Raw genomic sequence first — 57,290 nt, forward strand, 5'->3', positions numbered from 1 at the left:
CGGCTCACGGCTCATAGATCGGCACGCCGCCCGCGTTGAGCATGGCGATCTTGCGTTCGTCCACATCGAGACAGAACACCGAATTGCCGAGTTCCGCCAGACAGGCGCCGGTGACCAGGCCGACATAGCCGCTACCGATAATTGTGACTTTCATAGGGGACGATTTCTGGGGAAGCGGCTTGCGGGACGACCGCGGTCCGCACGCGCGCCAGGCATGGAGGTAAGGCGGTAAACAGGGGAATGCGTCAGGCCACGCCGGGTGGCGGGCAGGGGTGCAGCTTAGGCGGGGAACCTTAAGCGCAGATTAAGCATGCGGCGCCGGGGGCGCGCGCATGCCGGCCGGGCGGCCGTTGATTGGCACTCAGAGCCGTTCGATGATGGTGGCGTTGGCCATGCCGCCGGCTTCGCAGATCGCCTGGAGGCCGTAGCGGCCCTTGTTGTCTTCCAGCGCATGCAGCATGGTGGTCATGATGCGCGCGCCGGAGGCGCCCAGCGGGTGCCCGAGGGAGATCGCGCCGCCGCGCGGGTTGAGCAGGGCGGGGTCGGCGCCGAGTTCACGCTGCCAGATCATCGGCACGGGCGCAAACGCCTCATTGACTTCGCAATGAGACATGTCTGCCATCGTCAGGCCGCTCTTCTTGAGGACGCGCTGGCTGGCGGGGATGGGGGCGGTCAGCATCAGCATCGGGCTATCGCCACAGACGTCGAAGCCGGCGAAGCGGGCGCGCGCGTTGCAGCCKAGCCGGGATGCCATGCGCTCGCTCATCAGCAGCAGCGCCGAGGCACCGTCCGTCATCTGCGAGGAATTGCCGGCCGTGATGTGCCAACCGACTTCGGGGAAGCGCGCGGCCAGTTCGTCGGTGCGGAAGGCCGGCTTCAAGGTGCCGAGGCTGGCGGGCGAGGTGTCCGGCCGGATGGTCTCGTCGACTTCCACCACGCCGCGCGAGGTGACGATCGGAAAAATCTCGCGCCGGAACGCGCCCTGTTCCCGGGCGAGCTGGGCGCGGCGGTGGGATTCCGCCGAATACGTGTCGAGTGCCTCGCGCGAGAGCGCCCCCCGGCTGGCCATCAGCTCGGCCGCCACGCCTTGCGACACCAGCCCGGGCGCGTAGCGCTTGGCGAACGAGGGGCCATAGGGGTCTTGCCCCATGCGCGCCGTGCCCATCGGCACGCGGCTCATCGACTCCACGCCGCAGGCGATCACGATGTCGTAGGCGCCGGCCATGATCCCCTGCGCGGCGAAATGGATGGCCTGCTGGCTGGAGCCGCACTTGCGGTCGATGGTGGTCGACGGCACGTGCTCCGGGAAGCCGGCGGCCAGCCAGGCCACGCGGCCGGGCGTGGCGGACTGCTCGCCCACCTGGCTGACGCAGCCGGTGATGACGTCGTCCACCATGCCCGGGTCCAGCCGGTTGCGTTCGACCAGCCCTTTCAGGAGCTGCGCCAGCAGTTCGGCGGGATGGACGTCGGCAAAGGCGGCGCCCGGTTTGGCGCGGCCCATGGGCGTGCGGATGGCGTCGATGATGAAAGCTTGCTGCATGCGGGTCTCCAGAGGGTCTGTTGTCTGCGTCGATTAACTGACCTGACGGTCCTGCCCGCTCCAGTAGCGGGCCCGCAGGGTCTTCTTGTCGAGCTTGCCGAGCGAGGTGTGCGGAAGCTCGGTCTCGAACGAGACCGACTTCGGCGCGCACACCACGCCCTTGCGCTCGGTGACGTAGTCGATCAGGGCCTGCTCGGTGACGGACGCGTCCGGCTTGAGCACGACCAGCGCGGTCACGGCTTCGCCCCACTTGGCGTGCGGCACGCCAATCACCGCCGACATGGCGACGGCCGGGTGCGCGGCCAGGCAGTTCTCGACCTCGCTCGAATAGACGTTGAAGCCGCCCGAGATGATCATGTCCTTGGCCCGGTCGACCAGATACAGGTAGCCGGCCGCGTCGCGGCGCGCCATGTCGCCGGTATGGAGCCAGTCCCCCGCKAGCGTCTTGGCGGTTTCCTCGGGCCGGTTCAGGTAGCCCGACATCACCAGCGGCCCCCGTACGCACAGTTCGCCGATCTCGCCGGGCGGCACTTCCTGCAGTTGTGTGTCCAGCAGGCGCACGTCGTTGCCCGGGATGGGGCGCCCGCAGGAGCCCATCAGATGGGGGCGGGCGGGGTCGTGCTCGTCCGCGCGCAGGTACGTGACCGTCATCGGCGCCTCGGCCTGGCCGTAGATCTGGCCGAAAATCCGGCCGATCCGCCCGATCGCCTCGGCCAGCCGGGCCGGCGCGATGGGCGCGGCGCCGTACCAGATGCGGTGCAGGCTGGACAGGTCGTGGTCCGCCAGCCCCGGGAAATCGAGCAGGCCGTAGATCTGGCTCGGCACCAGGAAGGTACAGGTGATGCGGTGGCGGGCGACGGCTTCGAGGAAGGCCAGCGGATCGTATTTGTCCAGAAAAACCACCGTGCCGCCCCGCAGGAAGGTGGGCAGGATCAGGGCGCCCGCGGCGTGGGAAATGGGCGTCGTGGCCAGGAATCGCGCGTCGTCGGGCCACTCCCAGCAGGCTAGCTGCTGCAGGATCATCGTGACGGCGGTCCGGTGAGGCTGGACCACGCCCTTGGACTTGCCCGTGGTGCCGCCGGTGTAGGCAATCTTGAAGATATCGTCGGGCTGGACGTCGAGCGGGATGTCGCTGGCGTCCATGCCGGCGGAGGCCGCCGCCAGATCGACGCCAAACGCCGCCGGGCCCAGCGTCAGCACATGCTCGACGATGCCGAGGCTGGCCAGCGCGGCGCCGCGCTCGCCGTGCCGGGGCGTGTCGATCACCAGCGCCCGGATGCCGGCATCGCGGAGCACGAAAGCCTGATCGTCGGCGGAGCCGAGCGGGTGCAGCGCCGTGTAGCGCAAGCCAAGCAACTGCGCGGCGATGATGGCGGCCATCGCATCGACCCGATTGCCGGCCAGCATGGCGATGCCATCCTGACGGCGCAGGCCGATCGACAGGAAATATCGCGCGATCTGGTGGCTGCGGGCCTCGAGTTCGCCGTAGGTCAGGCGGATGTCCTGCCCGACCAGCGCCTCGCGGTCCGCAAACGCCTTGAATGCCGAACGGTACAGCGCGGCGATGGTGGCGTGCCCGTAGAGTGGTCCTGTGTCCCGCATGTTCAACTCCTTACTGCTTTTCAATGTGGGTCGCGTCGGCAAGCTCGGCGAAGCGGTCGGAATCGGACTTCATCTCCTTGAAGAACGCCTCCGGGGTGCTGCCTTCCACGCCGAAGTCCAGCTTCTCCAGGCGCGTCTTGACGTCCGGGTCGGCCAGCGCGGTGTTCAGCGCGCCGTTGAGCTTGCGCACCACGCCGTCGGGCGTGCCCTTCGGCACCAGCATGCCGACGTAGGACTGGTCATCGAAGCCCTTGAGGCCGAGTTCCGCCATCGTGGGTACATCGGGAAGCGAGGGCAGCCGCTTCGGGCCGAACACCGCGAGCGGCTTGGTGGCGCCGCTGGCGATAAACGGCTTCTGCGCGGCCACGGTGTCGATCAGCATGTCCACGCGGTCGCCCTGGATGTCGTTCATCGCGGCGGGCACGCCGTTGTAGGGCACCTTGACGATGCGGGTGTTGGCGAGCCGGTTGAGGCGCGCGTAGTACAGCTCGAAGACGCCGGCCGTGACGGCCATGGTGGAGCTGCCCGGCTGCTTCTTCTCCAGGTCCATGGCCTGCTTGAAGGTGTCGGCCGGATAGGACTTGCGGGCGACCAGCACCAGATTGAGGTTGACCGCCTTGCCGACCGGGGAAAAGCTCTTCTCGAAGTCCACGGGAGGATTCTTATATAGCGCGCGGGCGACCACGAGCGGCGCGCCGCCCATCAGCACGGTGTAGCCGTCTGGCGGGCTGCCCGCCACGAACTGCGCGCCGATGGCCCCCGAGGCGCCCGGCTTGTTCACCACCATCACCGACTGGCCGAGCGCGCGGGTCATGCGGTCCGCCAGGACGCGGGCCACGATGTCGTTCGCACCGCCCGCCTGGTAGACCACCACCAGCTTGACCGGCTGCGTCGGATACGCGGCGTCCCGCTGGGCGTGCGCGGTGCCGGTGAGCAGCGTCGCCGCCAGCAGGGCGCCCGTGGCCGCCAGCAAAGCGCGCCGCGGGGAGGGGGTTTTCGTAGGCAGGTGCGTTTTCGTCATCGTCGTCTCCGTTGGCCTTATCATTGGCGTGCCATAATGGCTTAATGGTTGAACCATTCTATCGGCAAACGATKATTACAAAACATKATCCTCGGGTAAATCCTGACGATGAGGCGCAGACGTCATTTCGCCCGATTGCGGTCCGGCGCGCGGCGGATGAAATCGCGAACCAGATCCGCAAGGAAATCGCCGGGGGACGGCTGAAGCCGGGCACGCGCCTGCCGGCGGAGCGGCAGCTCGCGGCGGAACTCGGGGTGTCGCGCAATACCCTTCGGGAGGCCGTGCGTTCGCTCGAGCAGTCCGGGCTTGTCGAGACCAAGAAGGGTGCGCATGGCGGGATCTTCATTACCCGCGCCGATGGCTCGGTGGTGATCGAGGGCTTGATGGATCTCTACCGGCTCGGCGGCATTACGCCGCGCCAGCTGATCCAGGCCCATATCTCGATCGAGCCGGCCATCGTGCGCGAAGCCTGCCGGCTGGCGACCGAAGACGACGTGGCCCGGCTCTATCGCAATATCGACGCCGCCGAGGCAGCAATGGCCGCCGGCGAATTCGAGAAGCGGTTCACGCTGAACCACGAGTTCCACAAGATGCTGGCGCGCATCGCCGGCAACCCAATCCTGGTCGTCTTCATGGACGGCCTGATTTCGCTACTGGTGGAGTTCATCCTGCGGATCGGCACGTACGAGAGCGAGGAAATCTTCGCGTCGCGGCGCCGATTCATGGCGCATTTCGCGCGGGGCGATGCCGAGGCGGCCGAACAGGAGATGTTGCGATCGCTCGAACGGTTCCTGGAGGGGTATTTCCCGCACGACTAGCGGCCGGCCAGCTTCCGTACTTCGGCATCTTGGGGCGTCAGCGCGCTGCCATCGTGGGCGAGCGGCAGCATGCGCGGAATCGGCTTGCCCGATGTCCGCTCCACCAGATCCGAGTGCGGCTCCCCCTGCGCGAACAGATGGCTCTCGGCCCATTGCCGCAGCGCCACCACCACGGGGAAGAGTTCCTCGCCCTGGGGCGTGAGCACGTATTCCTGATAGGCGCTGCCGTCGGAGGCGGGTTGGAGGTCGAGGATGCCGGCCTCCACCAACCGGCGCAGCCGGTCGGCCAGCACATTGCGCGCCATGCCCAGGTTGCGCTGGAAATCGCTGAAGCGGCGCATGCCGTCGAAGGCATCGCGCACGATCAGCAGCGACCAGCGGTCGCCAATCACATTGACGCTTCTTGCCACCGGACAGGCTTCGGCTTCGGCCGGATTGTCATCCCGCATCTCATCGTCCTTCGATCGCCTTAAGTGGTTGCATTTTAAAACCACTTCCGCTAGCCTTCAACTGGTTTTAATTTGCAACCAGTTGGATCCAGTCATGGGAGGGGATTGCGTATGCGTCGGAGCCTGATGCTGCTGTTTGCCTGCGCCAGCGGCCTGAGCGTGGCCAATGTCTATTACGCCCAGCCGCTGCTGGACGCGCTGGCGCGCGACTTCGGCATTCCGGCGTTTGCGATTGGTGGCGTGGTCACCGCCACGCAGGTCGCCAGTGCCTTGGCCCTGTTGCTGCTGGTGCCATTGGGCGATGTCTTCGCGCGGCGCCGCCTGATGCTGGCGCAGGCGCTGGGTCTGGTGGTTGCGCTGGCGGCGGTGGGTTTGTCGTCCTCCACGGTTGGCCTGTTCGGCGCGATGTGCCTGACCGGCATGCTCGGCACTGCCATGACGCAGGGACTGATCGCCTACGCCGCAGCCGCCGCGCCGCCGGACGAACGTGGCCGCGTGGTCGGGGCGGCCCAGAGCGGCGTMTTCCTCGGCCTGCTGCTGGCCCGCGTGGTGGCCGGCGCCGTCAGCGACCTGGCCGGATGGCGCGCGGTGTACTTCGGCTCGGCCGGCGCCATGCTGTTGCTCGCGGTGGGGCTCTGGGCGCGGCTGCCCAGCCTGCCGGCCGCCGCCGAGCGCATCGGCTACCCGGCGCTGCTTGGATCGATGTTCGGGCTACTGCGCCATAACCGGGTCCTGCAGGTGCGCGGCATGCTGGCGTTGCTGATGTTCGCGGCGTTCAACATCTTCTGGAGCGCGCTGGTGCTGCCGCTGAGCGCGCCGCCCTATGCGTTCTCGCATACGGCTATCGGTGCGTTCGGGCTGGTGGGGGCGCTTGGCGCGCTGGCGGGCGCCGGGGCGGGACGGCAGGTGGATCGCGGGTTGGGTGAGCGCACCACGCTGCTGGCGCTCCTGTGCCTGATCGCGGCGTGGCTGCCGCTGGCCGGCATGACGCATTCGCTGTGGGCGCTGGTGCCCGGCATCCTGCTGCTCGACCTCGGCGGGCAGGCGCTACACGTGACCAACCAGAGCCTGATCCTCAATACCCAGCCGGACGCCCAGGGCCGGCTGGTGGGCGTCTACATGCTGTTCTACGCGGTGGGCAGCGCGCTGGGCGCCTTCGGTACCTCGGCGGCCTACGCGGTGGCGGGCTGGGGCGGGGTTTGCGCGCTGGGCGCGCTGGTCAGCCTCGCGGCGCTGGGGTTCTGGGCCTGCACGCGGCCGCGGCGGTGTCCTGCCGGCGGGCGGCGGCACCGGCGCGGCGGCTGTCCTCAGAACTTGTAGCTCACGGTCCCCAGCACCGTGCGGCGGCTGCCGAAATAGCAGCCCGTGGCCGAAATGCATGTGCTGATGTAGCGACGATCGAACAAGTTCGTCGCGTTGATCGCCACGCGCACGCCGCGCAGTTGCAGGAACGACTTGCCGAGGTCATAGCTCAACGCGGCGTCGAACAGCGTGGCGGCCGGCACGCGATACACATTGGCCGCATCGCCGTACGACCGGCCGATATAGCGCACGCCGGCGCCCAGCCCCAGACCCTGGAACAGGGTGTCGTGGAACGTGTAGTACATCCACAGGGACGCCTGGTGCTCCGGCACGAAGGGCAGCGCGTTGCCCAGCGTGGTCACGCCGCGTGCATTGGCGTTGGCCTTGGTGACCTCGGTGTCGGAGTAGGCATAGGACGCTACGACGTCCAGCCCGCGCGTCAGGCTGGCCTTGCCTTCGAGTTCGATGCCGCGCACGCGCGCTTCGCCATTCTGGGTATTGAAGTTGGTGTTCAGCGGATCGGGCGTGAGCACGTTGGTCTGGCGCAGGTCGAAGGCGGACAGCGTAACGAAGGCATTGGCCCCCTTGGGCTGGAATTTCACGCCCACCTCGGTCTGGCGCCCGCGCGTCGGCTCGAACGGCGTGCCGGTGCGCCCCGTGCCCGCCTGCGGCTGGAACGACGTGGCAAAGCTGGCGTAGGGCGCGAAGCCGCTGTCGAACTGGTAGACCACGCCGGTGCGGCCCGTGAAGGCATTGTCGCTCTGGCGTGTGTTCAGCGTGTTGCCGGTCTGGGCGGTCAGGGTGTCGGTGTTGCTGCCGGCCCAGTCGTAGCGGCCGCTCAGCAGAAAGGTCCAGCGGTCGATGGCGAGGCTGTCCTGCACATAGCCGCCCACCTGGTGGCGGGACTGGTCCACGCGCGTGCCCAGCGGCGGCCGGGTGATGGGGGCGCCGTACACCGGGTTGAACACGTCGAGCGCGCGCACCGCTACGAGTTGCGATTCCTCGTAGCGCGCGTCCTCGTACTGGTAGTCCACCCCCAGCAGCAGGGTGTGCTGGACGGGCCCGGTGCGGAAGCTCGCCTCCGCCTGATTGTCGATCGAGAACACGCCGCTGCGCTCCGGGAACGCCCAGCCGTAGCGGTTTTCCGTGCGCAGGTCCGGATTCATGGACAGCCCCTGCACGCGCTGCGTATCGGTATCGATATAGCTGTAGCGCGCGCTCTGGCGGAACTGCCACGTCTCGTTGGCGCGATGCGCGAACTTGTAGCCGAACATCATCTGCTCGCTCTCGAACTTGTCGTAGGCGGGCTCGCCGATAAAGCGGTTGGTCGGGATGCTGCCGTTCGGGTTGGGCAGCAGCGTGCCGGCGGCGGGCAGGGCAGGCGGCGCGCCGCCGCCGTCCGAGCGAATCTTCTGGTACTGCGCCATCAGCGTCAGCGAGGTGTCCGTGCTGGGCCGCCACGTCAGGCTGGGCGCCACCAGCACGCGGCGCTCGTCGATATAGTCGATTTCGGTGTTGGTGTCGCGGGCCAGCCCCACCACGCGATACAGCAGCTTGCCGTCTTCATCGATCGGGCCGGTCAGGTCGAACGCGCCCTGCAGGCGGTCGTGGCTACCGGCCTGCAAGACCACCTCGCGCGAGGTCTGCGCCTGCGGCAGTTTGCTGACCATGTTCAGCAGCCCGCCCGGGGAGCTTTGCCCGTAGAGGACCGACGCGGGCCCTTTGAGCACCTCGATGCTCTCCAGCGTGTAGGGGTCGATGCGGGGCTGCGAATAGCCGCGCGCGCCGTAGGGCAGGCGCAGGCCGTCCAGGTAGCGCAGCGGCACGAACCCGCGCACGGCCAGCCAGTCGTAGCGCAGGTCGGTGTCGCCATACTGGTTGACCACGCCGGGCGTGTATTGCAGCGCCTGCATCACGCTCTGCACGCCTTGTTCGTCCATCTGCTCGCGCGTGACCACGTTGATGGTCTGCGGAACGTCGATCAGCGGCGTGTTGGTCTTGGCGCCGCTCGCGCGGCGGGGCACCACGCCATCGGCATTGGCCGAGAGGTCCGCGACATCGGCCCGTACCGTGATCAGCGGCAACGTGGCGGCGCCGGCGCTGGCGTCGGCGGGCGCCTGGACCACGGTAAAGGTGCGCGGCCCGTTGCTGACCACATGGAGGCCGGAGCCGGCGAGCATGCGGGCGAGGGCGTCTTCCACGGTCAGCGTGCCGCGCACGGCCGGGGCGCGCAGGCCATCGGCCAGGGTCGTGGCAAACAGGATCTGGGTGTCGGACTGACGCGCCAGCGCGGCCAGCGACTGGGCCAGCGGCTGGGCGGGAATGTCGATGGGGCGGGCCACGCCCTGTGCAATCGCGCCGGCGGCGAGCATCGCCGCGAGCAGGGGAACCAGCGCCGCAAACGGCCGCACGGCAAGGCGGGAGGCGCGGGCGGCAGGCCGGCGTCGAACGGTGAAAATCACGAAAGCTCCTGATGGCGGGCCGATCCATTCGGCCTGTTCATGGAGTTGCCGTGCGCCGCCGCGTGTTTGTACACCTCCACGCGAAAAAAAATTTCAGATGAGGCTCAGTTAGTCATCAGGACCGTTGCCGCGCGCCCAGATGCACGGTGCCGTCGGCCGCCTGGCGCACCGTTACCGGCAGGATGCCCGGCAGCAACTGCAGGATGGCCGCCACCTGGTCGCGGTCGAATTCGCCGGACAGCCGCAGTTGGGCCACGCGTGGATCGTCGATGACGAGGGCGTGCCGCGAGTGCGGCTGCATCTCGGCGATGGCGTCGGCCAGCGTCGCCCCATCGAACGAGAACTTGCCGCGCTGCCAGGCCAGGGCGCGCTCGGCGTCCACGGTCACGGTGTCGCCGGGCTGGCCGTCCGGTGCTACGTCCACGCGCTGGCTGGCGCGCAGCTGCCGCACGTGGCCACCGGCCTCGACTTCCACCGCGCCTTCCAGCACCACCACGCGCGTGCGCTGCGGCAGCCGCTGGACGTCGAACACCGTGCCGATGTCGCGCACCCGGGTCTGGCCCGCCGTGACGAGGAACGCACGCGGGCCATGGGCCACGGTGAACACCGCTTCGCCCGCATCCAGCGCCAGTGCGCGGGTGCGCAGGCGCCACTGCACGGTCAGGCGGGTGTGCTGGTCCAGCGTGACGCGGCTGCCATCGGCCAGTCGAACGGTGCGCGGCCCGGCCTCGGCGCTCAGGGACTCGGTGCGATAGGCGGGATCGGCCAGCCACGTGCCGGCGGCCAGCACCACCAGCGCGGCGGCGGCACCGGCGCGCACACGGTGTTGCCTGCGGCGGCGCGCAGTGGCGGCGGCCGTGATGGCTTCCACGGACGGAAATCGCTCGCGCAGCGCCTGCTGGTAGGGAGACAGCGGGTCGCCCGGCGGCGTGCGGGAATCGGGCATGGGCAGGGGAGGGGTCCTCACGATGACGGGGCCGGCGCGGCAGTTTCCGGGCGCGGCGGGGCGCCCAGGGCTTGCAGTTCAGGCGCCAATAGTGCCATGGCCCGGGCCATATGGCGCGCCACCATGCCCCGCGAGATGCCCAATCGTAGCGCCACGTCCTGCTGCGGCAGCTCATGGAGCCGATGCAGGATAAACACCTCCTGGCAGCGTGGCGGCAGGGCGGCAATGCACTGCTCGAGCCGGTCTACGGCCTGACGGTGGGCGATGGCCTCGGCGACGTCCGGGCTCGATACGGCGATGCCGGCGGCGTCGGCCTGCCAGGCATCGGCATGGGTCTGGCGGGTGGATTCGGCGCGGTAACGGTCAATCGCGCGATGGGTGGAGACGTGCCGGAGGAAGGCGAGCGGCTGGGCCACCTCGCCGGCGGGCGGCCGTTCGAGCAACTGGACGCAGACGTCCTGGAGCACGTCGCGGGCAAAGTGGCGGTCGCCAAAGCGGCGGCGGACGTGATCGACCAATTCGTCGTAATGGCGCAGCAATGCAGCAAACAACGGGGGATGGGCGGGGTCGCGCAGCACGGCCAGGATGACGGCAAAAGACGAATCAGGCGAAGCGGCGGAGTATAAATGATAGTGATTCGCATTTGCAAGGAGGGGCCGTTGGCGATCGGCCACACATCCGGGGCTGCAATCGCCCAAAACTCGTTCACACTTCATGTTCGAAAAGCGCCGTCTCACCGATAAGAGGAAGCCAGCCGATGCGCCACGCTCATGGAAGGGCCCGGACCACGTGGTATGTGCTGCTTGCCGTCATCCTTACCGCGCTCTTCGGCTTGGTGGCCTACAACCTGTTCGGCGCGGAGAAGCGCATCGAGCATCGGCTGGAACGGCTCTATGCGACCGAGGACCCGCAGTTTTCCCGGGAACTGAGCGTCCTGCTCGGTCCGCCAGTGGTCGGCGGCAACGCCTACCGCGTGCTGAGGAATGGCGACGAGATCTTCCCCGCGATGCTGGGCGCCATTCGCGCGGCGCAGCGGACGATTACCTTCGAGTCATATATCTACTGGTCCGGCGACATTGGCCGGGCCTTCGCGCAGGCGCTGGCCGAGCGGGCGCAGGCGGGCGTGAAGGTGCACGTCCTGCTGGATTGGGTGGGCAGCCAGAAGGTGGACGCCGCCGTGCTGGACATCATGTCGAAAGCCGGTGTGGCGTTGCAGCGCTATCACCCGGTTCACTGGTACACGCTCGGCAAGCTCAACAACCGGACGCACAGGAAGCTCCTGATCGTCGATGGCAGGATCGGTTTCACCGGCGGCGTGGGCATTGCGCCGGAATGGACCGGCCACGCCCAGGATCCCCAGCACTGGCGCGACACGCACTTCCAGGTCGAAGGCCCGGTGGTGGCCCAGATGCAGTCGGTCTTTCTCGACAACTGGATCAAGGTAAGCGGCGAAGTGCCCCACGGCCCGGGGTATTTCCCGGCGCTGCCGGACGTGGGCAAGGGCATGGCGCAGATGTTCAGCAGCTCCCCCACCGGCGGGAGCGAGAACATGGCGCTGATGTACCTGCTCGCCATCACCGCCGCCACGCGCACCATCGACTTGTCGGCGGCGTACTTCGTGCCAGACGACCTGACGCGGAAGGCGCTGTTGGCCGCGCTCAAGCGGGGCGTCAAGGTTCGCATCATCGTGCCGGGCGAGCATATCGACTCGGAAACCTCTCGCTCGGCGTCGCGGGCCCAATGGGGCGAGCCGCTGGCGGCCGGCGCGCTGATCGCCKAGTACGCGCCCACGATGTACCACTGCAAGGTGATGATCGTGGACGGCTTCCTGGTGTCGGTCGGCTCGACCAACTTCGACAATCGCTCCTTCCGCCTGAACGACGAGGCCACGCTCAATATCCTCGATCGGGACTTCGCGGCGGAACAGACGCGGATATTCGAGGACGACCTGGCCCGGTCCCGGCCGGTATCGCTGGAAGCATGGTCCAACCGGCCGTGGCGCGAAAAGCTGGCCGATGGGTTGAGTTCGCTGCTGGCCTCGCAGCTGTAGGACCTAGGACTTCAGCTTTTTCCCTTCCAGATTCCAGAGCTTGCGGTCGCTGGTCGAGACCGCCACCGCGCCATGCGCGAGCGCGCTGCGGATATCGGCCTCGTTGCAGACAAAGCCAGACGTGACGATGGGCGGCAGCGCCTTGCGGTCCGCCTCGGGCAGGTGGGACAGCATTGGCGCCGGCATCAGCTGCACCAGGTTGGGGTCGCTCTGCTCCAGTGCCTTCACGCTGCGTGGCCACGTCGAGCGGTCGGTCACGAAGACCTTCTGCATCGTCACCATGCCGGCGCGGTTGGCGCGCTGGATGGTGGCCACGCGCGTGGACACCAGACTGGTCACCCCGATGTCCGCCAGGTAATCCACGCCACCCTTGTCCTGCGACAGCCCTTCGCAGCTATCGATGTTGACGATGACGTACTTGCCGGCGCGGGTCAGCGTGGCAATCACGGGCTGCAGCTTGCGCAGCTCCACGTTGGCCACGATCGAGACTTCGGCCTCGCTGTCGACAAACGCATCGACCTGCTCCGCGCCGTAGAGCGTGGCGATGACCGGGTGGCGCGTCAGGCGGGCGCCGAGGGACCTGTCCATGGGGTTACTTCGCTTCGTGGGAAAGCACGTCGCTCAGGCCGAGCTTCCCGGGGTTGAGGATGTTCTGCGGATCCAGCGCCTGCTTGACCGCCACCAGCACCGGGAACGCGGTGTCCAGCGACGATGCCATATACGGCGCGCGCAGCAGCCCGATGCCGTGATGGTGGCTGAGGGCCGCATTGTATTGGATCAGCACCGCGTTGGCGGCATCCCAGGCGGCGCGATACCACGTCTGGCGGTCTTCCACCGCAACCTCGCCCCGCAGCGAGAAGTACAGGCAGGCGCCGTCCACGTAGGCGTGCGACTGGTGCGCGGAGCCGGCCAGCGTGCCCGGCACCGCGTTGATGGCGGCCACCACGTCGTCGTAGATCGCGGGCAGGTCGGCCCACGGCCCGGACATCTCGAGCGTATCGGCCACGAAGCCGGGGCTGCGCTTGAAGCCTTCGGCGCTCTTGCCGGTCAGGTAGCGCGTATCGAGCCAGCGTTCGAAGATGGCCTTGTCATCGAGCTTGTCGCCCAATTCCACGCAGACCCGCTCGCTGATCGCCATCACGGCATCGACCATATCCTGGGCGCCTTCGTCGGCCACCAGCAGTACGTTGGTGTCGGGCAGGCCGAACTGCACGCCGCTCTCCAGGGCGTCATAGAGCCGCAGCGCCGCCGGGTTGGCGCCGCGCTGCATGATCTCGCGGCACGCCTCCAGGCCGATGGCGAAGCTCTTGAAGCCATAGGCGATGGCGCGGCCGTAGTCGGGCAGGCGGTGCAGCTTGAGCCGCACGCGGACGATTACACCCAGCGTGCCTTCCGAGCCGATGAACAGCTGCTGCAGGTCCGGCCCCAGCGCCGCGCGCGAGTAGCCGCCCACGGTGATGAGGCGGCCATCGGCCAGCACTACGTCCATGCCGAAGACCATGTCCTCGATCTTGCCGTAGCGCGTGGAGAGCTGCCCCGCGCCCCGGCAGGCGACCCAGCCGCCCACGGTGCTGATGGCGTACGACGACGGCCAGTGGCCCATCGTCATGCCGTATTCCTGCTGGATGGTCTGCTCGAAGATGTCGCCGAACATGCCGGCCTCGACTTCCACGATCTGGCTGTTCTTGTCGAAGCCGAGCAGCTTGTTCAGCTCGCAGACGTCGAGCACGATGCCGCCGCGTACCGGCAGTGCGGCGCCGGTCACGTTGCTGCGACCGGCGGACACCGTGACCGGCACGGCGCTGGCGTGGGCGATGCGCATCACGGCCTGCACCTGCTCGACGGTGGACACGCGCACGATCACGCCGCGCGGCGTGGCGGGCTTTCCGCCGGTCTCGGTCATCATCGAGCCCGCCCACCAGTCGCGCGTCCACGTCACCACATCGCCGGTGCTGGTCAGGACGGCATCGGCCACCAGGCGCAGCGCGGCCAGCGTGGCGTCGCTGAGCGGCAGGGCGTCGCGCTGCAGGCCGGGGGCGTCCGGGGTCTCGGTGATGGTGGCTGCGTAGCCCGGCGGCGTATGCGCGCCCACGACGTAGTTGCCACGGTTGTAACCGCGCTTGATGGCTTCCTTGCTGATCATGCTGCTTCTCCCATGAGGACGGATTTTTCGAGAGCCACGGCGGCCAGGTAGTCGCTGACCTGCCGGGCGACGGCCGACTCGGACAACCCGAGTTCGGCCTGGAGGATCTGGCCCACGCGCGGCGCGGCGTGGGCGGAGGCATCGCGCGCCATCAGGCGGGCACGCATGCGGCGCGACAGCACGTCATCCACGGTGCCGGCCAGCTCGTGGCGCACCGCGTAGACGACTTCCGCTTCGGTGTGGGGCAGGCCATCGACAATGGGCCGCGCAAGCGTGGCATCGGCCTGGAGGATGTCGCTGACAAAGCGCGCCTCCGTGCCGTACCGTTCGCCCAGGTGTGCCGACATCCCGCCCGACGCCACGATGGCCTGCGCGTCGTAGCCGGCGGCGCCGAGCAGGTAGGCGCTCTTGGTGCGGCACTTGCCGCGCTTGCCGATGACGCGCTGCGCGGCGTCGATGGTCTGCTCGGCCATATGGCGCGAGGTGGTCAGCTTGCCGCCGACGATGGTCACCAGCCCGTCATCGGCGATATGGATCTCGTGGTTGCGCTTGATTTCAAGCGTCTTGCCGCCCGGTGGCGCCACCAGCGGCCGGCATCCGGCGATGCTGCCCACCACGTCCTCGGGCTGAAGGTCTGTCTTCAGCGCCGAACGCGCCCCTTCGAGCAGGAAGTCGAGTTCCTGGCGGGTGCACATCACGTTGTCGAGGTCGCCTTCGTAGTCCTCGTCGGTGGTCCCGAGGTAGGACACGTTGCCCCAGCGCGTGATGGTGGCGCGGCGGCTGCGTCCGGGCACGGGAATCGTCACCGTGCAGTCGTTGCGGATCTTGAGCCAGGGAATGGCCACGTGCACGCCCTTGGCGGGGCGGATGTGCAGCGTCTTCTGTTCGCCGCGCTTGCGGCCGGTCCAGTCGCGCAGCCAGACGCCGGTGGCCATGATGACCACGCCCGCACGCACGCGGATTTCCTGCTCGCCGGCGTGAACGATGGCGCCGTCGACCTTGCCGTGGCCGTCGCGCGTGATCTCCATGACCTGCGCGTGGTTGGCCACGGCCGCGCCATGGAAGGCGGCGGTGCGCGCGATGTTCAGCGTCAGTCGCGCATCATCGACGCGCGCATCGAAATACAGGAAGCCGCCGGTCAGGTGCTCGGGGTTGAAGGTGGGGCAGTGCGACAGGACCTCGGCCTTGCTCAGCTTCTGGTGCAGGATGCCCTCGCGCCAGCCGCCGGCCAGGTCGTACGTCCACAGCAGGCTTTCGAAGGCTTTGGCGAGCCGCTTGTCGAACACGCCGTCGCGCTCCATCACGGGGAACAGGAACGGCAGGCGCTGCACGAGGTGGCGCGCGTTGCGGCGCAGGCGCTGGCGCTCGAGCAGCGAATGGCGCACCAGGCTCAGGTTGCCCTGCTCGATGTAGCGCAGCCCGCCGTGCACCATCTTCGACGACTTGGACGAGGTGCCCGAGGCGAAATCGTTCTTCTCGACCAGCGCCACGCGGTAGCCGCGCAGGCTGGCGTCCAGCGCCGCATAGGCGCCGGTGACCCCGCCGCCGACGATGAGGATGTCGAACGCCTCGCTGCCCAGACGGTCCAGTTGCGACCTGCGGTCGAGCCGCAGCGGCTCGGTACTGGTCATGGCGGCGCGTTCGCGGCTCGCGCTTCGGGATGGCAGACCCATCATGTTGATCGCTTCTCCTGATTAATGCGACGCAAACGCGTCCACGTGATTGAGTTCGGACGCCACGCGGGCGTGCCAGAGCGCGCGCCGCGCGGCGCGCTCGTCATCGCCGATGGCCGGGGTGAACACGGCGTCCGGCGCGGTGGTGGTGCGGGCTTGCTGCAGGGAGTCCCACAGCAGGCCCGACGCGCCGGCCAGGAAGGCGATGCCGCGCAGGCTGGCGCGGTCCGTCTCCTGCATGCGATGGATCGGCAGGCCGGTGAGGTCGGCCTGCATCTGGAGCAGCGCGTCGCTGCCGGAGAGGCCGCCGCCCACCACGAGGCTGGAGACGGGCACGCCGGCGATGTCGCGGTTGGCCTCGATGCAGGACGCCACGGAATGGGCGATGCCGGCGAGGATGGCGTGGGCGATCTCGGCCTGCGTGGTGGCCATCGACACGCCGTTCAGTGCGGCGCGGGCCTCGGGCTGCATCTGCGGCACGCGCAGGCCGGTCAGGGCTGGGATGAACGTGACGCCGCCCGACGAGGGCACCGTGGCCGCCAGCGCGCTGATCTGCCGGGCGTCTTCGAACCAGTGCAGCTGGTTGCAGACCCAATTCAGCGCGGAGCCGGTGGTGGCCACGAAGGTCTCCACCGAGTAGTGGGAGACGCCCCGATGGCGGCGCGCGGTCATCGTCAGCGTGCTGTCCGATTCGCCGCTGCGCGCCGGCAGGGCGGGGCCGACCATCAGGTCCACGAAGCTGCCGGTGCCGTGCAGGCACATCGACTGCCCCGCATCGAGGCAGCCCAGCCCGATGGCGCCGGCAAGCTGGTCGCCGGCACAGGCGAGGATGGGCACGTCGATACCGATCAGGTCGGCGCGCGTGCGGCCGAAGTCATCGGCGTCCTGCCGCAGTTCGGGCAGCAGCTCGCGGGGGAAGCCGAGCGCATCGGTCCAGTCCGTGAGGTAGCGGTGCTCGCCGAGCATGTAGGCGCTGCACGAGGTGGCGTTCGTCGGCGTGGTCACGCAGGCGCGCTCGGTGGAGAGGTGCCAGAGCAGCCAGCTATCCACCGTGCCGAAGGCCAGCCGGCGCGCGGCCCATGCCTCGGCCACGGCAGGCGTCTCGCGCAGGTGCCGCGCCGCCCAGAGGTAGGGCGAACGCACGCCGGCAGGCCGGCCGACGACAGGACGCAGGCGCGGGTCCCACGTGGCCGCCAGTTCGTGCAGGTCCGGGGCGTAGCGCGTGTCCTGCCAGACCATGGCCGGCACCAGCGCGCGGCCGGTCTGCGTGTCCCACAGCACGGCCGTGGCGCGCTGCGTGGCGATGGCGAGCGCCACCACGTTGAGGTGATCGCGCGCAGCCTGCGCCAGCGTGGCCCGGCACACCGCCAGCGTCTTCTCCAGCAGAACATTGGGGTCCTGCTCGACCACGCCGGGGCGCGGCGAATCCACTTGCAGCGTGGTGTATTCCAGGCATGAGACGTGGCCATCGGCGGCCACCACGGCGGCGCGGGTGCCGGACGTGCCCTCGTCGATGGCGAGGATGACGTTCCTGTTCTGGGTCATGACTGCGATTTCTCGATCACGGGTTGCAGGAAGCCGGCCCCCTCGCGCGCATCGCGTGCGAACTGCGGGGCATCGGCTTCGTTGTCGGGGTTGATGGTGGTACGCGTGGGGTCCCAGCGGATCGTGAAGCAGATGATGCTGGCGATGAGGGGCACCACGGAGAGGATCAGGAAGGTGGTTTCCAGCCCGTACTGGGCGCGGAACAGGGGGAACACCAGCAGGCCCAGCGCGGCGCCGATGGAGCCGAGTGCGCCGATGATGCCGTTGGCGCCCGCGCGCAGTTCGCTGCGGAAAGACAGCGAGGACAGGCTCTTGCCGTTCGCGCCGGGGCCGCCCGAGTGGAACAGGATGAACAGCGACGGCACGACCACGGCGACCCACATCGGCATCTTGCCGTTGAACAGGCCGAGCACCAGCAGCATCACGAAGACGGCGGCGAAGCCGAACGCCGAGGCACGGCGCAGGCCGAGCTTGCGGCCGATCAGCGGCGACAGGAAGCCGCCGAAGATGCCGCAGACATTGAACACGAGCGCGCCGATGGTGGCGTAGACGAAGTCCTTGCCGAACAGCGCGGCGCTGATCAGCGGCAGGTACCAGCCAATCGCAAAGTACTGGATCGACTGGCCGATCTGCACCGTGGAGGCGAGGATGGTGCGAGGCAGGTAGACGCCACGGAAGATCAGCAGCACGTTGGCCAGGCCGCGACGGGCCTGGTTGGTCACGGGAATGCGCTCGGACGGCGCGGCAGCCATGAAGGCGCGGCCATAGATGCGCGTCATCGCGCGCGGCGGCGTCCAGCCGTTCCTTGCGGGCCAGCCAGATCGGGCTTTCGACCAGGAACAGCAGTTGCAGCACCAGGATGAGGACGCCGAAGATGGCGGTGGCGGCCACCGAATAGCGCCAGATCGTATCGCCCACATTCCAGGAATGGAACAGCAGCGCCAGCAGCAGGTTGGAGCAGACCGCCGTGTACCACATGCCTTGCCAGGTATTGAGGCGGCTCTTGAGCTTGACCGGCGTGAATTCGGCCAGCACGGCCATGGCGATGGCGAAGTCGATGCCGTACGCCGCGCCGACGAAGAACCGGCCGACCAGGATTACATCGAAGCCGGGCGCGAACACCACCAGCAGCGCGCCCACCACGGCCAGCACCTTGGCCAGGATCAGCGGGCGCACGCGGCCCCAGCGGTCGGCCATCCAGCCGCCCAACGGGTTGAAGACGATGGCGACCCATGAGGCGAACGAGGTCAGCAGCGCCACCTGCGCCGGGGCGAGCTGCAAATTGCGCGTCATCGGCCCAAGGCCGGCGCTCAGTGCGGAATTGGAGAAAGCGTCAAGGAAGAGTCCGCCGAGGGCAAGCCACCACACCACGCCGGCGCGGCCACGTATGCCAGGACAGGAATCTATGAAGGCGATGACATCATCGATGCCACGAAGCTTGATGGCAGAGGTTTGCACGGCGGTCTCCTTTTTTTGGTTCTGTAAGAGGCCGCAGCAAACTGCACGCGCTAAGAGACCATCTTACAGATGGTCTCTTATCTAGATCTGCCCGGCCAATGTATGTCGCCGGGCAGGTCATGTCAACGGGGAAAACCCGATAGGGTGGGGCGGAGCCGGGCGCGACTAGCGCGCGTCGCGCGGCTTGAAGATCAGTCCCTGCTGCGCGACACCGATGACGCCGTGCTCGTCATGCAGCGTCGTGCGGGTCAGGCCGATGCCGCTCTCCTGCACCGTGGTCGTCGAGTCGGCCGCGACCCATTCCCCGCGTGGCAGCCGGTGCAGGTACATCGTCAGGTCGGCATTCGCGAACGCGAAGCGATCCAGCGGCACGGCCCAGCTGATGCCATTGCCGAAGTCCGCTGCAGCTACCGCGCGGGCTGCTGGCGTGACTGGCCAGTCGGCCACCAGCGGCACCGCCAGGCGGAACCATACGGCGGCAGGGCCGGGGGCCGTGACCGTGCCGGTCGCCACGCGGCTCTCCATGGCGGTGTAGTGGAACGAGGTCTGCGGCTGCATGCCCGGGATGAGGATGGGCGTGTGGCACGCATCGGGCGGGGGGAGGGACGGAGACTGGGGGGACGACTGGAGGTCGAGCGCACGCTCGCGGATATAGACCGCCGTGCCGTAGACGACCGGTACGCCCTCGTGCGACAGCGCCAGCCGCACGCGCCGCACCGACCCGCCCGGTTGCGGTTCGACCACCGCGCGCAACGGTGCCACGGGAACCGGCCGCACGAATTCGAGCGTGAGGCGAACCATCGACCAACCCGGCTCCTGCGCCATGGCGCGGTCCGCCATCGAGGCCAGCAACCCGCCCGGTGCGCCGCCGTGCTGGGCGCCGGGATGCCAGGGGCCGCGCGACAGTTCGGTAGGGACGACGGCATCGCCCGAGACTTCAAAAATGCTGTGGGGAATCGGCGCAGAAGCAGTAGCCAAGACGGTCTCCGTGATGCGGGCTGCGCTCCCGGACGCCGGGGCGCTATGGCCGCCAACGATACACCACGAGATGGCTTGTCTGCTGGCGCCACCGTTCTGTGCGGATACCGGCCATGAACCTTTCAGCCGTGAAAGACCATTGGTGCATTGCAATATGCGAAGCCCCTGCGCACAGGGCGCAACGACCTGTGAATTGGCGCGCGGATCTGCTGCGGTGCAATATCGAATTGTTGTGTTGTGGGCGGGTAATCGAGCAATTTATTGCGTTGACATTGCCAAAGACAAAGTCTTACCCTCCGATCCAAGCTAACTAGACGTTCGCATATAGAACGCAAGTTMGATATGTGGTCATTTCGGATTTCAGGAGACTTGCCTTGAACAAGGTTGCCGGGTTCTTTACAGAACTGATGCGCCGGTATTTGCCGGACCCCTTCGTGTTTGCGATTGGCCTGACGCTGCTCTCCATGGTGATGGCGATGCTGGTCGAGGGACAGGCCGCCAACACGATCATCCTGAACTGGGGCAAGGGGTTCTGGAACCTGCTCTCGTTCACCACGCAGATGGCCGTGATCCTGGCCATGGGCTATGTGCTGGCCACCGCGCCGCTGGTCGATCGTTTCCTGAACAGCATCGTCGCGCGCGTGCATACGCCGCGCGGGGCCATCATCGTGGCGACGCTGGTCGGCGGTATCGGTAGCTACCTGAACTGGGGCTTCGGCCTCGTGATCGGTGGCATCATCGCCCGCAAGCTGGCGCTCAAGGTGAAGGGGGTGCACTACCCGCTGATCATCGCGTCGGCCTATAGCGGCTTCACGATGTACGGCCTGGGCTTGTCCGCCAGCATTCCCGTGCTGATCTCCACGCCGGGCCATCCCATGGAAAAGCTCATGGGCGTGGTGGCGCTCAAGGACACGATCTTCTCCCTGCCGATGCTGCTCACGAGCCTGGCCGTGATCGTCACGCTGCCGCTGCTCAACGCGATGCTGCATCCGCGCGATGCCAAGGATGTGGTCGAGATCAAGGACGATGCGGAGGAGGGCCGCGCCGGCGCCGCCGGTGGCCACAGCATGGGCATCGAGAACACGCTGGCCGCGCGCATGAACAACAGCCGCCTGCTGAGCCTGGTCATCGGCCTGTGCGGCATGGCCTACGCGGTGCTGTACTTCACACAGGGCGGCACGCTGGACCTGAACCTGATCAACTTCCTGATCCTGTTCATCGGGGTGCTGCTGCTGGGCACGCCGGCCAACTACGTCGCCAAGCTGAACGAGGGCATCAAGACGATTTCAGGCATCATCCTGCAATATCCGTTCTATGCCGGCATCATGGCGATCATGGCGGGCTCGGGGCTGGTGGATACCATTTCGCGCGTGTTCGTGGATATCGCCACGCCGCAGACGCTGCCGTTCTGGGGCCTGGTGAGTTCGTTCGTGATCAACTTCTTCGCGCCGTCGGGTGGTGGCCACTGGGTGATTCAGGGGCCATTCATGATCGACGCGGCGAAGGCCATCGGCAGCTCGGTGGCGCAGACCTCGATGTCGGTGATGCTGGGCAACGCCTGGAACGACCTCGTGCAGCCGTTCTGGATCCTGCCGGCGCTGGCGCTGTCGAAGCTCAAGCTCAAGGACGTGATGGGCTATACCGTGATCATGATGTTCTGGGTGGGTGCCATCTATATCGTGGCGCTGCTGGCCTGGGGCATGCTGACGCACTGACCGATGTACTGACCGATGTACTGACAACCAACGCGGAGAGAATCGCATGCCGTTCCTGATCGAGACGTTCGACAAGCCGAATCACCAGCATGTGCGGCAGGCCAACCGGCCCGTGCACCTGGAGTATCTGGAAGCCAACAAGGCGCTGCTGCTGGCCTGCGGCGCCAAGCTCAACGATGACGGCAGCGATGGCGGTGGTGGCCTGTATATCGTCGACGTGGAGACGCGCGAGGCTGCGCAGGCCTTTATCGAAGCCGATCCGTTCCACAAGGCCGCGCTGTTCGCCGAGGTAAAGATCGTGCGGTGGCGCAAGGCCTATCTGGACGGTGTCCGTCATATCTGAACGAAGGCGTAGGTATGAAGCGATGGAAGCAACGGCCCGAAGGCGCCAACTGGGGCGACTTCGGTGAGGACGACCAGCTCGGCCGCCTGAACCTGATCACGGCGGCGCGCGTGCGTGCCGCCGCGCAGGAGATTCAAAGCGGCCGGACGTTCTGCCTGTCCCTGCCGCTGGACCTCCCCGGCGGGAATGTGCTGAACCCGCGCCGGCATCCGCCCGTGCTGCGTCCCACTTTCCGTGACGACGTGGCCTACGTGAACTTCCCGCTGGCCAAGGTCGATCCGCGCGCGCTGGACGTGCTCAGCGACGACCAGGTGCTGCTATCCATGCAGTACTCCACGCAGTGGGATTCACTGGCCCACGTGGGCGCGCTGTTCGATGCCGATGGCGATGGGGTGGCCGAACGCGTCTACTACAACGGTTTCCGGCCGAATGCCGATATCGTCGGTCCGGTTGACTATGCTGAAGCCGACCACTTCGCGGCTCATCCCTGCGGGCACGACCACAGCCATGCCGACGCGCTCGGCATCGAGACCCTCGCGGCGCACGGCATTCAGGCGCGCGGCGTGCTGGTCGATCTGGCCGAACACTACGGCCGCGAATGCCGGACGGTCGGCTACGACGACCTGATGCGCGTGATCGACACCGATGGCATCGAGGTTGGCAGTGGCGACATCCTCGTGCTTCGCACCGGATTCGCCGAGATGCTGGTCGAGATGGCTGGCGAGCCCGATGCCGAACTGTTGCATCAGAGCTGCTGCGCGCTGGACGGGCGCGACGACAAGCTGCTGCAGTGGATCACCGATTCCGGCATTGCCGCGATCGCGGCCGACAATTACGCCGTCGAGCGCTATCCGGCGCGGCCCGTGCCGGCGGAGCAGGGCCCCGTGCCGATGCTGCCGCTGCATCATCACTGCCTGTTCAAGCTCGGCCTGCCGCTCGGCGAACTCTGGTACCTGCGCGACCTGGCCGCCTGGCTGCGCGCCGAGGGTCGCCATCGGTTCTTCCTGTCGGCGCCGCCGCTGCGGCTGCCCGGCGCGATGGGGTCGCCCGTGACGCCCGTTGCCACTACCTGATTCCTCTCTCTTCACTAGGAGCCCACCATGCTGTTCATGGTCGAAATGACTGTTCGTATTCCCCAAACGCTCGACCCGGTTGTCGCCGACAAGATCAAGGCGGAAGAGAAGGCGTACTCCCAGCAACTGCAACGCGACGGCAAGTGGCGCCACCTGTGGCGCGTGGCTGGCCTCTACGCGAACGTGAGCATCTTTGACGTCAAGGATGCCGACGAACTGCACACGCTGCTGACTGGCCTGCCGTTGTATCCGTACATGGAAATGAAGGTGACCGCGCTGGCGCAGCACGCCTCTGCCATCGCCCAGAACTGAGCCCCGGAGACCGCCATGCCTTTTGCTGACCTTGCGGGCGTCAAGCTCCATTACCGGTTCGATGGCGATGAGAGCCTGCCCGTGCTGGTGCTGTCGAACTCCCTGGGTACCAGCCTCGATATGTGGCAGCCGCAGATCGCTGCGCTGACGCAGCGTTTCCGGGTGCTGCGCTACGACACGCGCGGCCACGGGCAGTCGTCCGTTACCGAGGGACCGTACAGCATCGCGCAACTGGGCGGCGACGTCATCGCGCTGCTCGACCATCTGGGCCTGCAACGCGTGCATTTCTGCGGGCTGTCGATGGGCGGCATCACGGGCATGTGGCTGGGCGTCCACCACGCTGACCGCCTTGACAAGCTGATCCTGTGCAATACGGCGGCCTATATCGGGCCGCCCGAGAACTGGACCAACCGTGCCGCCGCCGTGGAGCGTGACGGTGTGGCGTCGATTGCCGCCGCCGTAGTCGACAAATGGCTCACGCCGGACTTCGCGGCGCAGCAGGCGGATCTCGTGCAGACGTTGCGGACGATGTTGGGTGCCACCGACGCCCGCGGCTACGCGGCGAACTGCCTGGCCGTGCGCGATTCGGATCTGCGCAACGACGTGCAGCGCATCACCACGCCCACGCTGGTCATTGCCGGCACCGGCGATATCCCGACCCCGCCCGCCGATGGTCGGTATCTGGCGGAGAACATTCCGGGCGCCAGGTACGTGGAACTGTACGCCGCGCATCTCTCGAACCTGCAACAGGTGGAGGGGTTCAATCAGGCTGTGCTGGCGTTCCTGGATCGCTGACGCCTGAGGTGGGCAGCTACCCCCGCCGGACGCCCGGCGGGTAACCCCGGCAGGGTTTCACCGGATCTTGCCGAATCCCCCGGCGGCCCACTGCGCGCCGCTTTCCCGCGTCAAGCGGAAATCTGGTCGCACTTTGACGGTAGCGAGCACGTCCCCGAACTGCCCGACTGCCGTGAGGGTGCCGAATGGCTCGTACTCGTCCGGCGTGATGACAAGCTGGATCGTTACCGCGTCCGAGCCGACTTCCACGGTCACCTGCTTGTTCAGTTGCGCGTGCAACTGCTGTTCGTGTCGACGGATGACTTCCGAAGCGGTCTTCACCAGGGTCTGATGCGCTGTCGCATCGAGCGGCTTCGGATCGACCTTGTTTCGGCCCATGGTCCAGGGGCCGACCAGCGCGGGCTCGGAACTGCCATCCCGGATCATCTCGACGGCCCAGCCGTCACCATCCTCGTTCTTGATGACCCGCGCGGTCCAGCCCTTGTCTCGCCAAAGCCTGGGTTCATGGATGGGGGAGGACTCGGCCTCCGAAGGGACGGTGTCGCTGTGATTCATGGATCTCGTATTCAATGCATGCGGCCTTCGCCGCTGGCGCGCGGCAGCCGCTGCCATGGTGGCGGCTAAACGCCGCATTGTAATGGGATCAGTGTCTCGACGAAATGGCGCCCGCTGCCTTTGCGGGCGGCAGGGTGGTCCATGGTCCAATACCGGCGTTTTCCACGGTTGAATATCTTGGTGGAGTAAGCGAACGTCCTATGGAGCCAACAACATGAAATACTCCCTGCTCGTTGTGTTGCTMGCAGCCGCCGGATGCGCCAGCCCACCGCCGCCCGCGCCCCTTCCCCCGCCGCCGCCGGCCAATGCCAGCAAGGTAGGCCAGAGCCAGATGGCGCCCAAGGCGGCCGCGCAGTGCATCGGATCGAAATGGACGCAACCGGGCGGACAGCCGGCMATGATCCAGTACGTGTACGCCAACGATACGGCATTCGATGTCTTTGTCCCCGGCCAGACCCCGCCCGCCGGAACGGCCGCTATGGTCAGGCCCGCTCCGACCGGCACAGGCTCAACGCTGTATTTCCGCGGCAACGACGCCGCGGCGTCCAGCGTCTTGAGCCAGTGTTCCTAGGCCTGCCGGGATAGCGAAGCGCGCGTCAGGGGTGGCCGATGGCTGGCTTTTCCCCTGGCACGCCTCGGAATGGACGTCATCGGTCTCCCGGCCATCGATTCATTCGTAAGTTAGGTTGACCTGCCCCGGCATGACCTGTATAAGAGTCCTTGCAGGATCATCAAGCAGACCTCAGAGTTCATTGGCGAATCGCCACCTTCCTTGTTTCTTCCTTGAGTATCGTGCCTCGCCGGTATTTTCGTCGTGCGAGAATTTTTTAGGAATTGACATGGCAACAGGTACGGTAAAGTGGTTTAACGACGCCAAGGGCTTTGGTTTCATCACGCCGGAAGCAGGTGGAAATGATCTTTTCGCGCATTTCTCCGAGATCCAGGGCGATGGCTTCAAGTCGCTGCAAGAAGGACAGAAGGTGAATTACGTCGAAGGCAATGGCCCCAAGGGTCCGACCGCGACGAAGATTCAGCCCTCCTGAACTGACTCGACTGGCAACAGTCGTAGAAAAGCTCCGCAGATGCGGAGCTTTTTTTATTTGTGGCGGGTTTTTCCCTACGGAGAAATACACCCGCCGCGAGTGGGAGGGAAGGAGTAGAGTCGATAGGTAGTCGCAAATTCCGATACCTTCTCAATCAAGGGGGCGATTCCAGTATGCAAGGTGCCACTCTGCCATTCAGCTTCCTCTGCACATTAAACGCCGATGTCGAGCGCCTGGCCTACCATGTGGCGGTCAGTTTCCGGGATGGCAACCACCCGGCGGGCGTGCAATTTACAAGCTTCGTTGGCACCGGAAGGCGCTCCTTTTCGGTGCGCAGCCCAGACAGCGACCTCCAGCCCGCGACGGGTGAGACCTGCGAACAGCTATGCCGCATCGCCATTGGCCAGGTCCTGCGCGACCAGCTCTACAACAAGGCGGCCGACGGCGACCATGTGCTCGATCTCGACGTGTTGCCATGGGAGGGCGAACTGAAGCCCGTCGGCGCCGGCAATATCGCAAGGCGTCCTGCACGGCGATATTCGCCGGTTTAAGTCCGTCGGGCGGCTTCCCCCGATATATCCCTGAAGCGCACAGTAAGAGCGTATGCTGGTACTGCCAATCGGCAATCAATGCACCGGGAGCATCTCATGGCCAAGAGCCAACTACGCGGCAATCGCGAAGCAAAAAAACCCAAACAGCCCAAGAAGCCGGCCGTGCCGGCAAGCCCGATCGGAACGGTGCATTCTCGGATCGGCAACGACGGCGTCGGCAAGCGGAAGTAAATCGGCGGAAGCCGACCGATGAGGGAGGCGCATCATGATCCATCAGGACTTTAGCTCGACATTCCAGGGGCTGCCACTGACCGCCGAGCAGGAATCGGAAGTTCGTCACTACCTGAACAGGAAGGCCCGGCTCGGCCGGCCATGGGACACCGTGGAGTTGCGGGGAATGCTGGAAGACATGCTGCTGCCGCCCACGGCGGAAGATAGCGACGCCGGCGATACGCAACTGGAGCGTGTCGCCGCGGCGGAACGCGCGGCAGCGTTCGTCGACGACGCCATGGAACCGATCGAGGCGTACGAGGAATGGAACGCCGCCATGGAAACCGAGGGCATGAAAGGCGGCCAGCGCTGAAGGCTGGTTACCAGGTCGAGATGGCGCGGGGCGTGGCGAGCGGCATGCCAATGCCGGCAGCCGGATMGGTCAGTGCCTCGATTTCGATATAGGGCCGCTCCGACTGCACCTTCCCGAATATCGCCGCAAAAGGAACATCGGCGGCATCCCGGCCGGTGCCAATACGCAGCAGGCCGGTCGGAATCGATACCCCTGAGGGATCGAGCAGATACCAGCCGCCCGACAGGTACACCTCAACTACTGCGTGGAAATCCGGCGGGCCCATTGCCGGGTCCGCACCATAGTCCAGGCTGCTGGAAATGCGGGCCGGCATACTCAGCGCGCGGCAAATGGCGATCATCAGGTGGGCGAAATCCCGGCACACGCCGGTTCGCTCCACGATCGTATCGGTCGCCGACGTCCGTTCACTGGTGGAGTGCGAGAGAAAACGGATATGGTTGCGCGCCCATTCCCGGATCGCGTACACGCGCGGGTAGCCGGGGCGCATGCCGCCAAACTCACGCATCGCGAACTCCATCAGGCGGTCTGATTCGCAATAGCGGCTCGGCGTCAGGAAGGGCAGCACCTCAAAGGGCAGTTCGGCGACCGGGACCTGCCGTATCGATTCGCCATCGTCGAGTCGATGATCGATGTCCACCACACACTCATAGCGGATGGCCAGATGGCCCTTGTTCGCCCGAATCCGCAGCATGCGGTTGCACAGGACTGGATCTGTGTAGCGCGTGGCGGGCACCTCCGGCGTGATGGCGAGGTGCTCGGAAACGATGGACTGGCGTCCCGTCCTTGCGGCTTCGATACGCAACAGAAAGTCCGCTGTGGGATCCAGGATCTCATAGGACAGGTTCACCAGGTACCGGATGCGATTCATCGTTGACCTTGCGCCGATGTGGGGGAGGGAGACGGCATTCAGAGTGTACTGCTACGACGCTGCGCCTGTATTGTAAGGACGCTCGCATTTGTCGTGCCTGGACCTCTAAACTAGAGCCATGACGCGCCTTAGCAGGGTTCCGCTCTCCGGCCGCCGATGGCCCAACAGATATGCGGAACAACAGTCGGAGGCGAGTCATGCGCACGCTCCTATATTTCATCCTCAATGATGTGGCCACCGCCAAGCTGGCACAGACCCGGCTGCACGCGCTCGTGGCTGGCCCTCAGGAGCCGGATGGTCCGTGGTTTGTACGTCGAGACCGGCAGCCCGTCGAGAGCCTGCCCGGCACCGACACGGGCCAGATTACCTACCGCGATGAAACCGCAATGGGCGGATTTGTCGCCGGCGCCATTGCCGGCGTCGCCATCACCGTTGCGTACGGCACATCGTTTGGTCCGGCCGAAAGCACGATCGCCGCACTGGGGGTTGCCATGCTCGGCGGCATGCTGGGCTGGCTGCTCGGGGCAAGACTCGGTGGCAAGTTCCTGCGCGTCGGCTTGACGGAACGCCGACTCCCCATGGCGCCGGGGCAGCTCGTGATGGTGGCAAGTTGCCACGGCGGTTCCTGCGCGCCGATGCGCAGCATCGTCAAGGAGTTGGGCGGCGTTTGCCTCGCCGGGACAGCGTACCGCGGCTGGCCCCGTTGACCATGCGATAACGACGGCCCCGTCGACCATTCAGATCTGGGATTGCCTTTCCGTGGCCTGACAGTCCTTCTCCAGCATGGTGAGTACGTCGTAGAACACTTCATGCCAATCGGGGTGCGCGGGGTCGCCCACGTGTTGGTCATGGCCATCGGCAACCTTCGCGTGCAAGCCGTGACGCGTGAGTGTCATCACGACGGGCACCTCGGCGCTGTGCACCACGGCATCCCCTGCGTCGAACGTGACGACGTAACGAAAGCCGTAGCTTTTCGGACCGGGCTCTCCGGTCGGCTTGACCGATATCAGCGCGGGCGGCGCCTGCAAATATGCAGCCAGCTTCTCACTCGTGGATCTGGCGACCGATTCCAGCAAGGCCCTGTGATCCTTTTCGCGCGTCGATGCCTCGAAGAATCGATCGCGTAACGCTTCATACGGGGACATCGCGCCTCCTCGCCCTGCTGTGGGACAAAAGACCATGCCTCTACTGTAGAACGCGCGCGCAACGTCCGTACGTATCGGTGATCCAGGTCGCAGGTTCGTGGGGTGCCATCCTCAACGAAGGAAATAGATGCTAGAGGCCATTCGCCACGCTTTTTCGTTTCTGCCTACGCCGTCGCCATGGCATGACAAGGCGCCGGTTCGGGGAGAACTGTTTGGCATCGAACGGCTGGAGCAGCATGCGCAGAGCCTGGCGGCCGCGCAGACCGTGACCGCCAGCCCGCCCAGGGTCCCCACGCTGCAGAGCCGCCTCAAGGACAATGCGGCGGTCTTGCTGCGCGCCTACCGGGCCGGTGCGTCCGAATTGGAGAAGGGGCGCAGCGTGGTGCCCGCCGCAGAGTGGTTGCTCGACAACTACCACCTCGTCGAAGCGCAGGTCCGGGAGATTCGCGATGCCTTGCCGCCCGGCTACTATCGCCAGCTGCCCAAGCTGAGCAACGGACCGTTCGCCGGCTACCCGCGCGTCTTTGGCATTGCCTGGGCGTTTGTCGCGCACACCGACAGCCATATCGATGCCATCGCGCTGCGGCGCTTTATCGCCGCCTATCAGCGCGTGACACCGCTGACCATCGGGGAACTGTGGGCCGTCGCCATTACGCTGCGCATTGTCCTGATCGAGAACCTGCGCCGGCTCGCTGACCAGATGACGGCGGGGCGCGCCGCCCGCGCCGACGCCGATGGCCTGGCGCGCCGTGTACTGGTCGAGGGATGCGGCCGATCGGCGCTGGAAGCCGATATTGCGGCGCGTTCCGTCCTGCCCTTGTCGGAGCTGTTTGCCGCGCAGCTGGCCAAGCGGCTGCGTGACCAGGACCCCGTGACCACGCCGATCCTTGGCTGGCTGGAGGCGCGGCTCGGGCGGCAGGGCGTTTCCGTCGATGACGTGGTACTGCATGCCCAACAGCGGCAAGGGGCGTCCAATGTCACGGTCCGCAACGTCATTACCAGCTTGCGGTTGATCTCGGACCTCGACTGGACCGAGCTGTTCGAGGACGTCAGCCTCGTCAACCGGGTGTTGTGCGCGAACAGCACGTTCGCGCTCATGGACTTCCCGACGCGCAACCTTTACCGCAGCGCCATCGAGCGCCTGGCGCGGGGCGCGACGCTATCCGAGCTGGAGATCGCCGACCGCGCGGTAGGGGCCGCCCGTGCCGCGACTGGAATTGGGCACGATGCGGGCCGCGTCGAATGCGCGACGGACGCCGGCTACCACCTGATCGGTGACGGACTCGCTACCTTCGAGGCGTCGATCGGATACCGACCCACCGTCGCGCAGCAGCTCAGCCGCTTTCATCTCCGGCTCGGCATCGGCGGCTACCTCGGGGCGACGTTGCTGGTCACCGTCCTGCTGCTCGCTATCTCGTTGTGGCTTCTGGGAGTTCCGGCGCTGGCCGCAACGGGCGGATGGCCCATGCTGCTCGCGCTCGTTGTGCTGATCTGGCTGATCCCCGCCAGCGAAGTCGCCTTCGCGCTGATCAACCGGGCGATTGCGTGGCACTTCGGGGCCGTCATCCTGCCCGGTCTGGCGCTTTCTGCCGGCGTGCCGCGCTCCCTGCGGACCCTGATCGCCGTGCCGACGCTGTTGTCCGGCGAGCCCGAGCTGCGCGCCCAGATCGAGGGGCTGGAGGTGCACCATCTTTCCGGGGCCGGCGGCGACTTGAGTTTCGCCTTGCTGACCGATGGCGTAGACGCCGATCAGGAGGTCATGCCCGGCGACGCGCATCTGCTCGCAGTCGCCGCCGACGCCATCGCGCTACTCAACGAGCGCCATGGCCCAGGGCCAGCGGGAGACCGCTTTCTCCTGCTCCATCGGCGCCGCATCTTCAATGCGGGCGAGGGCGTCTGGATGGGGTGGGAGCGCAAGCGCGGCAAGCTGCACGAGCTGAACCGCCTGCTGCGGGGCGCCACCGACACCAGCTATGTGCCGGTGGGCGGCGCGCCGCCGCGCGTACCGGCTGACGTCCGCTATGTCATTACGCTGGATGCGGACACGCGCCTGCCGCGAGACGCCGCGTTGCGGCTGATCGGCAAGATCGCGCATCCGTTGAACCGGCCCCGCTTCGACCCTGCGCTGCAGCGGGTCATCGGCGGCTATGCGGTCCTCCAGCCTCGGGTGACCCCGTCGCTGCCGGTTGGGCGGGAGGGATCGTTGTTCCAGCGCATCTTCTCCGCGCCGGGCGGCATCGATTCCTATGCCACCGCAGCATCCGATGTCTATCAGGACTTGTTCAACGAAGGGTCGTACGTTGGCAAAGGCATCTACGACGTCGACGCCTTCGAGGCGGCACTGTCCGGCCGGATCGCCGATAACACCGTGCTCAGCCACGACCTGCTCGAAGGCATGTTCGCGCGTACGGGCCTGGCGTCGGATATCGAGGTGGTCGAGGAATTTCCCGCGCGCCATGACGTGGCCGCCAAGCGGCAGCACCGCTGGACGCGCGGCGACTGGCAACTCCTCGGCTGGATCTTCGGACACCATGCCGGGCGCGATGCGGTGCCCGCCGTAGGCCGCATGAAGATGTTCGACAACCTGCGTCGCTCGGTCCTGCCGCTCTGCCAGCTGGCGGCGCTCGCGACGAGCTGGCTCGCGCCCGCGCCGCTCAACCTGCATGCCACGCTGCTGGTGCTGGCCGCCATCAGCATCCCGATCCTGCTGCCGGGCCTGCTTTCGCTGCGCCCCCATCACACGGCGGTGCGATGGCGCAGCCACGCGGCGATGCGGCTGGCCGATCTGCGCACCGCCGCCATGCAGATCCTGTTCACCGTGGCGTTCCTGCCGGACCAGGCTTGGAGCACCGGCGACGCCATCGTCCGGACACTGACGCGGCTGCTCCGCACGCGGCGCCACTTGCTCGAATGGACGACTGCCGCGCAGTCGAAGCGCAATCCCCGGCTCGATCTCGCGGGGTTCTACCGTCGCATGCTGGGCGGGGTCCTGCTGACCGTGGTGGTGGCTGCCATCACGATCGGTGTCGCGCCATCCGGCTGGCCGCTGGTGACGCCGTTTGTCTTGCTGTGGCTCGCCGCGCCGGCGCTCGCGCTGTGGGCCAGCCGTGCGACGCGCGCTGCGCCCCGGCTTACGCTGTCCGAGGAGGAAGCGGGAGAACTGCGCCGGATCGCGCGTCGCACGTGGCGCTACTTCGAGGTCTTCGTCACGCCGGCGGACAACATGCTGCCCCCGGACAACGTGCAGGAGAGCCCCCGGCAGGTCGTGGCGAACCGGACTTCCCCGACCAATATCGGCCTGTACCTGCTGTCCGCCGTGGCCGCGCACGACTTTGGCTGGGCGGGGACGACCGAAACGGTGGCGCGGCTCGAGGCCACGTTTGACGCGCTGCGACGGCTGTCGCGCTATCGCGGACACTTCTTCAACTGGTATGGCACCCAGGACCTCCCTGCGCTCACGCCCGCCTATGTGTCGTCCGTCGACAGCGGCAATCTGGCCGGCCATCTCATCGTGCTGGCCAACGCCTGCGAAGGCTGGGCGCGCACGCCCGCCGCTGCGACGGAGGCGCCGGAGACACGCAAGGGCATGCAGGACAGCGTCAAGCTGGCCCATGAGGCACTGGGGAGTTTGCTGCAGGCAGGCAGCGAGCAGGGCCGCGAGGTCGAGGCGTTGCTGAACGAGATCGACGATCATCTGCACGGCGCGCAGCGGATGGCCACGTTGATGCCCACGCTGCGGCGGCTGGCCGACCACGCCACGCGGCTCTGCGCGGACATGCGCCCGGCCGCCGGCAATGACGCGCTGGGTGACCTCTCGTTCTGGCTCGGCGCCCTGTCCAGACGGGCGGTAGAACATGAGCGCGATGGCGCGGCGCTTGCCGCCGCGTCGCCAGACGTGGCTGTCCGGCTTCTCGCGCTCGCCAGCGAAGCGCGCGAGATGGCGATGTCCATGGATTTTTCCTTCCTGTTCAACGGGGAACGCAAGCTGTTGTCGATCGGCTTTGCGATGGACGATAACCGGCTCGACACCAGCTGCTACGACCTGCTCGCCTCGGAGGCGCGACTGGCCAGCCTGTTCGCCATCGCAAAAGGGGATGTGCCCACGCGGCACTGGTTCCGCCTGGGCCGTGCCGCCACACCGCTCGGCAACGGTTCGGCGCTGATCTCGTGGTCCGGCTCCATGTTCGAATACCTGATGCCGTCACTGGTGATGCGTGCGCCGAAGGGCAGCCTGCTCGAACAGACCAGCTGGCTGGTGGTCGAGCGCCAGCGCACCTACGGTCGCTCGCTGAGCATTCCCTGGGGCATCTCGGAGTCCGCGTACAACGCGCGCGATCTCGAGTTCACGTACCAGTATTCGAACTTCGGCGTGCCAGGCCTCGGCCTGAAGCGGGGGCTTGCCGAGAACGTGGTGATTGCGCCGTACGCCGCCGCGCTCGCCGCCATGGTTGACCCGCCCGAAGCGCTGCGCAACTTCAGGGATCTCATGCGCATCGGCGCGCTGGCTCGGTACGGCTTCTACGAAGCCATCGACTTCACGCGTTCGCGCTTGCCGGAGAACCAGGATCACGCCATCGTGCGGGCCTTCATGGCCCACCACCAGGGCATGAGCATTGTCGCGCTCGCCAACACGCTGCTGCACGGCGTCATGCGCGAGCGCTTCCATCAGGAGCCGATGGTCCAGGCGACCGAACTGCTGCTGCAGGAGCGCATTCCGCGCAATGTGGCGATCGCGCCGCCGCGTGCCGAGGACGTCAAGGCTTCGGCGATTGCCCCCACGGTCCAGGATTCGACGGCCAGGCGGATGCCTGGTGCGGTCGTCGGGCCACCTGTCACCCATCTGCTCTCGAACGGGCGCTACACCGTCATGCTGACGGCAGCGGGGGCCGGCTACAGCCATTGGCGCGACCTGTCGGTCACCCGGTGGCGGGAGGACGCCACCTGCGATGAAGATGGGTCGTTCATCTTCCTGCGCGACAACGAGGACGGACGGGTCTGGTGCGCCGGCGCGTGGATCCCCGGCAGCGATGATGTTGGCGAGGACAACGAGGTGCTGTTCGTCGAGGACCGCGCGGCGTTCCATCGGCGCGATGGCGCGCTGACCACCACGCTCGACGTGCTGGTATCGGGCGAGGACGACGGCGAGGTGCGGCGTGCGTCGCTGTCCAACAGTGGTCGCCGAACCCGCGAGATCACGTTGACCTCCTACGCCGGGCTGGCGCTCTCGGCGCAGGCGGCGGACGTCGCGCATCCGGCGTTCTCCCGGCTGTTCATCCAGACCGAGTATCTGGCCGAGTTCGGCGCACTGATCGCGACCCGCCGGCCCCGCTCGCAAACCGATCCGCAGATCTGGGCCGCGCATTTCGCGGTGGTGGAGGGGGACGTCTGTGCCGACCCGGAGTATGAGTCCGACCGGGCGCGCTTCCTGGGGCGGGGTCGGACCATCATGACGGCGCGCGCAGTGCAGGACGGCGGGCCGCTCTCGAATACGACAGGCACGGTGCTGGATCCCATCTTTTCGCTGCGGCAGCAGGTGCGCATCGCCCCCGGTGGGGTGGCGCGCGTGGCGTTCTGGACCGTCGTGGCGGCGTCGCGCGCCGAGCTGCTCGATCTGATCGACAAGCACCACGATCGCAGCGCCTTCGACCGCGCCCGGACCCTCGCATGGACGCAGGCGCAGGTCCAGCTGCGTCATCTGGATATCAAGTCGAACGAGGCTGCGGACTTCCAGCGGCTGGCGGCAGCCATCCTGTACGCGGACCGCCGCCTCAGGGCGCCATCCGGGGCGATCGCGCGCGGCGCTGGCCTCCAGTCCGGGCTGTGGCCGCACGCCATCTCTGGCGACCTGCCGATCGTTCTGTTGCGTATCGACGAGATCGACGATATCGCGCAGGTTCGCCAGTTGCTGCGTGCGCATGAGTACTGGCGCATGAAGCGGCTCGGCGTCGATCTCGTTATCGTGAACGAGCATGCCTCGTCGTATGTGCAGGACCTGCAGGTCGCCATTGACACAGCGGTACGMAGCAGCCAGTCGCGGCCGCGTCTGGGCGAGGAGTTCGCCCAGGGGGCGGTCTACGCGCTGCGCGCCGACCTGATGACCGGCGAGGCGCGTGCGTTGCTGCAGTCCGTCGCACGCGTGGCGCTGATTGCACGCCGGGGCGCGATTGCCGACCAGCTTGCACGGATTCCCGATCCGGCGTGGGCACCGCCGCCAACGTTGCCGCTTACGCCGCCGCCGTCCCGGTGGCCGCCTGCCGTTGCAAGTACCTCGTACGATCGGGCCTCGCTCGAGTTCTTCAACGGTTTGGGTGGCTTCGCCCGGGATGGCCGGGAGTACGTCGTGATCCTGGAGGACGGCTCCACCACGCCGGCGCCATGGATCAATGTCATTGCCAATGACGGCTTTGGCTTCCAGGTGTCGACCGAGGGCAGCGGCTATACGTGGTCCGTCAACAGCCGGGAGAACCAGTTGACGCCATGGTCCAACGACGCCGTCTCGGACCCGGCAGGGGAGGCCATCTACGTGCGCGACCTGGCGTCGGGCGAGGTCTGGACAGCCACCGCGCAGCCGGTGCGTGATGGCGGCAAGTACATCGCCTGTCATGGCTTTGGATACAGTCGATTTTCACACGTGGCGCACGGCATCGGGCTGGAGCTGCTGCAGTATGTGCCGGTCGATGACCCGGTGAAGATCTCGCGGATGACGCTGCGCAATCTCTCCGGGGAGCATCGGCAGCTGTCCGTGACGGCCTATGTCGATTGGGTCCTCGGCCTGTCGCGCGGCGCCTCGGGCCCTTACATCGTGACCGAGTTCGATGCGGAAAGCGGCGCGATGCTGGCGCGGAACCCCTGGAATCTCGCGTTTCCCGGCCGGGTCGCGTTCGCCTGTCTGGTCGGGACCACGACGAGCTGGACAGCCGACCGAAGCGAGTTTATTGGCTATCGCGGCACGCTCGGCCGCCCGGCGGCGCTGGTTGCCCCCGCCGGCTCGGCATCGCTTTCCGGCGCGGCCGGCGCGGGGATGGATCCTTGTGCGGCCCTCCAGTGTCATGTCTCGCTCGCGCCGGGCGAATCCACCGAGGTGGCCGTGCTGCTCGGGCAATGCGCCGGCGCCGATGAGGCCCGCGCCTTGATCGCCCGCTATCGCGCCGAGAATCTCGACAGCACGCTCGCGGCCGTGACGGCGCAATGGACGGATCTGCTCGGCGCGGTGCAGGTCAAGACGCCGGATCGCGCGATGGACATCATGCTCAATGGATGGTTGCTCTACCAGACGCTCGCCTGTCGCGTCCGGGCCCGTTCGGCGTTTTATCAGGCCAGCGGTGCCTACGGGTTTCGCGACCAGTTGCAGGACACCATGGCGCTCACCTTCGCCCGCCCCGCCGAGACGCGGCGCCATCTGCTGCGCGCCGCCGCGCGGCAGTTCGAGCCAGGCGACGTCCAGCACTGGTGGCTACCGCATTCCGGGCAGGGCGTGCGCACGCGGATTTCGGACGACTGCGTCTGGCTGGCCTTCGCCACGGCGACCTATGTGATGGGGGCGGATGATGCCGCGGTGCTGGACGAGCGCATCCCCTTCCTTGACGGGCCGGCACTGGCTGCCGGCGACCACGACCTGTTCTTCCAGCCCATGGTGGCTGAGGCCAGCGCGTCGCTGTTCGAGCACTGTGCGCGCGGCATTGACCGCTGCATCGGCCTGACAGGCGAGCACGGCCTGCCGCTGATTGGTGGAGGTGACTGGAACGACGGGATGAATCTGGTAGGCGCTGGCGGCAAGGGCGAGAGCGTCTGGCTGGGATGGTTGCTCGCCCGCACTATCGCGCTGTTCGCCCCGCTGGCTGACGCGCGCGATGCCGACCGTGCCGCCAGATGGCGGGCCCATGGGCTGGCACTGCGCGAGGCGCTGGAACAGCATGGCTGGGATGGCGCGTGGTACCGCCGGGCCACCTACGATAACGGCACGCCGCTGGGCTCGAAGGACAGCGAGGCCTGCCGGATCGATGCCATCGCCCAGTCCTGGTCGGTGCTGTCTGGCGTGGGCGACCCTGCCCGAAGCGCGATGGCCATGGCGTCGCTCGACCAGCGGCTTGTCCGCCGCGACGAAGGGCTAGCGCTGCTGTTCTCGCCGCCATTTGACGGGGGCGTGGACGACCCCGGCTATCTCCGGGCTTACCCGCCCGGTGTCCGCGAGAACGGTGGTCAGTACAGTCACGCCGCGATGTGGAGCGTCCTGGCCTTTGCGGAGCTGGGGGACGCGGACACTGCCGTCGAACTGTTCTCGATGCTCAACCCGATTCACCATGCGCTGACGCCGCAGGCAACGGACCGCTACAAGGTGGAGCCTTATGTGGTGGCGGCCGACGTCTATTCGGTCGCCCCCCACGTCGGCCGTGGCGGCTGGACGTGGTACACCGGGGCGGCGGGATGGATGGTGCGGGCAGGCGTCGAGGGCATCCTCGGCATCCGGCGGGAGGGCGCCTGGCTGCTAATCGCGCCACGGATTCCCGCAAGCTGGCCGGGCTTCCAGGCCACCATCGCACTGGGTGCCGGCCACTACGATATTCGCGTGGAGCGAAGGGGTGCCAACGATCCAGTGTCGGCCGCAATGCTGGATGACTTGCCCATCCCCTGTGTCAACGGCGCCGTGCGCGTGCAGTTGGAGGACGGGGAGCACCGTCTGGTCCTTCGCCTCGGCGACGTTCAGCTTCGGACGGCGCCGTCCTCGAACTTGGCAAATACGCGGGCCTGAACCGCTTCCATGATGGCGAGCGTGCTCTCGTCTGCTGGGGCGCTGGCCGTCACGCCGGTCGCGTCCTTCGGCTTGGCGCCGAGAGGGTAGAAGACAAACTCGGCGTCGATCTTGCCGGCCGTTTCCTTTTTGAGGCGTCGGTTGAGTGCTTTCAGGTACTGCTTCTTGTTGGTCTTTGACATGTTTTCCCGTTGACGTGCGGTTTGGCAAGTGGCGCCAGGGATTATGCGCCAGGCGAATCGGGCCGCCGATCGAGCGACGACTGCGGTACGTATTTGCGCCGAAGGACTTCCAGCACTCTCTTCTCCGCGAAGAGTAGAACATAGTCCTTGCACTTCGCATCGGACAGCAATGCGTCCCATGCACTCCAGAACTCCTGTCGGACAATTTCCCTTGGTATGCCACTGCGAAGTGCGATGCGCTCGATGGCCTGGACCGCCAGCGGAGGACGCCCGGAATCCTCACCTGACGCCGGTTCAGGATTTCCAGTGCCAGCGTCAGAGTCCGTCATGGATGATGTTGATACATGCGTTTTTACCACACCAAGTGTAGACGCTGCCTGTTTGGGTAGCCGTGCCAGATGCCGGCATCGCGGTGCGGTGCGCATGCGGTGCAGGCGATTATGCCTCAGCACGGTGTCCTGTCAGGTGGCTGGCGGAGGCGGCAGAAGCCGCCGAAAAGACGTTGACCGTCATTGGCATGTGCCCCAAACCAAACATGCGACCAGGGTGTCCTCGGGGCGGATCTGCACGGCGCGTCTGCTGCTTGCCTTGGGGGTTTTCATTTTCCGTTGCTAAGATAATTCGAGTTCACCCCTGCTCAAGGCGGAGATCGATGCCCCGCGCCCGTTGTCATTGGTTGACGCTCCTCGCCGCCGGACTACTGGCGCTGGCATCCATTGCCGCATATGGGCAGGAGGTGCTGCTGCTCGGCGGCTTCTATACCAACCCGCCGATCCAGACTGAGGACGACCGTAGCTACGCCTATGCCTACGTCTATCAGCAAAACCTGACGGAGCACTGGTACGCCAGCTATACCTACCTGAACGAGGGCCATATCACCGGCCATCATCGCGACGGGCACAGCGCCCAACTCTGGTGGCGTTACCTGGCGCTGGACAGGCGGCTGGCGCTCTCGCTGGGCGCCGGCCCTTATCTCTATTTCGACACCACCAGCCACCAGCCCGATGGCAGCTACGAAAACAAGCACGGCGTCGGGGTGTTGGCCAGCGCGGCGGCCAGCTGGTACGTCGGTGGCCCCTGGATGTTGCAGGTACGCTTCAACCGGACGTGGCAGGCGTCGGGCTTCAATTCCAACACGGTTCTGCTGGGCGTGGGCTATCAACTCGACCGCGACAACCTGCCAGGGCCGGTCGTGGGTTCGGCTCACCGGGGCAAAGACGCCACGCCCAACGAACTGACCGTCATGCTGGGTAGCATCGTCGTCAATGATTTCGAGTCGGACATGGTCTTTGGCGGCGCGCTTGAATATCGGCACCAGCTTTGGCGCTACGTGGAAGGGACGGTCAGCTACCTCGACGAAGGAAGCGCCAGGTCAGTCCGGCGCCGCGGCGTGGCGACGCAGGCCTGGGTATCCGGGGCCTTCCTGGGAGACCGGCTGACGCTCGGTTTCGGTGCCGGTCCTTATTACGCTACCAGCCTCCGTGTCAGCGGCCCCGGCGCGGACCCCTCACTGTCCCATTGGTCTGGCCTGTTTACGCTGTCGACAAGCTACCGGCTCGGCGATCACTGGCTGGCACGGCTGTCATGGAACCGAACCCTGACGGGGTACAGCCGGGATACGGATATGTTCCTCGCGGGGCTCGGCTATCGCTTCTGACGGCGGCGCACCAGCCACCGCCGGAGGAGCCCTAGGGTTACCACGGATCGACCCTCTATCCTCTTGATTCGCCTCGTTTTTCGTCCAATAAGTGATTTTTGGCTAACTCCTGTTCGCCCATCCGCGGCTTGCCATTCGCCTGAAACCGCCCATAATGCAAACGTTTGCATAAAGGAGAAGACGGCATGGAAACCCCACAGTCCACCCCAGCCCAGAAGCCCGTCGGCGCGTTGCGCCTGATCGATAACGAATCGTCGGTCACGGAAGTGGTCAGGCAGGCCATGGCCCAGACGGAAGACCCCCGCCTGCGGACGGTGATGGCAGCGCTGGTGAAGCACCTGCACGACTTCCTGCGCGAAGTCCGGCCGACCGACGCGGAGTTCGAGTTCGGGCTCGAATTCATCGCCGCGCTTGGGCACGCCACACACGCCACGAACAACGAAGTTGTGCTCGCGGCCGATGTGCTTGGCCTGTCCACGCTGGTCACCACGATGAACAACGGCACGACGGAAGGGCGCACGCCCGGCGCGTTGCTGGGCCCGTTCTATCGCGCTCACGCGCCGCACTACGCATGCGGCGACTGCGTGGTCCAGGATGATGCACCGGGCTTGCCGCTGTTTGTCAGCGGCACGGTTCGCGCCACGGATGGCTCGCCGTTACCGGGCGCGATCGTGGAGGTCTGGCAAGCGTCGCCGGTTGGCCTCTACGACAACCAGGACCCGACGCAACCCGATCGCAACCTGCGCGGCCTGTTCCACACCGATGCCGACGGTGGCTACCACTTCCGCACGGTGCGGCCTGCGGGCTATCCGGTGCCGACCGATGGTCCTGTGGGCAAGCTGCTGGCCGCGCAGCACCGGCATCCCTACCGTCCCGCGCATATTCATTTCATCGTAGCCTCACCGGGCTATCGCACCCTGGTGACGCAGGTGTTTGCCGACGATTCCGACATCCTCGAAACCGATGTCACGTTCGGCGTGCATCGCCAGCTCGTGGGCGCGTTCCGGCTGGTCGAAGCCGGCCGCAGCCCTTGGGGCGACCTGCCGGCGCCGTTCTACACGATGGCGTTCGATTTCGCGCTCGAAGCCGGCGAGCAAACGTTCCCGAAACCACCGATCGACTGACGACCCAATCCTCCCCCAACTCACAACCAAACCATGAAGACTTCATCTCTCTCCGGCAAGGTTGCCGTGATTATCGGCGGCACCGGCGGCATCGGATTCGCGGCGGGCAGGGCGCTGGCCGATATCGGTGCCAGTGTCGTGCTGACCGGGCGCGACATGGACCGCACGGCAAGCGCCGTGAAGGCGTTGCCTGCGGGCAACCATTTGGCGGCACGCGCGGAAGTCGGTGACAGCGCCACGCTGCGTCAGCTTGCCGAGGATGTGCATCACCACTACGGCCGCGCAGACATTCTCGTGAATACGTCAGGCTTCACGCGTGCGATTCCGCATGGGGATCTCGACGCCCTTGACGATGCCCTGATCGACGAGATGTTCGCCATCAACTGGCGCGGCCAGTTCGCGGCGATTCGGGCGTTCGCGCCGCTGCTGCGCGCTAATGGCGACGGCCTGATCGTCAACGTGGGATCGATCGCGGGGCGCACCGGACAAGGCAGCAACGTGGCGTACTGCGCCGTAAAGGCCGGACTGGATGTCATGGCGATGTCGCTCGGTCGCGCGTTGGCTCCGGCCATCCGCGTGCTCAACGTTTCCCCGGGCGTCGTCGACACGGGCTTCGTGCCGGGCCGCGACAGCAGCTTCAATGACCGCGCGGCAAGCACCACGCCGCTGCGCCGTATCGGCCAGGCGCAGGACGTGGCGGACGCGATCGTCGCTTGCGCTACCTCGCTGCGTTTCGCTACAGGCACCACGATCGTCGTCGACGGTGGGCGCCAGCTCGGCTGATCTCCTTTCTCCCATCTATTTCCCAACTGACCCATGCACGCACGCAAGACGATCATCACCTGCGCTGTGACCGGCAACATCGTCACGCCCGAACAGCATCCGGGGCTTCCCGTCACGCCCGCCCAGATAGCCGATGCCGCGCTCGAAGCGGCGGAAGCGGGCGCCGCCGCCGCCCATATCCATGTGCGGGATCCGGAAACCGGCCGACCGTCGATGTCGCTCGACTACTACGCCGATGTCATCGACAGGATTCGCGCGAAGCACCGGAGCCTGATCATCAACCTCACCACAGGGCCCGGTGGCCGTTTCGTGCCCGATGAGAACGAGCCACGCGTGGCGGCCCCCGGCACGACGCTGCTGCATCCGCTCAAGCGGGTGGAACACATCGCGGCGCTGCGCCCGGATGTCTGTTCCCTCGACCTGAACACGATGAACTCGGGCGGCGACGTTGTCATGAATACGCCGGCCAACGTGCGCAAGATGGCCGGCGTGATCCGCAGCGCCGGCGTGATGCCGGAGCTGGAGATCTTCGATTCCGGCGATCTGAACATGGCGCTCGATTTCATCCGCGAGGGCGTGCTGGACGGCCCCGGCCTCTGGACCTTCGTGCTGGGCGTGAAGTACGGTTTCGCCCCGACCCCGGAAACCATCTTCTACGCCCGCAATATGCTGCCGCAGGGCGCGCACTGGTCTGCGTTCGGCATTGGCCGTGCCGAGTTCCCGATCGTCGCGCAGGCCTGGCTCGCGGGCGGCCATGTACGGGTGGGGCTTGAGGACAACATCTATCTGGAGAAGGGCGTACTCGCCCCGAACAATGCCGCGCTGGTGGCCAAGGCGCGCGACATCGTCAAGTCACTTGGAGGAGAAATCGCTTCTTCATCAGAGGCCCGCACCGTGCTGGGCCTGCGCGACGCCTGACATCACCATTCACCGCACACAGCATTCGATATCACCATGAATACCATCCAGGTTCATCAGAAAGCCCCCAGCATCGACACGCTCGAACTCGCATTGACCGGCCTGCCGCGCCCCGAGGCTGGCCCGGGCCAGTGCATCATCGAAGTCGCCAGCGCCGGGGTGAATCCCAGCGACGTGAAGGCCACGCTCGGGATGATGCCGCATGCCGTATGGCCGCGCACGCCGGGCCGGGACTACGCGGGCGTTGTGATCGACGGCCCTTCGGAATGGATTGGCCGGCAGGTCTGGGGCAGTGGCGGCGAGCTTGGCATCCGTCGCGACGGCACGCATGGCAAGTACTTGCGCATCGGCGTGAACGCCGTGCGCGAGAAGCCGGCGACGCTGTCGTTGCTGGAAGCCGGTGCCGTCGGTGTACCGTTCATCACCGCGTATGAGGGCCTGCGCCGCGCAGGGATGCCTGGCGCCGGCAGCACGGTGCTCGTTTGCGGCGGCAACGGCAAGGTCGGCCAGGCCACGATCCAGATCGCGACCGCGCTGGGCGCACGCGTGTTCGCTGTCGAGCGCGGCGCCGAGCCGTACCGTGGCCACACGAGCGGAACGGTGCGCATGATCGATGCCAGCCGGGAAACCATCTCAGCCGTCGTGCGTGAGGAAACCGACGGGCATGGCGCGGACATCGTCTACAACACGGTGGGCAGCCCCTATTTCGAGCAGGCGAACCTGGCCATGGCGATTGGCGCMACGCAGGTCTTCATCTCGACGATTGAAAAGCCGGTGCCGTTCGACATCTTCGCGTTCTATCGTGGCCAGCACACCTTTGTGGGCGTGGATACGCTGGCCCTGGATAGCGAAGCCTGCGCGAAGATCCTCGATGCGCTGGCGCCGATGTTCGCCTCCGGCGCGCTGAAGCCGTTCCCGGTGCTGCCCGACTACACGTACGCGCTGTCCAACGCACGGGACGCCTATCGCGCCGTGCTGCAAGGCGCCACCGAACGCGTGGTGCTGACGCCATGAATACGACCCGCTTCGCCCAGGCGCCGGCCTACCATCCGGCCAATCATCAAGGTATGCACTGTCTGCGGCTGCAAGGCCACGAGGCGGGGCCTTCCGATGCGCTGTGGATGGGCGTGTCGATCATCCTGCCGGGCGGCCATACGTCGCTCGACGCCTCGCCGATGGAGAAGCACTACGTCGTGCTGGAAGGCGAGGTCTGCATCCGCACGCCGGAGGAGACTGTGACGCTGGGGCAGTTCGATTCGGTCCGGCTGGCGCCTGGGGAGGCCCGCGAGGTGAGCAATCCGTCTAACCGGCCCGCGATGCTGTTGCTGGCCATGCCGTATCCGGCCACGGCCACCGCCAGGCCCTGATTTTTTGTTGCGCTTCTGCAAACGTTTGCAATCATCCACTTCATAACAACACGAGGAGACCCAGATGCAGAGAGTTTTCAGGCGACGTCATGTGATTCCGCTGGCCCTGATGTCCACCGTCATCGCCCGGGAAGCGATGGCGGAAGACAGCGTGACGATATACGGGCGGCTCAACACGGCCATCGAGTACTCGCGGGCCAGCACGGCGACGGACGGGACAAAGCTGGGCAGTACGGTGCGGCAGACCAACAACCGGTCGGTATTCGGCTTTCGGGGCGTGGAGCACCTGGGCGGCTCGCTCCAGGCCGTGTGGCAGATCGAGAGCAACGTCTCGCTGGACACCGGGCAGGGCCAGATCGCAGGCCGCAATACGCGCGTGGGCCTGCAGGGCGACTACGGGCTGCTGTTCATGGGCCACTGGCAGACGCCCTATACAGAGTCGACCGCTGGCTACGATCCGTACTACCCGACCACGGCCGGCTATATGGCGCTGATCGGCAATGGCTCGACCTCCAGCTCCGACAACGTCCAGGACACGAGTTCGTTCGACCGGCGCCAGAAGAACATCATCCAGTACCGCTCGCCGCAGCTGGGGGGTGCCAGCCTCTGGCTCGGCTGGGGATTGCCGGAAGAGAAGACGACGGTGCCGCGCAATCCGGCGCTGTACTCCGCCGCACTGGTCTACGAGCGCGGCCCGCTGGGGGCGACCGTCGCCTACGAAGTTCACTCGCACTACCAGGCGGCCGGGCGCAATGACGATGCGCTGAAGGTCGCGCTGGCCTACCAGCTGTTCCCGGGCACGCGCCTGGCCGCGCTCTATGAGCACCTGCACTACCGCACCGATACGGGCGACCTGCAGCGCAACGGGTACTACGCATCGCTGGTGCAGAAGCTTGGGACCGGCAGCGTGCGGGTGGGGGTGGCCTATGCCGCCAACGGCACGGGATCGTCCACGGACACGATCGGATTCTTCCGCAGCGGTTCGGAAACCAATGCCATGCAGTTCACGGTGGGCTACGACTATCCGCTATCGAAGCGCACCGCACTCTACGCGTACTACAGCCGCATCAATAACAAGAAAAACGCGATCTACGACTTCGCCATCAACGAGCTCGGTGTCAGCGCCGGTGCCGATCCGCAGACCTTTGCGCTCKGCATGCGGCACTTTTTCTGACATCCGCGCACGCCATTGCATCGTGAGGAGACAACCATGAGACGACAGTTTTTCCGCCCCATTGCGGCCCTTGGACTGATCGCGGCGCTTGGGCTGCCGTACACCGTCATCGCGCAACCCCAGTATCCCGTCAAGCCGATCCGGCTGATCGTGCCGTTCTCGGCGGGCAGTGCCACCGATATCCTGGCGCGCATTATCGGCGCAAAGATTGGGGAGGGCGGCCAATGGCAGGTGATGGTGGACAACCGGCCCGGCGCCGGCGGCACGCTGGGCGCCACCACGGTTGCCAAGTCGCCGCCCGATGGCTACACGCTGATCCTGGTCTCCGTGGGCCATGCCATCAACGCCACGCTCTATCCGAAGTTGGGCTACGACACGCTCAAGGACTTCGCGCCGGTGTCGCTGGTCGCCTCGGTGCCCAACGTGCTGGTGGTCAACGCCGCCAGTCCGTACAAGTCGATGCGCGATATCGTGGCTGCCGCGAAGGCCAAGCCGGGCACCCTGAACTTCGATTCCGCCGGTTCGGGCAGTTCTACGCACCTGAGTGGTGAGATGTTCAAAATGCGGGCGGGCATCGACATCGTGCACATTCCGTTCAAGGGTACCGGCGAAGCCCTGACCGACGTGATGGCGGGGCGCGGCGACATGATGTTCGCGCCGACTGTATCGGCCCTGCCGTTTGTCAAGCAAGGCAAGTTGCGTGCGCTGGCGGTGACCACGCCAGCACGCGCAGGCGCGTTGCCCGATGTGCCGACCGTGGCGGAGGCGGGGCTGCCCGGCTATGCGTTCGATTCGTGGTTCGGCGTCCTGGCGCCGGCCGGCACGCCGAAGGAGGTGATTCAGGCGGTGAATGCCGAGATCGGCAAGGCGCTGGCGTCTCCCGATGTGCGCGAGCGGCTGGCGGCCCAGGGGGCCGAGGCGCGCGCCAGCACGCCGCAGGAGTTTTCCAGCTATATCCAGGCCGAAATTGGCAAGCTGGCGCCTGTGGTGAAACAGTCCGGCGTGCGGGCAGGGGAATAAGCGGCGCCGGGGCGGCAGGCGCTAGAATGGCGCATTCCAACAGCCAACGTGGCGTCTGCCTGCCCATGTCCGAGCGCAAACGCGTGACCATCAAGGACCTCGCCGCCGAGGTCGATGTCCACTATTCGACGGTGTCTCGCGTGATGAATCCCGCCACGCGCCATCTGGTGGCCGAAGAAGTGGCCACACGGATCCTGAAGCTGGCCGAATTGCGCGGGTTCCGCCCGAACCGCATCGCGGCGGGGTTGCGCACGCAACGCTCGGGGCTGATCGGCGTGGTGCTGCCGGACATCGCGAATCCGGTGTTCCCGCCCATCCTGGCGGGGATCGAGGCCGTTCTTGGCCGGCACGGCTATGTGCCGATCGTCGTCAATGCCGGCGTGGAGCGCCTCAGGCAGCGTTTCGTGATCGATCAGTTGCTGGCCAGGCAGGTGGAAGGGCTGGTGCTGGCCACGGCGGAACGCGACGATCCCTTGCTCGACTACTGCTTCCAGCTCGGCATTCCGGTGGTCATGGTGAATCGCGGCGAGCATACCGGCCGGGYGTCCTGCGTGKTCAGCGACAGCCAGCTGGCGATGGCGCTGACGGTCGATCATCTGGTATCGCTCGGTCACCGCAGCATCGGTCACATTGCCGGTCCCGCGAGTACCTCCACGGGACAGTTGCGCCGGGAAGGCTTCATGCAGGCGGTCAAACGCCATCGGTTGCGGCGCGGCGCGTATGCCGTCGTCGAGGCGGAGAGCTATACCCGGGAGGCCGGCCGCAGGGCCTGTGACCAGTTGTTCGAATCGCTGCCCGACCTGACCGCCATTGCCGCCGGCAATGACCTCGTGGCCATGGGTTGCTACGACTTTCTGCGCGAGCGCGGCTTGCGCTGTCCGGAGAACGTCTCGGTGGTCGGCCACAACGACATGCCTTTTGTCGATGCACTGACGCCGCCGCTGACAACCATCCGCATCCCGGTCCATGACATGGGCGAACAGGCGGCCGAACTGCTGCTGCGCCGGATCGACAAGCCACAGACTGCCACCGTCGTCATCGAATTGCGGCCGGAACTGGTGGTACGCGGCTCGACAGCTGCGCCGCCAGCACAGGGTTAATCGTTCAGCTTCCCTGGGGAAGCGTCGGACGACTGCCCAGGAAGGCGTCGCGCAGGAGGGTACGGATGCCAGACGCTTCCAATGGTCGCGGATTCGGGTACTGATTCTGCAGGGCCAGTTCGCATGCCCGCTCCAGATCCTCTTCCTTCAACCCGATATCGCGCAGCGCGGTAGGGGCGCCGAGCGAGGCGGCGAGGTCGAAGACCGCCGCCGGCGCGTTGCCATCGGTGGCGCCCAGCGCACGAGCGATGGCCTCCATGGCGGCCGGCGCGGCAGGGGCGTTGTAGGCCAGCGCATGCGGCAGCACAATCGTATGGACTTCTGCATGCGGCAGGTTGAAGGTGCCGCCCAGCGTATGACACAGCTTGTGGTGCAACCCTGCCGTGACGCTGCCAAGCACGGCCCCGCACAGCCACGCCCCATAGAGCGCATCGCCACGTGCGGCGAGCCTTTCCGCACCGTCCTCACCACCTTCCCGCGCAATGACGGGCAGCGCACGACCCAGCGCCGCGATACCTTCGCGCGACATCCAGTCGCTGACCGGATTGCGATCGCCAGCATAGAGGCCTTCGGCTGCATGGGMGATGGCATTGATGCCGCTGGTCACGCTGACCATGCGCGGCAGGCGCAGTGACAACTCCGGATCGTAGATGACCGTGCGCGGCAGGACACGGGCATCGCGTCCGGTGCGCTTCAGGCCGGCGTCTGTCAGGCCGTAGATCGGCGTGGCCTCCGAGCCGGCGTAGGTGGTGGGCACAGCGATGACCGGCAGCGCGGACTCCAGCGCAATCGCCTTCCCGAGACCGATCGTCGATCCTCCGCCGATGGCCAGCGCGCAGTCGGCGCCACGCTCCGCCGCCACCGTGCGCGCCTTGCGGGCCTGTTCGACGGGCACGTGCATGACGGCGCCATCGAAGATGCCCGCGCTGCGGTCACCCAGCAACGCGCTGGCCCGCTCCGCGAGTGCCCGTTGCCCGGGCGTGCAGAGCACGAGCACGCGCTTGACGCCGAGCGCATCGGCTTCCTCAGGCAGTCGGGCCAGCGAGCCCGCGCCGAAGACCACGCGCTGCGGGCGGGACTGATAGACGAAAGGATTCATGACGGCGGCATCTATTCGAGTGTGATGTTGCGGGCCTTGATCAGGCGACCCCAGCGCGCGGACTCGTCCTGGATCAGCTTGTTGGTCTGGGCGGCATTGCCGGCCACGATCTCGAAGCCGCCGGCGCTCAACTGCTTGGCGATGGCCGGGTCGCGCAGCGTGGCGGTCACCGCCGCGGACAGTTTCTCCAGCACGGCGGGCGGAGTCTTGGCCGGCGCGATCATCGCCACCCACGAGTAGGCTTCGAAGCCCTTGTAGCGTTCCGCTACGGCGGGCACCTCGGGCAGACGGGCGTCGCGCTGCGGAGAGGTTACCGCCAGCGCGCGCAGCTTGCCGGCCTGCACGTAAGGCAGGATCAGCGGCAGGCTGGCGATCATCGAGTCCACGTGGGCGCCCAGCAGGTCGTTGATCGCGGGCCCGCCACCCTTGTAGGGGGTGTGAATGCCGCTGGTGCCGGCGGCTTCGAAGAACGCTTCCGCCACAAGTTGGTTCGAACTCCCGGCGCCCACCGACGCGTACGAGACCTTCTTCGGCGTACGCGTGGCGTTGACGTAATCCTGAAGGGTCTGGTAGGGCGAACTGGCCGGCACCACGAGCACCATCGGGGAGCGGACCATATACGACACGCCCGTCAGGTCACGCTTCGCGACATAGGGCAGTTTCGGATAGATGTGGGATTCGGTGGCGAAAGAATCGAACACCATGCCGAGCGTGTAGCCATCCGCAGGGCTCCGGGCAATCTGGCCGGTGCCGATGGTGCCGCCGGCGCCCGCGCGGTTATCTACCACGACGGTTTGCGCCAGGCGGGTGTGCAGGCCATCCTGCACCTGCCGTGCGACCTTGTCGACGGTGCCGCCCGCCGCATAGGGCACGATGATCGTGACCGTCTTGGCCGGCCAGTCGTCGGCCATGACGTGCCCGGTTGCGCACATGAGGAGCGCGGCGGCCAGCATGCGGCGGGGGCGCCCGCGCATCGAGCGCAGGGCGGCTGAGAGGTAAGTTGTCTCCATTGCGGTGCCTTCCAGTAGGGTTTCGACAATCCGGATGACGGAGGCTGCATGCTTTGCGCGTTTCGCAAAGACTTGCCTCTCTGGTCTGGGATGTTGATACTATTCCTGTCGGTTTGCGGTGGAAAGTCAAGCCGGACGCGTAATGCCTTTGCGGGGAGCGCACAAATGGAATTCATTCGCTTTGCTGAGAACCTGGCCGTCTTCGTCGATGTGGCGCGCGAAGGGAGCTTCTCGGCCGTCGCGCGGCGGCGCGGGCAGGTGGCGTCGTCGGTATCGCGCCAGATCGATGTGCTGGAGCGGGAAATGGGCGTGGCGCTGTTCACGCGCTCCACGCGGGCGCTGGTCCGCACGGAGGCGGGCGATCTCCTCTACCAGCGGGCCGCGCGCATCCTCCAGGAACTCAACGAAACGCGCGATGCGGTGACGGCGCTGGAGCAGGGCGTTAGCGGCCGGCTGCGCGTGGCGTGCCTTCCGGCGTTTGCGCGGCGGCACGTCGTGCCGCACCTCGGCTCCCTCTACGCACAGTACCCGGACCTGACCGTGGAGCTGGAGCTGACCGAGCGCGTGGTCGATCCGGTGCTCGAACGATTCGACGTTGTGGTGCGCGTCGGGCAACAGGCTGACAGCAACCTGATCGCCCAGCGCGTGGCCAGCCAACGATACGTGATCTGCGCCACGCCGGACTACCTGCGCGCGCATGGCAGGCCGGTGCACGCCGACGAGCTGCAGCACCACCGCCTGATCGACCGGGGCCACAGCACAAGCATGCGCGGCTGGCGCGAACTCCTGGAACCCACCCACGCCGCGCAGGCGCTGTTCGCAGTCGAGTGCGACGATTGCGATGCGCGGCGGCTGTCAGTATTGCAGGGGCTGGGCATCGCCCTGATGCCGGACTGGTCGGTCGGCGAGGACATCGGCGCGGGGCGGCTGGAAGAATTGCTGCTGGATGGCCTCCGCCCGCAGGCGCAAGGCGGCATCTACCTGCTACGCGCCCAGCCCCGCGCCTCGGCCAAGCTTCGGGCCTTCACCTCGCACCTGAACCAATGCATTGGGGCCCCCCCATCGTGGCAACTGGCGATGACGCGGACTGCTTCCTACGAGCCTGTTTTGGGTGGGGCGTAGCCGGGCGTTGCTTGCGCCAAAGGTTCTCCCTTGTGATTCCCTGTGGAATCTTTATCGCTTCACTCATGACTCGCAGGCAAGTTCGCGGAACGACTTGGGAACTGTGCGTTGGTCTCCCTACCGAAGAGGGGACCCCGCGGATTTTGCCTTAATCCAGACTTGCGGCTGCCGATACCGTAGAGGGTTGAATAGGATCAATCCACACTCGGTCACGGCGTGATAGATGTGTCGTTTTGTTCCTTGTCTGGAGAAATGAATTGAAGAGTCTCAAGAACTACTGCCTGCTCGGTGCCGCCGCTGCCGCCGCCATCGGTCTGGCGGGATGCGCAACTGAATCGTCGACCGCGMTGTCGGTGCAAAAGGTGGAAAGCGCGAGCCGCCCCTATAACGGCGTGCGCACCCCCATTGCCGTAGGCAAGTTCGATAACCGTTCCAACTACATGCGCGGCGTGTTCTCCGACGGCATCGACCGTCTGAGCGGCCAGGCCAAGACCAGCCTGGTGACGCACCTGCAGCAGACCAACCGTTTCAGTGTGCTTGAGCGCGAGAACCTCGACGAGATCAAGCGCGAAGCCGCTATCAAGAATCAGGCGCAGAAGCTCAAGGGCGCCGACTTCGTGGTGACCGGMGATATCACCGAATTTGGCCGCAAGGAAGTGGGCGACGTGCAGCTTTTCGGTATTCTCGGCCGCGGCCGCGAGCAGGTCGCTTATGCCAAGGTGAACCTGAACGTCGTCAACATCAGCACCTCTGAAGTGGTTTACGCCACGCAGGGCGCCGGCGAATTCAAGCTGTCGAATCGCGAGGTGATCGGGTTTGGCGGTACGGCCAGCTATGACTCCACGCTCAATGGCAAGGTGATGGACCTGGCCATGCGTGAAGCCGTGAACAACCTGGTCAGCGCGATCGAAAGCGGCGCATGGAAGCCGGCGCAGTAAACGCATAGGCCTATACCAACAAGAGCGAGAACAACAATGAAGTCATGGGTTACGCTGCGCAACGCGGCGTTTTTGTCGGCTGCCGGCCTGCTGGCCGGTTGTGCAGGTCCACAATCGATGTACCAATGGGAGGGGTATCAATCCCAGGTCTACGCGTACTTCAAGGGCGAATCGAAGGAAGCGCAGATCACCGCGCTGGAAAGTGGCCTGGAAAAGATCAAGGCGAAAGACGGAAGCGTGCCACCTGGCTATCACGCCCAGCTTGGCATGCTGTATCTGAATGTCGGGAAGGGCGATCAGATGGTCAAGGAATTCCAGACAGAGAAGACGCTGTTCCCGGAGTCCACGCCTTACATGGATTTTCTGATGCGCAATGTGAAGACTGACGAGCGCAAGGATGTGACGGTGGGCGCCACGCCGCCCGCCAAGGCAGATGCCACGGAAGGGAGCGTCAAATGATGCGTCGAATGCTGACCTACGTCGCCACGCTCGGCATCGTGATGTTGTTCGCAGGCTGTGCCGTGCCCAGAAAACAGGTGGATTACGCTGCGTTCAAGGCCGCTCGCCCGCGTTCGATCGTGGTGCTGCCGCCGCTGAACGAGTCGCCTGACATCAAGGCCACGTACGCCATGCTGTCGCAAGCCACGTATCCGCTGGCTGAGTCGGGTTACTACGTGCTGCCGGTGGCGCTGGTCGACGAAACGTTCCGGCAGAATGGCCTGACCGTGCCTGGTGACATCCACACGGCACCCGTGCCCAAGTTGCGCGAAATCTTCGGTGCGGATGCCGCGCTGTACGTGACCGTGACGGACTACGGCTCGCGTTACCAGGTACTGAGCAGCGTGACCCGCGTGGCCGCGAATGCGAAGCTGGTAGACCTGAAGACCGGCGACGTGTTGTGGAGCGGCACGGCAGTGGCAGCTAACGACAGTGGCAACAGCGGCGGCGGCCTAATCGGCATGCTGATCACCGCCGCCATCAACCAGGCGGTMAATCATCTGACCGACGCCAGCTATCCGGTGGCCGGCACGGCCAGTGTGCGTCTTTTGTCCGCCGGCATGCCGGGTGGCATCCTGTACGGCCCGCGCTCGCCGAAGTACCAGGCAGACTGATCTTCCCGGGTTCGGCTGCGCAAGAAAGAATGCCGCAGCACTGTCTCCTCGTCGGAGCGGTGTTGCGGCATTTTCACTTTGCCTGGGGGAAACGGCAGCTGCAAACGGCAATATCTCATTGCATCGTTACCCGGAGCAACGGGAGGATTGGTGCCGGCAGGACAACGCTGTGAGCGCCTTCCCGGATCTACCGGCAGGCCGGCGGATTCCATAAGATTTGTTCTGCGCCGTGTTACTACGATCGCAACAGATCACCACCCGTGCCTCTCAACCCAGTCCTTCGACCATAGGAATCACCATGGCCAACGCTATCATCGAATCCCTTGTGAGCCGTCGTACCATCAGTCTGTACGACCCTGCCTTTACCGTGGGCGACGATCAGATCCGCGAGTTGGTAAGAGTCGCCACCACTGCGCCGACATCCTTCAACTTGCAGAACTGGCGCTTCATCGCAGTGCGCACGCCTGAAGCCAAGGCGCGCCTGCGGGCCGTTGCCTGGGACCAGCCCAAGATCACCGATGCCTCCGTTACCTTCATCATCTGCGGACAGTTGGCCGACCATCGGGTGTTGCCGAAGCGCCTGGCGCCAGCCGTGGAGGCGGGCATCATGCCGGCGAAGGTCGCCACGGGGTTCGAAGATGCTGCGCGCGGCCTGTACTTCGAGCATCCGCAGCTCCAGCGCGACGAGGCGGTACGCACCGGTGCCATCGGCGCGACGGCGTTGATCTATGCTGCGCATGCGCTGGGCCTGGGTTCGTCGCCGATGATCGGTTTCGACGCCGAGGCGGTAGCAAGTGAGTTCGGGCTGGCCGAAGACGAAGTGCCCGTCATGCTGCTGTCCGTCGGGTCAGCCCTGCCCGAAAACTGGGCGCAAAAGCCGCGCCGCGCAGTAGCAGAGGTGCTTGACTTCGCGTAGGTCCCACACAGAGCCCTTCATCATGGATGCCGAAGGCAACTGCGCTTCGGCATCCATGATCAGTGGGCTTCTCAGGCACGATGAACTGCACAACGGCTCCCCGTGGCAGATTGGCACTCGCCCACAACCGGCCGCCATGCGCTTCGATAATCGTGCTGCATGGCATTTCGCCGTGGGATTTTGTAAAGGTGGATTTACGCTCGCCTTCTGCGGCCGACGCGAAGCACGTCACTTGCKGCGCTKGATGGTCGCCATCGCTACACCCGCTCCGGCAAACGCGCAGGCGGCGGCCACAAGCGCCACGGCGCGCAGGGCGTCAGCGATGGCTTCGGCCTCCGCCCGCGCCAAGGGGCCCTGAGGCGGTGTACGGATGTCGCCTGCTGCCGCTCCGTCCGGCTCCAGCAATTGCCCGGTCTGGCGTGCATCCTGAGGAATATGCAGTGCATCCAGCCGCGCCGACAGCGCCGCTTCGTGCGACCACACGAACACGATGCCGAGCACCGCAACGGCCAGCAGGCTCGCCACCCKGGCAACCGCGTTGTTGATGCCGGAGGCGATGCCTACCTGGTCGCCCGGCACGGAGCCCATTACCGTCGCCGTGAGTGGCGCGACGGTGATCGTCATACCGAGCCCGAGCACGGCGAGTGCCGGGAAGAATCCGGTCCAATAGCCGCCATGCACGAACGGCAGCGCCAGCATCGCGAATCCGATGCCGGCGACGGCCGGGCCAGCGCTCAACAGTGCCCGCGAACCGAAGCGGCTTGTCAGGCTGCCGGTGAAGCGCGATAGGAAGCCGATGATGACCGGCACCGGTAGCAGCGCGGCGCCTGCTTCGGTTGCGGTGTAGGCATGTGCGCGTATCAGCGTGAACGGCAGGAAGAACAGTGCGCCGCCCAGACCGAAGTAGAGCAGTAGGGTGACGAGGTTGGCGCCGGTGAAATCGCGGGAGCGAAACACGTCGAGTGGCATCATGGGATGACGGCTGTTCGCTTCGATCCTCACGAATGCGCCCAGCACGAGCACGCCGGCGCCGATCGTGCCCAGTACGAGCGGATGCGCGAAGCCGCGCGCCGACACCTGGGTCAGGCCATAGGTGAGGGTGGCGAGCCCGGCCGCCGCGCTCAGCGCGCCGGGCCAGTCCAGTTGCTGAGGCGCATCGAGCTTGTGGCTATTCGGCACTGACGACATCGCCAGCGCAATTGTCAGCGCTGCAAGCGGTACGTTGAGGAAAAATATTGCGCGCCACGACAACGCGTCGACAAGCGCGCCGCCTGCCACCGGCCCCACCGCCGACGTGATCGCGCCGACGGCCGCCCAGGTGCCAATCGCCCGTCCGCGTGCTTCGCCTTCGAACACGGCGCCGATGATCGCGAGACTACTGGGGACAAAGAGCGCCGCGCCAATGCCCTGGACAGCGCGCGCGACGATCAGCGAACTCGCGTTTGGCGCGAGCCCGCAAGCGGCCGACGCCACCGTGAAGACCCCGACGCCGGCGATGAACACCGTGCGGCGGCCGAGCTTGTCGCCCATCGATCCGCCCACCAGCACGAGGGACCCGAGAAAGAGCAGGTAGGCGTTAACGATCCACTGCATTGCCGCAACGCTCGCGCCGAGCTCGCTCTGCATGGCGGGCAGCGCAACATTGACGACGGAGCCGTCGATGAACGCCATGCTTGAGCCGAGGATCGTCGCGGCGAGCGCCATACGTTTGCGCCGGCACGGACGATCGACCGCGTTGGGCTGCGTACGGATGACGAGTTCGTCACAAGGGCTGGCTTGCGCAGCGACGACGCGCGCGGCCATTGGGTCGCGATCGAGAAGATCCGGATTGGCCAAGCTCGCTCCCGTGCCGGTCGATGGTGACTAGCATAGTAAATGGAGTCGGCCGGTTTGGATTGGTCCAGACCTGTTATTCCGGCAGCACCGCCACCGCCTCGATCTCGAACAGCATGCCGTCAATCGCCAGCCTTGGCACGGGAATCAGCGTGCAGGCGGGGGCCGGCCAGTCGCCCAGCAGGGCCTGCCAGGCGCGGCTGAAGATGGCCAGCCGTTCCATCGAATGATCGACGATCAGCACCGTGATCTTGGCCACATCTGGGATATCAGCACCGCCGGCCTGCAGCGCCACGCGCAGGTTGGACAGTGCACGGGTGACCTGCGCCGTGAAGTCGGTCAGCAGGCCGCCGCACATGTCCTCGCCACCCTGGCCCGCCGCGAAGATGATCTTCGCGGGCCGGTTCACCACCGCGACATGTGAATAGCCGTTCAGGCGCGGGTCGTAGAGGTCGGGCGGGTTCATGAACTGGAGGTACGGGGCGCGCGGCGATTCGAGCAGCATGGCAGGGTCCTGGATGGAGAAGGGATGCCAGTGTCACACTTCAAGTGCACTTGAGGTCAAGCTTCGATGCGATACCATGCGCGCTGCAAGGGCTTTCCTTGTCCTCTATGGTCCTGTCATGAGCCGCCCCCCGAAGAACGTTCCGTTGGAGCCCCCGGTGCACCCGATGCGCGCCCGCGATCCGCTGACCATTGGCGAAGTGGTCGAGCGCAGCGGCGTGGCCGCGTCCGCGCTCCATTTCTACGAATCGAAGGGATTGATTTCGAGCACGCGCAGCGCTGGCAACCAGCGCCGCTATCCGCGCGGCATCCTCCGTCGGCTGGCTGTTTTACGCATTGCCCAGCGCATGGGCGTGCCGCTCGCGGTCATTGCCGACGCATTCGCGCGTTTGCCGGCAGGCAAGGCACCGACCGTGGCCGACTGGCGCCGGCTGTCAGCGTCCTGGCGGGAAGACCTCGACGCCCGCATTCGTGCGTTGACGTTGCTCCGCGATCAACTCGACGGCTGCATCGGCTGCGGCTGCCTGTCGCTGAAGGCGTGTCCGTTGCGCAATCCGCAGGACGTGATGGCGAGACAGGGGCCAGGCGCCCACGTGGGCGAGGGCGATTCGCGATTGTGACTGTCATGTGTCTGCCATAGCAATTTCCCATCGTGATCGGCGGTGTCGTGCCCGTGTTCAACCTGGATGGCGTCCGCCCGGGGCAGTTACGCATGACCGGTGCGCTGCTCACGGAGATCTACCAGGGAAGAATCGTCAACTGGAACGATCCGGCCATTGCGGCGAAAAATCCTGGCCTGCTGCTGGCCAGATATGAAGATCGTGKTCGTCCATCGGAGCGACAGCTCTGGCACCACGTTCAACTGGAGCCGCGTTATTCGTCCTGCATGGCCTCAGCGGCTATCGAAACGCGCAGCCAGGCGCTGTTCGCGGAACGCATCGACTACGAAATCGATGAACGCACGCGTCCTGAGCGGCAGCTGCTGCTTGTTTGGGTAATAGAGGCAGATCGGCCCGATATCCGCGTACCAGCCGGGCAGCAACCGGATGAGGTCGCCGCTGAGCAGCCAGCGTGAAGCGTGCGGCATCGGCAGCATGGCCACGCCGTGGCCAAGCATCGCTGCGTGCGCCATGGCTTCCGGGTCGTCGAAAATAAGGCGGGTGCGGCACTCGGCCAGGGCCTTCTCACCAAACGGATTGCGCAGGGTCCATGCGTACTGGCGGCCGGTGGCGACCGAGCGCCGGGCGATGCCATCGAACTGGGCCAACTCCGAGGGGTGCCTCGGCATGCGCCGGGTCGCCATATAGGCCGGCGATGCCGCGACGATCACGTGCGCGGGAGCCAATTCCCGGGCGATGACCCCCTGGCTCAGTTCGATGCCACCCCCAATCGCCGCATCGAAGCCGCCGCCGATCAGGTCGACGGGCCGGTTATCGAAATGCCAGTCCGGCACGACTTCCGGATAGCGGCCCAGGAATTCGCCAAGCATCGGCACCAGGTATTCCCGCCCGAACGCGACCCCCAAGCTCACTTTCAGCATCCCCGACGGCGCGCCGCTGCGCTCCGCCGCATGGGAAAAGGCGTCCTGCAAGTCCGCGTAGGGCGCGGTCACCTCGTGCAGAAAGCGCTCGCCGTCGGCCGTGAGGGTCAGATTGCGCGTGCTGCGATGGAACAGCCGCAGTCCGAGCCGCGCTTCCAGGCGCGCGACGTTC

52 protein-coding genes and 2 pseudogenes (1 of these 54 running past the window's edge) are annotated in these 57,290 nt (G+C 66.3%); 30 read left to right on the forward strand and 24 right to left on the reverse strand.

Going from position 1 to position 57,290, the window contains the following annotated elements; translation table 11 throughout:
- Positions 1 to 7: 7 nt before the first annotated feature.
- The 4 genes and pseudogenes from AC1EJR_RS18690 to AC1EJR_RS18705 form a co-directional block, all read right to left on the reverse strand.
- A pseudogene (locus AC1EJR_RS18690) lies at positions 8 to 154 on the reverse strand (UDP-glucose 6-dehydrogenase); the annotation flags it as partial.
- A 207-nt stretch (positions 155 to 361) separates the two neighbouring features.
- The gene (locus AC1EJR_RS18695) at positions 362 to 1,540 is read right to left on the reverse strand and encodes a thiolase family protein (RefSeq protein WP_092299517.1); all 1,179 of its coding nucleotides are present in this window, start codon (positions 1,538 to 1,540) and stop codon (positions 362 to 364) included.
- Positions 1,541 to 1,573: 33 nt separating this feature from the next.
- Positions 1,574 to 3,142: an AMP-binding protein gene (locus tag AC1EJR_RS18700; RefSeq protein ID WP_477108201.1), complete on the reverse strand. Its 1,569-nt coding sequence runs from the start codon at positions 3,140 to 3,142 to the stop codon at positions 1,574 to 1,576.
- Positions 3,143 to 3,152: 10 nt separating this feature from the next.
- The gene (locus AC1EJR_RS18705; RefSeq protein WP_477108200.1) at positions 3,153 to 4,163 is read right to left on the reverse strand and encodes a Bug family tripartite tricarboxylate transporter substrate binding protein; all 1,011 of its coding nucleotides are present in this window, start codon (positions 4,161 to 4,163) and stop codon (positions 3,153 to 3,155) included.
- Positions 4,164 to 4,207: 44 nt separating this feature from the next.
- On the opposite strand from AC1EJR_RS18705, the gene AC1EJR_RS18710 reads away from it, so the two are divergent.
- On the forward strand, positions 4,208 to 4,981 hold the full coding sequence (locus AC1EJR_RS18710) for a FadR/GntR family transcriptional regulator (protein WP_477147381.1): 774 nt from the start codon (positions 4,208 to 4,210) through the stop codon (positions 4,979 to 4,981).
- Here AC1EJR_RS18710 and AC1EJR_RS18715 read toward each other — a convergent pair.
- Positions 4,978 to 5,430, reverse strand: a complete 453-nt coding sequence (locus tag AC1EJR_RS18715; protein ID WP_477147382.1) for a winged helix-turn-helix transcriptional regulator — start codon at positions 5,428 to 5,430, stop codon at positions 4,978 to 4,980. The genes AC1EJR_RS18710 and AC1EJR_RS18715 overlap by 4 nt on opposite strands.
- Before the next feature lie 111 nt (positions 5,431 to 5,541).
- Between AC1EJR_RS18715 and AC1EJR_RS18720 the strand changes: the two genes are divergently transcribed.
- Positions 5,542 to 6,750, forward strand: coding sequence for an MFS transporter (locus tag AC1EJR_RS18720; RefSeq protein ID WP_477147383.1), 1,209 nt, complete (start codon positions 5,542 to 5,544; stop codon positions 6,748 to 6,750).
- Here AC1EJR_RS18720 and AC1EJR_RS18725 read toward each other — a convergent pair.
- The 3 genes from AC1EJR_RS18725 to AC1EJR_RS18735 all read right to left on the reverse strand — a co-directional run bounded on the left by AC1EJR_RS18725 (position 6,738) and on the right by AC1EJR_RS18735 (position 10,718).
- Positions 6,738 to 9,194: a TonB-dependent siderophore receptor gene (locus tag AC1EJR_RS18725; RefSeq protein ID WP_477113539.1), complete on the reverse strand. Its 2,457-nt coding sequence runs from the start codon at positions 9,192 to 9,194 to the stop codon at positions 6,738 to 6,740. The two genes, AC1EJR_RS18720 and AC1EJR_RS18725, sit on opposite strands and share 13 nt — an antisense overlap.
- A 115-nt stretch (positions 9,195 to 9,309) precedes the next feature.
- Positions 9,310 to 10,140, reverse strand: a complete 831-nt coding sequence (locus AC1EJR_RS18730; RefSeq protein ID WP_477113540.1) for a FecR family protein — start codon at positions 10,138 to 10,140, stop codon at positions 9,310 to 9,312.
- 17 nt (positions 10,141 to 10,157) lie between these two features.
- Positions 10,158 to 10,718 (reverse strand): RNA polymerase sigma factor, encoded by a 561-nt coding sequence (locus AC1EJR_RS18735; RefSeq protein WP_092299538.1) that lies wholly within the window; start codon positions 10,716 to 10,718, stop codon positions 10,158 to 10,160.
- 179 nt (positions 10,719 to 10,897) lie between these two features.
- Between AC1EJR_RS18735 and AC1EJR_RS18740 the strand changes: the two genes are divergently transcribed.
- Positions 10,898 to 12,190: a phospholipase D-like domain-containing protein gene (locus AC1EJR_RS18740; RefSeq protein WP_477147384.1), complete on the forward strand. Its 1,293-nt coding sequence runs from the start codon at positions 10,898 to 10,900 to the stop codon at positions 12,188 to 12,190.
- A gap of 3 nt (positions 12,191 to 12,193) precedes the next feature.
- Here the strand turns inward: AC1EJR_RS18740 and AC1EJR_RS18745 are convergent, their stop codons facing one another.
- The 6 genes and pseudogenes from AC1EJR_RS18745 to AC1EJR_RS18770 all read right to left on the reverse strand — a co-directional run bounded on the left by AC1EJR_RS18745 (position 12,194) and on the right by AC1EJR_RS18770 (position 19,987).
- Positions 12,194 to 12,778 carry a glycerol-3-phosphate responsive antiterminator gene (locus tag AC1EJR_RS18745; RefSeq protein ID WP_441593495.1) on the reverse strand — a complete coding sequence of 195 codons (585 nt, stop codon included), beginning with the start codon at positions 12,776 to 12,778 and terminating at the stop codon, positions 12,194 to 12,196.
- A gap of 4 nt (positions 12,779 to 12,782) precedes the next feature.
- The gene (locus AC1EJR_RS18750) at positions 12,783 to 14,333 is read right to left on the reverse strand and encodes an FAD-binding oxidoreductase (protein ID WP_441593494.1); all 1,551 of its coding nucleotides are present in this window, start codon (positions 14,331 to 14,333) and stop codon (positions 12,783 to 12,785) included.
- Positions 14,330 to 16,009 carry a glycerol-3-phosphate dehydrogenase/oxidase gene (locus tag AC1EJR_RS18755; protein ID WP_454757734.1) on the reverse strand — a complete coding sequence of 560 codons (1,680 nt, stop codon included), beginning with the start codon at positions 16,007 to 16,009 and terminating at the stop codon, positions 14,330 to 14,332. The genes AC1EJR_RS18750 and AC1EJR_RS18755 overlap by 4 nt, the downstream gene beginning before the upstream one ends.
- Before the next feature lie 18 nt (positions 16,010 to 16,027).
- Positions 16,028 to 17,551: an FGGY family carbohydrate kinase gene (locus tag AC1EJR_RS18760; protein WP_477147385.1), complete on the reverse strand. Its 1,524-nt coding sequence runs from the start codon at positions 17,549 to 17,551 to the stop codon at positions 16,028 to 16,030.
- A pseudogene (locus AC1EJR_RS18765) lies at positions 17,548 to 19,009 on the reverse strand (MFS transporter). The gene AC1EJR_RS18760 and the pseudogene AC1EJR_RS18765 overlap by 4 nt, the downstream one beginning before the upstream one ends.
- A gap of 165 nt (positions 19,010 to 19,174) precedes the next feature.
- Complete coding sequence (locus AC1EJR_RS18770; protein WP_177219996.1) at positions 19,175 to 19,987, reverse strand: thioesterase family protein; 813 nt, start codon at positions 19,985 to 19,987, stop codon at positions 19,175 to 19,177.
- Between the two features lie 374 nt (positions 19,988 to 20,361).
- On the opposite strand from AC1EJR_RS18770, the gene AC1EJR_RS18775 reads away from it, so the two are divergent.
- From AC1EJR_RS18775 to pcaD, 5 genes are read left to right on the forward strand one after another with little or no spacing between them, the layout of a single operon-like run.
- On the forward strand, positions 20,362 to 21,702 hold the full coding sequence (locus AC1EJR_RS18775) for a short-chain fatty acid transporter (protein ID WP_477113543.1): 1,341 nt from the start codon (positions 20,362 to 20,364) through the stop codon (positions 21,700 to 21,702).
- A 46-nt stretch (positions 21,703 to 21,748) separates the two neighbouring features.
- Positions 21,749 to 22,045 carry a YciI family protein gene (locus AC1EJR_RS18780; RefSeq protein ID WP_092299562.1) on the forward strand — a complete coding sequence of 99 codons (297 nt, stop codon included), beginning with the start codon at positions 21,749 to 21,751 and terminating at the stop codon, positions 22,043 to 22,045.
- A gap of 14 nt (positions 22,046 to 22,059) precedes the next feature.
- Complete coding sequence (locus tag AC1EJR_RS18785; RefSeq protein WP_092299565.1) at positions 22,060 to 23,118, forward strand: cyclase family protein; 1,059 nt, start codon at positions 22,060 to 22,062, stop codon at positions 23,116 to 23,118.
- A 27-nt stretch (positions 23,119 to 23,145) separates the two neighbouring features.
- On the forward strand, positions 23,146 to 23,430 hold the full coding sequence (gene catC / locus AC1EJR_RS18790; protein WP_092299568.1) for a muconolactone Delta-isomerase: 285 nt from the start codon (positions 23,146 to 23,148) through the stop codon (positions 23,428 to 23,430).
- A 15-nt stretch (positions 23,431 to 23,445) separates the two neighbouring features.
- Positions 23,446 to 24,225 (forward strand): 3-oxoadipate enol-lactonase, encoded by a 780-nt coding sequence (pcaD, locus tag AC1EJR_RS18795; RefSeq protein WP_092299571.1) that lies wholly within the window; start codon positions 23,446 to 23,448, stop codon positions 24,223 to 24,225.
- A 57-nt stretch (positions 24,226 to 24,282) separates the two neighbouring features.
- Here pcaD and AC1EJR_RS18800 read toward each other — a convergent pair whose 3' ends face one another.
- On the reverse strand, positions 24,283 to 24,780 hold the full coding sequence (locus AC1EJR_RS18800) for a hypothetical protein (protein WP_092299574.1): 498 nt from the start codon (positions 24,778 to 24,780) through the stop codon (positions 24,283 to 24,285).
- Between the two features lie 214 nt (positions 24,781 to 24,994).
- Here AC1EJR_RS18800 and AC1EJR_RS18805 point away from each other — a divergent pair, with 214 nt between their 5' ends.
- From AC1EJR_RS18805 to AC1EJR_RS18825, 5 genes are all read left to right on the forward strand, one after another.
- A complete protein-coding gene (locus tag AC1EJR_RS18805; RefSeq protein ID WP_092299577.1) occupies positions 24,995 to 25,351 on the forward strand; it encodes a hypothetical protein in 357 nt (118 codons plus the stop codon).
- Between the two features lie 268 nt (positions 25,352 to 25,619).
- Positions 25,620 to 25,823, forward strand: coding sequence for a cold-shock protein (locus tag AC1EJR_RS18810; RefSeq protein WP_092299580.1), 204 nt, complete (start codon positions 25,620 to 25,622; stop codon positions 25,821 to 25,823).
- Positions 25,824 to 25,996: 173 nt separating this feature from the next.
- Positions 25,997 to 26,374 carry a hypothetical protein gene (locus AC1EJR_RS18815; RefSeq protein ID WP_092299583.1) on the forward strand — a complete coding sequence of 126 codons (378 nt, stop codon included), beginning with the start codon at positions 25,997 to 25,999 and terminating at the stop codon, positions 26,372 to 26,374.
- Positions 26,375 to 26,470: 96 nt separating this feature from the next.
- Complete coding sequence (locus tag AC1EJR_RS18820) at positions 26,471 to 26,605, forward strand: hypothetical protein (protein WP_255370945.1); 135 nt, start codon at positions 26,471 to 26,473, stop codon at positions 26,603 to 26,605.
- Between the two features lie 34 nt (positions 26,606 to 26,639).
- Positions 26,640 to 26,957, forward strand: a complete 318-nt coding sequence (locus AC1EJR_RS18825; RefSeq protein ID WP_441593489.1) for a hypothetical protein — start codon at positions 26,640 to 26,642, stop codon at positions 26,955 to 26,957.
- 7 nt (positions 26,958 to 26,964) lie between these two features.
- Here AC1EJR_RS18825 and AC1EJR_RS18830 read toward each other — a convergent pair whose 3' ends face one another.
- Positions 26,965 to 27,825, reverse strand: coding sequence for a transglutaminase-like domain-containing protein (locus AC1EJR_RS18830; protein WP_477147386.1), 861 nt, complete (start codon positions 27,823 to 27,825; stop codon positions 26,965 to 26,967).
- 197 nt (positions 27,826 to 28,022) lie between these two features.
- Here AC1EJR_RS18830 and AC1EJR_RS18835 point away from each other — a divergent pair, with 197 nt between their 5' ends.
- Positions 28,023 to 28,532, forward strand: coding sequence for a hypothetical protein (locus AC1EJR_RS18835; protein WP_092299591.1), 510 nt, complete (start codon positions 28,023 to 28,025; stop codon positions 28,530 to 28,532).
- A gap of 30 nt (positions 28,533 to 28,562) precedes the next feature.
- Here AC1EJR_RS18835 and AC1EJR_RS18840 read toward each other — a convergent pair whose 3' ends face one another.
- Entirely contained in the window at positions 28,563 to 28,970 is a 408-nt protein-coding gene (locus tag AC1EJR_RS18840) for a hypothetical protein (protein WP_441593488.1), read from the reverse strand.
- A gap of 127 nt (positions 28,971 to 29,097) precedes the next feature.
- Here AC1EJR_RS18840 and AC1EJR_RS18845 point away from each other — a divergent pair, with 127 nt between their 5' ends.
- Positions 29,098 to 37,719: a glycoside hydrolase family 94 protein gene (locus tag AC1EJR_RS18845; RefSeq protein ID WP_477113544.1), complete on the forward strand. Its 8,622-nt coding sequence runs from the start codon at positions 29,098 to 29,100 to the stop codon at positions 37,717 to 37,719.
- Here AC1EJR_RS18845 and AC1EJR_RS18850 read toward each other — a convergent pair.
- A complete protein-coding gene (locus AC1EJR_RS18850) occupies positions 37,671 to 37,901 on the reverse strand; it encodes a hypothetical protein (protein WP_092299600.1) in 231 nt (76 codons plus the stop codon). The genes AC1EJR_RS18845 and AC1EJR_RS18850 overlap by 49 nt on opposite strands.
- A gap of 41 nt (positions 37,902 to 37,942) precedes the next feature.
- Complete coding sequence (locus AC1EJR_RS18855; protein WP_441644319.1) at positions 37,943 to 38,326, reverse strand: DUF3562 domain-containing protein; 384 nt, start codon at positions 38,324 to 38,326, stop codon at positions 37,943 to 37,945.
- Positions 38,327 to 38,553: 227 nt separating this feature from the next.
- Here AC1EJR_RS18855 and AC1EJR_RS18860 point away from each other — a divergent pair, with 227 nt between their 5' ends.
- The 9 genes from AC1EJR_RS18860 (at position 38,554) to AC1EJR_RS18900 (ending at position 47,044) form a co-directional block, all read left to right on the forward strand.
- Positions 38,554 to 39,558, forward strand: a complete 1,005-nt coding sequence (locus tag AC1EJR_RS18860; protein WP_477147387.1) for a hypothetical protein — start codon at positions 38,554 to 38,556, stop codon at positions 39,556 to 39,558.
- Between the two features lie 185 nt (positions 39,559 to 39,743).
- Positions 39,744 to 40,682: an intradiol ring-cleavage dioxygenase gene (locus tag AC1EJR_RS18865; protein WP_477113546.1), complete on the forward strand. Its 939-nt coding sequence runs from the start codon at positions 39,744 to 39,746 to the stop codon at positions 40,680 to 40,682.
- Between the two features lie 33 nt (positions 40,683 to 40,715).
- Positions 40,716 to 41,465 carry an SDR family NAD(P)-dependent oxidoreductase gene (locus tag AC1EJR_RS18870; protein WP_092299612.1) on the forward strand — a complete coding sequence of 250 codons (750 nt, stop codon included), beginning with the start codon at positions 40,716 to 40,718 and terminating at the stop codon, positions 41,463 to 41,465.
- 33 nt (positions 41,466 to 41,498) lie between these two features.
- Positions 41,499 to 42,383: a beta-keto acid cleavage family enzyme gene (locus AC1EJR_RS18875; RefSeq protein WP_092299616.1), complete on the forward strand. Its 885-nt coding sequence runs from the start codon at positions 41,499 to 41,501 to the stop codon at positions 42,381 to 42,383.
- Between the two features lie 36 nt (positions 42,384 to 42,419).
- Positions 42,420 to 43,397: a quinone oxidoreductase family protein gene (locus tag AC1EJR_RS18880; RefSeq protein WP_454757743.1), complete on the forward strand. Its 978-nt coding sequence runs from the start codon at positions 42,420 to 42,422 to the stop codon at positions 43,395 to 43,397.
- A complete protein-coding gene (locus AC1EJR_RS18885; protein ID WP_092299623.1) occupies positions 43,394 to 43,750 on the forward strand; it encodes a cupin domain-containing protein in 357 nt (118 codons plus the stop codon). Before AC1EJR_RS18880 ends, AC1EJR_RS18885 begins: the two co-directional genes overlap by 4 nt.
- A 109-nt stretch (positions 43,751 to 43,859) precedes the next feature.
- Complete coding sequence (locus AC1EJR_RS18890; RefSeq protein ID WP_477147418.1) at positions 43,860 to 44,924, forward strand: porin; 1,065 nt, start codon at positions 43,860 to 43,862, stop codon at positions 44,922 to 44,924.
- Positions 44,925 to 44,960: 36 nt separating this feature from the next.
- Complete coding sequence (locus AC1EJR_RS18895; RefSeq protein ID WP_441593481.1) at positions 44,961 to 45,944, forward strand: tripartite tricarboxylate transporter substrate binding protein; 984 nt, start codon at positions 44,961 to 44,963, stop codon at positions 45,942 to 45,944.
- Between the two features lie 26 nt (positions 45,945 to 45,970).
- Entirely contained in the window at positions 45,971 to 47,044 is a 1,074-nt protein-coding gene (locus AC1EJR_RS18900) for a LacI family DNA-binding transcriptional regulator (RefSeq protein WP_477147388.1), read from the forward strand.
- Between the two features lie 4 nt (positions 47,045 to 47,048).
- Here the strand turns inward: AC1EJR_RS18900 and AC1EJR_RS18905 are convergent, their stop codons facing one another.
- Together AC1EJR_RS18905 and AC1EJR_RS18910 are read right to left on the reverse strand one after the other, a co-directional pair.
- The gene (locus tag AC1EJR_RS18905; protein WP_477147389.1) at positions 47,049 to 48,143 is read right to left on the reverse strand and encodes a maleylacetate reductase; all 1,095 of its coding nucleotides are present in this window, start codon (positions 48,141 to 48,143) and stop codon (positions 47,049 to 47,051) included.
- Between the two features lie 11 nt (positions 48,144 to 48,154).
- Positions 48,155 to 49,153 (reverse strand): tripartite tricarboxylate transporter substrate binding protein, encoded by a 999-nt coding sequence (locus AC1EJR_RS18910; protein ID WP_092299637.1) that lies wholly within the window; start codon positions 49,151 to 49,153, stop codon positions 48,155 to 48,157.
- A gap of 165 nt (positions 49,154 to 49,318) precedes the next feature.
- Between AC1EJR_RS18910 and AC1EJR_RS18915 the strand changes: the two genes are divergently transcribed.
- From AC1EJR_RS18915 to AC1EJR_RS18935, 5 genes are all read left to right on the forward strand, one after another.
- Entirely contained in the window at positions 49,319 to 50,275 is a 957-nt protein-coding gene (locus tag AC1EJR_RS18915) for a LysR family transcriptional regulator (protein WP_092299640.1), read from the forward strand.
- 257 nt (positions 50,276 to 50,532) lie between these two features.
- Positions 50,533 to 51,213 carry a CsgG/HfaB family protein gene (locus AC1EJR_RS18920; protein ID WP_477147390.1) on the forward strand — a complete coding sequence of 227 codons (681 nt, stop codon included), beginning with the start codon at positions 50,533 to 50,535 and terminating at the stop codon, positions 51,211 to 51,213.
- A gap of 36 nt (positions 51,214 to 51,249) precedes the next feature.
- Positions 51,250 to 51,672 carry a DUF4810 domain-containing protein gene (locus AC1EJR_RS18925; protein WP_441593479.1) on the forward strand — a complete coding sequence of 141 codons (423 nt, stop codon included), beginning with the start codon at positions 51,250 to 51,252 and terminating at the stop codon, positions 51,670 to 51,672.
- Positions 51,669 to 52,325, forward strand: a complete 657-nt coding sequence (locus AC1EJR_RS18930; protein ID WP_092299649.1) for a DUF799 domain-containing protein — start codon at positions 51,669 to 51,671, stop codon at positions 52,323 to 52,325. Before AC1EJR_RS18925 ends, AC1EJR_RS18930 begins: the two co-directional genes overlap by 4 nt.
- A gap of 298 nt (positions 52,326 to 52,623) precedes the next feature.
- Positions 52,624 to 53,241, forward strand: coding sequence for a nitroreductase family protein (locus tag AC1EJR_RS18935; protein ID WP_441593478.1), 618 nt, complete (start codon positions 52,624 to 52,626; stop codon positions 53,239 to 53,241).
- Positions 53,242 to 53,469: 228 nt separating this feature from the next.
- On the opposite strand, the gene AC1EJR_RS18940 is transcribed toward AC1EJR_RS18935, so the two are convergent.
- A complete protein-coding gene (locus AC1EJR_RS18940) occupies positions 53,470 to 55,044 on the reverse strand; it encodes an MFS transporter (RefSeq protein ID WP_477147419.1) in 1,575 nt (524 codons plus the stop codon).
- 106 nt (positions 55,045 to 55,150) lie between these two features.
- Positions 55,151 to 55,579 carry a RidA family protein gene (locus tag AC1EJR_RS18945; protein ID WP_092299659.1) on the reverse strand — a complete coding sequence of 143 codons (429 nt, stop codon included), beginning with the start codon at positions 55,577 to 55,579 and terminating at the stop codon, positions 55,151 to 55,153.
- Positions 55,580 to 55,745: 166 nt separating this feature from the next.
- On the opposite strand from AC1EJR_RS18945, the gene soxR reads away from it, so the two are divergent.
- Positions 55,746 to 56,198: a redox-sensitive transcriptional activator SoxR gene (gene soxR / locus AC1EJR_RS18950; RefSeq protein ID WP_143093934.1), complete on the forward strand. Its 453-nt coding sequence runs from the start codon at positions 55,746 to 55,748 to the stop codon at positions 56,196 to 56,198.
- 272 nt (positions 56,199 to 56,470) lie between these two features.
- Here the strand turns inward: soxR and AC1EJR_RS18955 are convergent, their stop codons facing one another.
- Positions 56,471 to 57,290: the 3' portion of a LysR family transcriptional regulator gene (locus tag AC1EJR_RS18955; RefSeq protein WP_092299665.1), read on the reverse strand. Its footprint extends 104 nt past the window's final position; 820 of the gene's 924 nt are visible here — the last part of the coding sequence; its start codon lies beyond the right edge, outside the window — the gene reads right to left on this strand; it ends in the stop codon at positions 56,471 to 56,473.

The organism is Cupriavidus sp. 05T42 (assembly GCF_056396345.1).

Coding starts and splice junctions, on each gene's coding strand:
- AC1EJR_RS18925 (WP_441593479.1), top strand. CDS start 51,250: ATGAAGTCATGGGTTACGCTGCGCAACGCGGCGTTTTTGTCGGCTGCC.
- AC1EJR_RS18870 (WP_092299612.1), top strand. CDS start 40,716: ATGAAGACTTCATCTCTCTCCGGCAAGGTTGCCGTGATTATCGGCGGC.
- AC1EJR_RS18945 (WP_092299659.1), bottom strand. CDS start 55,579: ATGCTGCTCGAATCGCCGCGCGCCCCGTACCTCCAGTTCATGAACCCG.
- AC1EJR_RS18780 (WP_092299562.1), top strand. CDS start 21,749: ATGCCGTTCCTGATCGAGACGTTCGACAAGCCGAATCACCAGCATGTG.
- AC1EJR_RS18820 (WP_255370945.1), top strand. CDS start 26,471: ATGGCCAAGAGCCAACTACGCGGCAATCGCGAAGCAAAAAAACCCAAA.
- pcaD (WP_092299571.1), top strand. CDS start 23,446: ATGCCTTTTGCTGACCTTGCGGGCGTCAAGCTCCATTACCGGTTCGAT.
- AC1EJR_RS18750 (WP_441593494.1), bottom strand. CDS start 14,333: ATGATCAGCAAGGAAGCCATCAAGCGCGGTTACAACCGTGGCAACTAC.
- AC1EJR_RS18865 (WP_477113546.1), top strand. CDS start 39,744: ATGGAAACCCCACAGTCCACCCCAGCCCAGAAGCCCGTCGGCGCGTTG.
- AC1EJR_RS18730 (WP_477113540.1), bottom strand. CDS start 10,140: ATGCCCGATTCCCGCACGCCGCCGGGCGACCCGCTGTCTCCCTACCAG.
- AC1EJR_RS18850 (WP_092299600.1), bottom strand. CDS start 37,901: ATGTCAAAGACCAACAAGAAGCAGTACCTGAAAGCACTCAACCGACGC.
- AC1EJR_RS18715 (WP_477147382.1), bottom strand. CDS start 5,430: ATGCGGGATGACAATCCGGCCGAAGCCGAAGCCTGTCCGGTGGCAAGA.
- AC1EJR_RS18705 (WP_477108200.1), bottom strand. CDS start 4,163: ATGACGAAAACGCACCTGCCTACGAAAACCCCCTCCCCGCGGCGCGCT.
- AC1EJR_RS18810 (WP_092299580.1), top strand. CDS start 25,620: ATGGCAACAGGTACGGTAAAGTGGTTTAACGACGCCAAGGGCTTTGGT.
- AC1EJR_RS18745 (WP_441593495.1), bottom strand. CDS start 12,778: ATGGACAGGTCCCTCGGCGCCCGCCTGACGCGCCACCCGGTCATCGCC.
- AC1EJR_RS18785 (WP_092299565.1), top strand. CDS start 22,060: ATGAAGCGATGGAAGCAACGGCCCGAAGGCGCCAACTGGGGCGACTTC.
- AC1EJR_RS18910 (WP_092299637.1), bottom strand. CDS start 49,153: ATGGAGACAACTTACCTCTCAGCCGCCCTGCGCTCGATGCGCGGGCGC.
- catC (WP_092299568.1), top strand. CDS start 23,146: ATGCTGTTCATGGTCGAAATGACTGTTCGTATTCCCCAAACGCTCGAC.
- AC1EJR_RS18885 (WP_092299623.1), top strand. CDS start 43,394: ATGAATACGACCCGCTTCGCCCAGGCGCCGGCCTACCATCCGGCCAAT.
- AC1EJR_RS18855 (WP_441644319.1), bottom strand. CDS start 38,326: ATGCGCACCGCACCGCGATGCCGGCATCTGGCACGGCTACCCAAACAG.
- AC1EJR_RS18935 (WP_441593478.1), top strand. CDS start 52,624: ATGGCCAACGCTATCATCGAATCCCTTGTGAGCCGTCGTACCATCAGT.
- AC1EJR_RS18835 (WP_092299591.1), top strand. CDS start 28,023: ATGCGCACGCTCCTATATTTCATCCTCAATGATGTGGCCACCGCCAAG.
- soxR (WP_143093934.1), top strand. CDS start 55,746: ATGCGCGCCCGCGATCCGCTGACCATTGGCGAAGTGGTCGAGCGCAGC.
- AC1EJR_RS18825 (WP_441593489.1), top strand. CDS start 26,640: ATGATCCATCAGGACTTTAGCTCGACATTCCAGGGGCTGCCACTGACC.
- AC1EJR_RS18760 (WP_477147385.1), bottom strand. CDS start 17,551: ATGACCCAGAACAGGAACGTCATCCTCGCCATCGACGAGGGCACGTCC.
- AC1EJR_RS18895 (WP_441593481.1), top strand. CDS start 44,961: ATGAGACGACAGTTTTTCCGCCCCATTGCGGCCCTTGGACTGATCGCG.
- AC1EJR_RS18800 (WP_092299574.1), bottom strand. CDS start 24,780: ATGAATCACAGCGACACCGTCCCTTCGGAGGCCGAGTCCTCCCCCATC.
- AC1EJR_RS18815 (WP_092299583.1), top strand. CDS start 25,997: ATGCAAGGTGCCACTCTGCCATTCAGCTTCCTCTGCACATTAAACGCC.
- AC1EJR_RS18875 (WP_092299616.1), top strand. CDS start 41,499: ATGCACGCACGCAAGACGATCATCACCTGCGCTGTGACCGGCAACATC.
- AC1EJR_RS18860 (WP_477147387.1), top strand. CDS start 38,554: ATGCCCCGCGCCCGTTGTCATTGGTTGACGCTCCTCGCCGCCGGACTA.
- AC1EJR_RS18840 (WP_441593488.1), bottom strand. CDS start 28,970: ATGTCCCCGTATGAAGCGTTACGCGATCGATTCTTCGAGGCATCGACG.
- AC1EJR_RS18915 (WP_092299640.1), top strand. CDS start 49,319: ATGGAATTCATTCGCTTTGCTGAGAACCTGGCCGTCTTCGTCGATGTG.
- AC1EJR_RS18755 (WP_454757734.1), bottom strand. CDS start 16,009: ATGATGGGTCTGCCATCCCGAAGCGCGAGCCGCGAACGCGCCGCCATG.